Below are 55,878 nucleotides of genomic sequence, written 5' to 3'. Positions count from 1 at the left end.
TCCGGGGACACCTTAAGCAGGCGCCCCCTCGGGCGTGAGGGCGGGCGGCGGGGCGTCGTCCATCTCGAACGCCAACGGGAACGGCGCCTTCCCCGCCAACCGGAAGTACCGCACCAGCCGGTGCTCGCGCACCGCCCGCGCCGCCCGCACCGCGTCGTTGTGGAACCGGCGGGCCATCGGCACCCGCCGCACAGCGGCCGTCAGATCACGAACCGCGTCCTCGCCACCCGGCTCGGCCATCAGCGCCGCCATCTGCTCCGGCTCCTCGAACACCGCCCGCAGCGCCAGGCTCAGCTGGCTCTCCGCGACCTCGCGCTGCTCGTCCTCGGCCTGCCGGGCCGCGTGCGCCGCGTCCAGCAGCAGCAGCGAGGCCGCCGGATCCAGCAGCGAGGACGTCGCCAGCTCCATCGCCACCGAGGCCCGACGGACCAGCTGCGCGTCCAGCGCCGCCCGCGCGGCGTCGATCCGGGCGTGCAACCGGTCCAGCCGACCGGCCGTCCAACTCAGGTACATGCCGAACAGCACCACGGCCACGCCGGCCCAGATCCAGGTAGTCACGGGCCGCTACGTTACCGCGTGTCACCGGGTCAGCCCTGAGCGGTCGCGTTCCGGTAGCCCTCCCGGTCGATGTCCGTGATGTTCACCGCGGTGAACAGCCGGGTGCCCGGCTTCGGCCGGACGTACTCGGCCAGCAGCGCCAGCACGCCCTCGCCCAGCGCCGCCTTCGCCTCCGGGGCACGGCCCGGGAAGACCTGGAACTCCACGAACACCTGGGTGTCGGTGGCGGCCCCGTCGGTGCCGACCACCAGCACCTCGCTCCGCCGGAACACCGTCTTGCAGGAGCCCGGCCGCGCGTCGATCGTCTCCTCCGCCAGCCGGTTGATCGCCAGGCCGAGGCCCCGGCGGTCGAAGGTGCCGGCCAGGTCGGCCGAGTAGTCGACGGAGATCTGCGGCATCGTGTGTGCCCCCGTGGATCGCAGTGGTACGGACCTCCGACCCTAACGCCGCCCCCACCCGGCCCCGACCCCGGGGTTCAGTCCCTGGCCAGCCCGAACCGGCCGCGCCGCCCGCTGCGCTCGTCCTCCTCGACCACCGCCGCCTCGCCCGCCGTCACCGTCTCGTACACCGCCAGGATGTCCGCGCCGACCGTCGACCAGTCGAACCGCCGCACGTGCCGCGAGGCCGCCTCCCGCAGCTCCTCCAGCCGCGCCGGATCACCCAGCAGCCGCAGCGCCGCACGGGCCAGCGCGTCCGCGTCCTCCACCGGGAACAGCTCGCCCGCGTCCCCGCCGTCCAGCACCTGCTTGAACGCGTCCAGATCGCTCGCCAGCACCGGCGCCCCCGCGGACATCGCCTCGACCAGGATGATCCCGAAGCTCTCGCCACCGGTGTTCGGCGCCACGTACAGGTCCACGCTGCGCAGCAGCCGGGCCTTGTCCCGGTCGCTCACCATGCCGAGGAACTCCACCTGCCGGCGCACCTCGGGCGCCAGGCCCGCGACGGCCTCCTCCTCGTCGCCCTTGCCCGCCACCAGCAGCCGCACCCCCGGCCGCTCCGCCAGGATCCGCGGCAGCGCCGCCAGCAGCGTCGGCAGGCCCTTGCGCGGCTCGTTGATCCGCCCGATGAAGCCGATCGTGCCCGGCTCCCCCTTCGCCGCGTGGCCCGTCCAGCGCTCGTCCGGCTCCGCCTCGGCGAAGAAGCCCACGTCCACGCCGTTCGGGATCACCACCGCGTCCCCGCCCAGGTGCTCCACCAGGGTGCGCCGGGCGTACTCCGACACCGCGATCCGCGCCCGCATCTTCTCCAGCCCCGGCTGCAGGATCGGCGAGGCCGCGATCATCACCCGCGACCGCGGGTTGGAGGTGTGGAAGGTCCCCACCATCGGCCCGGTCGCCGACCACGCGGCCAGCATCGACAGGCTCGGCGCGGCCGGCTCGTGCACGTGCAGGATGTCGAAGCGCCCGTCGTGCAGCCAGCGCCGCACCCGCGCCGCGGACAGGAACCCGAAGCTCAGCCGCGCCACCGACCCGTTGTACGGCACCGCCACCGACCGCCCGGCCGGGACCACGTACGGCGGCAGCGCCTCGTCGTCCTCGGCCGGCGCCAGCACCGACACCTCGTGCCCCACGCCGATCAGGTGCTCGGCCAGGTCCCGGATGTGGAACTGCACCCCACCGGGGACGTCCCAGTCGTACGGGCAGACGATGCCGATCTTCACGGGTTCCTCAAGCTCCTTCGGACGGTCGTGCGGGCGGGACGGCGGAACGGCTCGGGACCCGGCGGCCCCGGCCGACGGATCAGGACCCGGAGGCCTCGGCCGCGGGCTCCGGAGCCGCCTCCACGCGCTCCGCGGACGCCGCGCTCACCGTCTCACGGACCGGCAGGTCGGCCAGCCAGAACCTCTGCAGCATGTGCCAGTCCTGCGGGTGCTCCCGGATGCCCTGCTCCCACACGTCCGCCATCGCCTGGGTCATCGCCCGGGTGCGCTCCTTGCGGTCGCCCTCCTCGGGCACCGGCACCTCGGGGTGGATCCGAGCCCGCAGCACCGGGCCGTCGTACCAGAGCGTCACCGGCAGCAGCGCCGCCCCGGTCCGCTGGCACAGCGCCGCCGGACCGGCCGGCATCCGGGTCCCCTCGCCGAAGAACGTCACCCCGATGCCCGCCTCCGACAGGTCCCGGTCCCCCACCAGACAGACCAGCCGGCCCTCGCGCAGCCGCCGCGCCAGCGTGCCGACCACGTTCACCGAACCACCGGTCAGCGCCAGCACCTCCATGCCCTGGGCCTCCCGGAACGCCACGAACCGGTCGAACAGCCGCTCCGGCTTCAACCGCTCCGCGACCGTGGTGAACGGGTAGCCCTGCTGCGCCACCCAGGTCCCCGCGAGGTCCCAGTTGCCCATGTGCGGCAGCGTTATCACCGCGCCCCGCCCGGCCTCCAGCGCCGCCCGCAGGTTCTCGAAACCCTCCACCTGGACGTCCCGGGCCACCCGCTCCCGGCTCCACACCGGCAGCCGGAACGACTCCATCCAGTACCGCAGGTACGAGCGCATCCCGGCCCGGGACAGCTTCCGCAGCGCGGCCTCGTCCAGCCCCGGACGGACCCGGCGCAGGTTCGCCTCCAGCTGGAGCACCCGCTTGCCGCGCCTGCGCCACGCGTAGTCCGCCAGCCGGTCGAACAGCCCCCGGGCCACCCGCTCCGGCAGGTGCTTCAGCAGCCCCCACCCCAGCGCGTACGCCCAGTACACCAGTCGGTCCGTCACCGCAGGACGCCCCCCATCAGCTCCCGGCCGCCGCTCGGTCGGCCTCGAACGCCTCCCGGCGCACGGTCAGCATCCGCTGGAACACCGTCACCAGGCTGCCCGCCGCCACCAGCCACAACGCCACCGGCAGCAGCCACTCCACGTACGGCACACCGAACTTGTGCAGACCCGCGACCCCGGCCGCCACCAGGCTGGCCACCAGCCGCTCGGCCCGCTCCACCAGCCCCGACACGTCGCACGGCAGGCCCTGGCTCTCCGCCCGGGCCTTGGTGTACGACACCACCAGACCGCTCGCCAGGCAGAAGATCGCCACCGCGCAGAGCAGGTCGTCGTCACCCTTGCCCGCGTACCACATCGCCAGACCGCCGAAGATCGCCGCGTCCGCGACCCGGTCCAGGGTGGAGTCGAGGAACGCCCCCCACTTCGTGCTCCGACCCAGCTGGCGGGCCATGTTCCCGTCCACCAGGTCCGAGAAGATGAACAGCGTGATCGTGATGGTGCCCCAGAAGAACTCCCCACGCGGGAAGAACACCAGCGCACCGGCCACCGAACCGGCGGTACCGATCAGCGTCACGGCGTCCGGGCTCACACCCAGACGGATCAGGAACGCGGCGAACGGGGTCAGGACACGTGTGAAGAAGGCACGCGCGTATTTGTTGAGCATGGCCTTCCCAGCCGCTCCGATCTCCCAGATACCCGCCTGGCGCAGCACGCGCGGCAGACGGCCGGGCGGATCAGCCCGTCCGGCGCACCCATCGTAGCCACGCCCAGGACACGCTCCGGCGCACGCACCGCCGGACGCCGCCCCCGCCACCGCACGCACACCCACGGTCACCGACCGGCCGTTACGAGACGCGCCCCACCGAACCCGACCCTAGACTGCGATGGACAGCCTCGGCGCCACGGGAGGAGACCCCGATGCCCGACCGCAGCACGGCACGAGCCGGCCAGGCACCCGCCGTCACCGGCCCGCAGGACCTGCGCAACGTCGTCCTCATCGGCTCCAGCGGTGTGGGCAAGACCACCCTCGCCGAATCCCTCGCCCTGGCCGCCGGCGCCACCGGCCGGGCCGGCCGCGTCACCGACGGCACCACCGTCTCCGACCACGAGGACATCGAGCACCAGCAGCAGCGCTCCGTCCAGCTCGCGCTCCTCCCGCTCGAATGGAAGGGCGTCAAGATCAACCTGATCGACCCGCCCGGCCACCCCGACTTCACCGCCGACCTGCGCGCCGCCCTCCACGCCGCCGACGCCGCCGTCTTCGTCGTCTCCGCCACCGACCCGGTCACCGCCCCCACCCGCGCCCTGTGGCGCGAATGCGCCGCCGAAGGCATCCCCCGCGCCATCGCCGTCGCCAAACTCGACCTCGCCCGCACCGGCTTCGACGACATCCTCACCGCCTGCCACGACGCCTTCGACCTGGGCCCGGACACCCTCCGCCCGCTCTTCCTGCCCGTCCTCCACGACGGACACCCCGACGGCAGCGTCGACCTCCTCACCGGCGACACCTACGGCGACGCCGAGCCCCTCCCCGACACCACCCCCGCCCACGACAGCCTCGTCGAAGCCATCTCCGGCCAGGACGACACCCTCATGGAGCGCTACCTCTCCGGCGACCCCCTCGACACCGACTCCCTCGAAGCCGGCCTGCGCCGCGAAGTCCTCTCCTGCGCCCTCCACCCCGCCGTCCCCACCAGCGAGAACGGCCTCGGCGCCGCCGAACTCCTCGACCTCATCGCGCACAGCTTCCCCGACCCCACCGAACGCACCCGCCCCGCCCCCGCCTGCGACCCCGACGCCCCGCTCGCCGCCCAGGTCGTCCGCGTCACCGGCGACGCCTACGTCGGCCGGATCAGCCTGCTGCGCCTGTACGCCGGCACCCTGCGCCCCGACACCCGGATCCACCTCACCGGCCCCGCCCACGCCGCCGACCAGAACGGCGACGAACGCGTCACCGGCCTCACCAGCCCCTTCGGCAAGCTCCAGCGACCCGTCCCGCACGCCGTCGCCGGCGACCTCGTCTGCGCCGCCAAACTCACCACCGCCCGCGCCGGCGACACCGTCCACGACCCCGGCCACCCCGTCGACCTCGACGGCTGGGCCCTCCCCGAGCCACTGCTCCCGATCGCCGTCGAAGCCCACAGCAAGGCCGACGACGACAAGCTCTCCCAGGCCCTCTCCCGCCTCGTCGCCGAGGACCCGGCGCTCCGCCTGGAACAGAACCCCGACACCCACCAGCTCGTCCTCTGGTGCACCGGCGAGGCGCACGCCGAGGTCGTCCTCGACCGTCTCCGCACCCGCCACGTCGTCCACGTCGACACCGTCGAACCCAAGGTCGCCCTGCGCGAGACCTTCGGCACCGCCGCCGTCGGCCACGGCCGCCTGGTCAAGCAGTCCGGCGGCCACGGCCAGTACGCCATCTGCGAGCTCGAGGTCGAACCGCTCCCGGCCGGCTCCGGCTTCGAGTTCCAGGAGCACGTCGTCGGCGGGGCCGTCCCCAAGCACTTCATCCCCTCCGTCGAGAAGGGCGTCCGCGCCCAGCTCGCCAAGGGCGTCACCACCGGCTACCCGCTCGTCGACGTCCGGGTCACCCTCACCGACGGCAAGGCCCACTCCGTCGACTCCTCCGACGCGTCCTTCCAGAACGCCGCCGCCCTCGCCCTGCGCGACGCCGCCGAGCACGCCGTCATCCGTCTGCTCGAACCCGTCGCCGCCGTCAGCGTCCTGCTCCCCGACGACTACCTCGGCGCCGTCCTCGGCGACCTCTCCGCCCGCCGCGGCCGCGTCCTCGGCAGCGAGACCGGCGGCACCGGCCTCACCCTGCTGCGCGCCGAGGTCCCCGAACTCGAACTGGTCCGCTACCCGATCGACCTGCGCTCGCTCACCCACGGCACCGCCGAGTTCTCCCGCGCCTACCTGCGCCACGAACCCATGCCCGCCGCCCTGGCCGAGCGCTACACCGACTGAACCACCGGCTGCCCTACGGCCGGGCGGGATTCCGGTTCGGCAGCGCGCACGCCGCCGTGCCCCCCGGCATCCGGTGCCGGTTGCGCGACACCCAGCGGTAGACCAGCCCCGCCAACGGCCGAACCGGCGCCGCCGTCAACACGGCGCCCAGGTACGCCCACACCCCGCCGGAGCGCATCAGCAGCCGCGCAACCGCCTGCGCGCCCCCGTACACCCGGCCGGTCGGCGTCACCCAGAGCACCTCCCGCTCCGCCCGCCCGGCCGACACCTCCCCCCGGCCGCCGGCCAGCGCGTCCAGCCCCGCCAGATCCGCGAACTGGAACGGCACCGCCTCCCAGCCCCCCGAGGCCAGCGTCTGCCGCAGGTACCGCTCCGCCCAGCGGACGCACGACGAACAGAACGAACAGTCCCCGTCGAAGACCAGCACCGGATCCCTCACGGCCGCGCCCCTTTCCACGTTCCCACCGTCCATCCTGCCCCACCGCCACCACCGCCACCTCAACGGGCATCGACCCGCCGGTAGCTGGGCATCATGCCCCTCAGGCCTCCGGTGACGGTACTTCAGACGATCATCCGCGCGGGGGTGCCACGGCACGGTAACCTGCCGCTGACAAGGGGAGGAGGGGACGCCACCGTGACCACACTCGACATGACCCCGGGTGCGCAGATACCCCGGACCGACGCCGGCCCGCAGACCGCCATCACCCAGGGACTCTCCTCGACCGCCTACCGCGACGGCGAGATCAAGGGCTTCGTCGACGCCGTCGCCGACGCCACGGAGAAGAAGGGCCGCTTCGCGCTCTTCCGCCCCAACCTCGGCGAGGCCTTCAGCAAGGCGCTGATCTCCCGGGCCCTCGGCGGCGACCGCAAACCCCTCGTCCCGGCCTTCGGAGTCGACACCCGCCAGGTCGTCGAACACTGCCTGGCCGCCGAGGAACTGCGCAACACCCGCGACCGGCAGCTCAGCACCGTCTCCATCGCCACCGGCGTGCTCTTCCTCCCCGGCACCCTGGTCTGGCTCGGCGCCTTCCAGCTCCGCGCCTGGCTCAAGCGGGACAACCCGAAGAACGCGGCCGTCTACGGCGGCATCGTGCTCGCCGCGACGGCCGCCCTCGCCGTCCTGCTCGCGCTGCGCCCGCCGGCCACCGGCTTCATCGGCGTCTACCTGCGCGTCACCATGCTCGCGCCGATCGTCGGCTGGTACCTCGCCCGCCGGATCGTCGAGCGCTCCGCCAAGGACCTGCGCTCGCGCTGGCAGGCGCTGGTCGAGGGCAGCGTGGTGGCCGCCTCCGTCGCCAAGGCCGTCCCCCGCGACGACCTCGACAAGAAGGCCGCCGACCTGCGCGACAAGCTCGGCCGCCTGGACGCCGAGCAGGAGACTAACATCCACCACTACGCCGGTCCCAAGGGCATCCTGGGCGCCGGCCGCCGCTGGGGCGAGTGGCGCCTCGCCGACACCCTCCACCCCGCCGAGGGCCACGTCGACTTCCGCGCCTTCCACCCCTGGGACCTGGTCCGCCGGATCTCCTCCCACCTCAAGGGCCTCGGCGTCAGCCACGTCGCCAACAGCGGCATGCCCAACGTCGCCATCAAGCAGTGGGTGGTCTTCGACATCGGCGAGGGCGCCGACGAGATCAGCCGCCCCGCCAACGCCGACATGGACGGCGACCGGATGCGCGACTTCGCCGTGCAGAGCGTCGCCGACAAGCAGACCTTCTCCGGCGGCCCCCGGCACTACCTCGCCACCCAGTTCATCACCCACGACGGCAAGCTGGTCCTCACCTTCACCGTCACCGTCACCCTGCTCGCCAACGTCCTGAACATCACCGTGTCCGGCTACGCGCTGGGCCCGGTCAAGGGCGTCTTCTTCGACAAGCCCAAGGACAAGGAGAAGTCGGTCGCGAAGACCGTGAAGTTCTGGGAGGAGCGCACCGTCAAGCTCCCCCTGATCGACAACGACGAGGTCGTCCGCCAGGCCGTCCGCGCCCCGTTCCACCGGATGCCCGGCCTGCTGGGCTGGCTCGGCGGCGGGCTCGGACTGCCGGAGCCGTTCGGCCTGCGGCACATCTGGGCCGGCCGGGCCTGGGAGAACCGCTCCATGGTCGACAACGCGCAGAACGCCTCCGTCCCGGTGCTCGCCGCCGTCCATGCGGCCACGCTGGAGTTCCTGGAGGAGCACGACCTGGACGCGGACCGCTTCTTCAAGAACCGCACCTCGGTCATCAAGTCCGAGGCGCAGAGCCCCCGGCCGTACGACGTCGACACCTTCAACGCCGGCTGATCCACCGGTCCGGAGAACACGGGAGGGCCCCACCGAGATCCTCGGTGGGGCCCTCCCACGTGTCCGGTGGACGGATCAGCCCTGCGGCCAGACCTCGGCCAGCATCTTCCGGGTGTCCGCCAGCAGCTGCGGCAGCACCTTGGTGTGGCCGACCACCGGCATGAAGTTGGTGTCCCCGCCCCAGCGCGGCACCACGTGCTGGTGCAGGTGCGCCGCGATCCCCGCCCCGGCCGCCGCGCCCTGGTTCATCCCGATGTTGAACCCGTGGGCCCCGGAGGCCGCCCGCAGCGCCGTCATCGCCTTCTTGGTGAAGACCGCCAGCTCGGCCGTCTCCGCCTCGTCCAGGTCGGTGTAGTCGGCCACGTGCCGGTACGGGACCACCATCAGGTGCCCGCCGTTGTACGGGTACAGGTTCAGCACCGCGAACACGGCGCTCCCCCGGGCGATGACCAGCCCGTCCTCGTCGCTCAGGGACGGGATCGAGCAGAACGGACAACCGTCGTCCGGAGCCGGGCCGGTGGGCTTGTTCTCACCCTGGATGTACGCCATCCGATGAGGCGTCCACAGGCGGCGGAAGCCGTCCGGCTCGCCGACGCCCCGCTGAAGTTCCGGCTCAGTCGTCATGCTGATCAGCATATTCGCCCGACGGTGCTTGCAAAGCCGCGCGGGGCAGACTCTTCGAGAGCCTGCCCCGCGCACGACCGTCCTGCTACCGGATCACACCTGGATCCGGTTCCTCACCGCGTCCACGATCTCCGCGACGGCGTCCGCGACCGGCACGCCGTTCTTCTGCTCGCCGTTGCGGTAGCGGAAGGACACCGCGCCCGCCTCGACGTCGTCGTTGCCGGCGATCAGCATGAACGGGACCTTGGTCTTCTGGGCGTTCCTGATCTTCTTCTGCATGCGGTCGTCCGAGGTGTCCACCTCGACCCGGATCCCGTGCTTCTTGAGCTCGGCCGCGACCTCCAGCAGGTACGGCACGTGCTCGTCGGTGATCGGGATGCCGGTGACGGTGACCGGGGCCAGCCACGGCGGCATGGCGCCGGCGTAGTGCTCCAGCAGCACCGCGAAGAACCGCTCGATCGAGCCGAACAGCGCGCGGTGGATCATGACCGGCCGCTGACGCGAGCCGTCCGCCGCGGTGTACTCGAGGTCGAAGCGCTCCGGCAGGTTGAAGTCCAGCTGGATCGTCGACATCTGCCAGGTACGGCCGATGGCGTCCTTCGCCTGCACCGAGATCTTCGGGCCGTAGAAGGCCGCGCCGCCCGGGTCCGGAACCAGCGGCAGGCCCTGCTTCTCGGCCACGCTCGCCAGGACGGCGGTGGCCTCCTCCCAGGCTTCGTCCGTCCCCACGAACTTCTCCGGGTCCTTGGTCGACAGCTCCAGGTAGAAGTCGGTCAGACCGTAGTCGCGAAGGAGGTTGAGCACGAAGGTCAGCGTGGAGTCGAGCTCGTCCGCCATCTGCTCGCGGGTGCAGTAGATGTGGGCGTCGTCCTGCGTGAAGCCGCGGGCGCGGGTCAGGCCGTGCACGACGCCGGACTTCTCGTAGCGGTACACCGTCCCGAACTCGAAGAGGCGCAGCGGCAGTTCACGGTACGAGCGGCCGCGCGCGTCGAAGATCAGGTTGTGCATCGGGCAGTTCATCGGCTTGAGGTAGTAGTCCACGCCCTCGTCGAGCTGCATGGGCGGGTACATACCGTCCGCGTACCAGTCGAGGTGGCCGCTCTTCTCGAAGAGCTTGCCCTTGGTGGCGTGCGGCGTGTAGACGAACTCGTAGCCCTCCTCCTCGTGCCGCTTGCGCGAGTAGTCCTCCATGGCCCGGCGGATGATGCCGCCCTTGGGGTGGAAGACGGCGAGGCCGGAGCCGATCTCCTCGGGGATGGAGAAGAGGTCGAGCTCGTTGCCGAGCTTGCGGTGGTCGCGCTTCTCGGCCTCGACGAGGAAGTCCAGGTGGGCCTTGAGCTCGTCCTTGGTCGGCCAGGCGGTGCCGTAGATGCGCTGCAGCATCGGGTTCTTCTCGCTGCCGCGCCAGTAGGCGGCCGCGTTGCGCATCAGCTTGAACGCCGGGATGTGCCGGGTGCTGGGCAGGTGCGGGCCGCGGCAGAGGTCGCCCCAGCACTGCTCGCCGCTCTTGGCGTCCAGGTTGTCGTAGATGGTGAGTTCGCCGGCGCCGACCTCGACGTCGGCACCCTCGCCGGCGGTGGCGGCGGAGCCCTTGAGGCCGATCAGCTCCAGCTTGTACGGCTCGGCGGCCAGCTCCTCGCGGGCCGACTCGTCGGTGACCACGCGGCGGGAGAACTTCTGCCCGCGCTTGATGATCTCCTGCATCTTCTTCTCGATGGCCTTGAGGTCATCGGGGTGGAACGGCTTCTCGACGTCGAAGTCGTAGTAGAAGCCGTCCTTGACCGGCGGGCCGATGCCGAGCTTGGCCTCGGGGAAGAGCTGCTGCACGGCCTGGGCCATGACGTGCGCGGTGGAGTGGCGCAGGATGTCCAGGCCGTCCTTGCTGCCGATCTCGACCGGCTCGACCTCGTCGCCGTCCTGGACGGCGTAGGCGAGGTCCTTGAGCTGGCCGCCGACGCGGGCGGCGATGATCGAGCGGTCGTCGGCGAAGAGCTCGGCGGCCGTAGTGCCCGTGGTCACCACGCGCTCTTCCCGATCGGGTTCGCGGCTGATGATTACCCGGACGTCCGTCACCGGTCTCTCCTGACGTGCTGGATTTCAGAGGACGCAACACTGCGCTGCGCGTGACGATGGTACCGAGAGCGCCGCCCCCGCCGTCCACCTACGCCCCTTCCCCCGCTTCCTCCGTCCTCTCCCGGAGCGACTTCAGCAGCCGCTCGCGGTCCCCTTCCTCCCAGCCGCAGAGCTCCAGTCCGTGCGGGCGGGACAGCCGGCGGAAGCCGCCGTGCCGGTCCAGCCGGCCGGAGACGCGGACCGGCAGGCCCGCGAGGTGCGCCTCGACGGCCAGCCGGTAGTCGGGGTCGGGCAGGCGGACCCTGACCTCGCGGACGTCGGCGCCGGCCAGCACCCGCAGCCGTACCGAGCCCGGCCCGGCCGGGTCGGCCCGCTTGAGCCGGGTGACCACGCCGACCACGGTGACGGCGACGGCGGGTTCGATGCGTTCCAGCAGGTCGGCGGCCTCCGCCAGGGCGGGCAGGTCGCCGGGCGAGAAGTCGAGGTCGATCCGGCGGTCCCCGAAGCCGCCCGGTGTCCCGGCGGCGGGCGACCAGGCGACGCCGAACCGGGCGGCCGTCGCGTCGCGCACCAGGTCCTCGACGGACCGGACGAGCTCCCGGCTGACTCCGGCCTGGACGGCGCTCCCGAAGGCCTCGGGCCCGCCGCTGACCCGGCGGTAGTCGACGGCGTCGCGCAGCGCCTCCAGTGCGCGGACCAGGGTGGTGACGGCGGCGCGGCCCTCGGGGGCGGGGGTGTACGCGGTGAGGGCGGCGCCCTGTTCGACCAGCAGGACGCGGTCCAGGAAGTCCCCGGCGGGGCCGTCCAGCCGGGCGCCGAAGTAGCCGGCCCTGACCCGGGCGGCCTTGGCCCCCGCGGCGAGCATCCCGCGCGCCGCCTGCCGGAGCCGCTCGGCCTCGTCCCAGGGGGCGGCCCCGGCGGGGCCGGGCGGGTCGCGGTGCCAGCGCAGTTCGTCGCCGGGCACGGCGAGGGCGAGCAGGATCGAGCGGGCGGAGGGGGTGCGGGAGCGGGAGAGCGCGGTGACGGCGTCGGCGAGGAGTTCGACGGCGTCGTCGAAGCCGTCCCCGGCCGGGACGAGCAGGCTGGTGCCGGGTTCGCCGTCGGGCGGGGTCCAGCGTCCGTACCGGGCGGCCGGGCCGCCGCGGCGGACCCAGCCGTGCCGGGCGAGCAGGGTGGCCAGCACCGCCGGGTCGACGGCGGCCGGGTCGGGCAGGGGCGGGGCCGGTTCGCCCGGTCCGTGCGGCGGTGTCATGGGTCCGGTTCCTCCCTGCCGGGGCCGGGCCGTCACGGGCTGCCGCCCGCGCCGACCCGGGCCATGATGTCGCAGAGCGCGCGGTCGTCGAAGACCTTGCCGGTGGGCACCCGGACGTTGGTGCGCCGCTGCCCGGTGACCGGGTGGCCGGCCAGGTTGACCCAGTAGCAGCAGTGCCGCAGCTCCAGGGCGTCCGGGCGGGCCCGCAGCCAGTGCCCGACCCGGCGCGGCAGCAGCATCACGACGAGGATCCGCGGCACGGCGACCCGGGGCCGGGCGAGCTTGCGCAGGTGGTCGTTGTCGAGGGTGAAGCTGAAGAACGGCCCGGCCGGGTCGGGCGCGACCTGCTGGGTGGCCTTGAGCTGGATCTTGACGGTGACCTCGTCGTCCACCTCGTGCGTCCGGGAGCCGTGGCTGACGTGCCAGTCGATGCCGTTGTCCGGGAACGGCTGGGAGAGCGAGCAGCCGGCCGCGGCGGCGACCGCGTGCAGGTAGCCGACCTGCAGGGTCTCCATGCAGGCGGTGACCGCGAGGTTCCCCCGCAGGACGTCCGCCGCCTCCTCGGGCTGCGGCTGGGTCAGTGCCATCGCCCCGTGCCTCCCCCGGTTCCGGGCCCGCCCCGGTCCGGGCGGACCGGTCGATTCGAACGGGACGGTCAGGGGCAGGATCCCCGGTCGGGCTTGGGCCAAACGGGTTGAGGGGGCGTCAGAAGCGGGTATCAACCGGGCGCAACGCTCGTCTGAGGGGCAGTCATGCAGCAGCACTGGTACACCGGCCCACTCGCCTCGTTCGACACCGAGACGACCGGCGTGGACGTGGAGCACGACCGGATCGTCTCCGCCGCCCTGGTCGTCCAGCTCGCGCCGGGCGCTCCGACACGGACGACCTCCTGGCTCGCGGATCCGGGCGTTCCGATCCCGGACGGCGCCCGCGCGGTGCACGGCATCAGCGACGACCGGGTGCGCGCCCACGGCCGCCCGGCCCGCACGGTGGTGGCGGAGGTCGTCCGCGCGCTGGCGGCGGAGGCCCGGGCCGGGCACCCGGTGGTGGTGATGAACGCGCCCTACGACCTGACGCTGCTGGACCGGGAGCTGCGCCGCCATCACGGACTGACGCTCGCCGACGGGCTGTCGACGGCCGGGCTGGTGGTGCTGGATCCGCGGGTGCTGGACAAGCACGTGGACCGCTACCGCAAGGGCCGCCGGACGCTGACCGACCTGTGCGCCCACTACGGCGTGGACCTGGCGGGGGCGCACGACGCGGCGGCGGACGCGACGGCGGCGCTGGCGCTGACCCGGCGGATAGGCGCCCGCTACCCGGCGGCGCTCGGCGGGCTGTCGGCGGCGGAGCTGCACCTGCGCCAGGCGATCTGGCACGCGGCGCAGGCGCGAGGGCTGCAGAACTGGTTCGACCGTTCGGGGACGCCGGAGCGGGTGGACCTGTCCTGGCCGCTGCGGCCGGCCCGGTGCGGCTGCGGGCGCCGGCTGGAGCCCGAGCACGGCTGCGAGGCGGCGGCGTGACGGGCGGCCCCGGGGATCCGGGGCCCGGACGCGCCGCAGGCCCTGACCGGTTTCCTGGTCAGGGCCTGCGTGCTGTCCGGTGGGCGATACTGGGATCGAACCAGTGACCCCTTCGGTGTGAACGAAGTGCTCTCCCGCTGAGCTAATCGCCCGGGCAACGAGAAGAACTGTAGCACCATTCGGGGCCGGTCGTACAACTCGCCCGTTCCGGGGACCGCCGACGACTCCGCAGAACTCGCGCCCCGCACGGGAGGTGACTCTCCCTCAGCCGATTACCGACGGCCCTCGGGACCGTTTCCGGAAATACATGTGAGGCCCAGTCGATAATCGACTGGGCCTCACATATCACAATGCATTCCGGTGGGCGATACTGGGATCGAACCAGTGACCCCTTCGGTGTGAACGAAGTGCTCTCCCGCTGAGCTAATCGCCCGGGTGCAGGGAAAACATTACCGCATCCCGAGGGGTGCTCCGAACACCCCCGCTGGTCGCGGCCCCTCCGCCCGGGCGGGTCAGCTCCCGTCCAGCCGCCAGGGCAGGGCCAGGCCGTAGCGGGCGAAGTACCAGCCGCCCGCCCCCACGAGGGCGGCCAGCCCGATCGCGGTGAGCGTCAGGTTGCGGCGGCGCACCCGCGGGTCCATGGCCCGATGGGCGGCCTCGGCGACCTTGCGGCGGGTCCACCGCAGGACCAGCTGGGCCCAGACGAACTCGGTGGACCAGATCCCCATGCCCAGGAAGATCACCAGCCAGCCGGGGCCGGGCATCGGCAGCATGACCACTCCGAGCGCCACCACGGCGAGGCCGGCCACGAAGACCGCCACCTGCCAGACCCGGTGCAGCGCCGGCGAGCGGCGGACGAAGGCCGGGGCCCTCGAACCGACCGCCCGTCCACCGTCCACAGCCGTGTCAACCGGCACAGCCGGTTCACCCGTTCTCGCGTTCCCGCCCGCCTTGTCGTTTCGCACAGTCATGCCAGGAAACTAACCAAGAAGTACCCGGGTAATGCCGGGCCCGGCCGCCGCAACGCGATTCGGCAATGCGCCGTAAGGGGTACGACTCGCGCCCGAATCGGGACAGAGGGGTTTACATCGGTCTTGGGGGTGGGATGGTCCGTTCGCCGACGTGCGATTCCCCGAGCGCACACTGAGCGAAAGGCCATGGCGCTTATGAACACCACGGTCAGCTGCGAGCTGCACCTGCGCCTCATCGTGTCCAGCGAGTCCTCACTGCCCGTCCCCGCGGGCCTGCGCTACGACACCGCCGACCCCTACGCCGTGCACGCCACGTTCCACACGGGCGCCGACGAGACCGTGGAGTGGGTGTTCGCCCGAGATCTCCTCGCGGAGGGGCTGCACCGACCCACCGGTACCGGCGACGTCCGGGTGTGGCCGTCGCGCAGCCACGGGCAAGGGGTGGTCTGCATCGCGCTGAGCTCTCCGGAAGGAGAAGCCCTGCTGGAGGCCCCGGCCCGGGCGCTTGAGTCGTTCCTCAAGCGGACGGACGCCGCGGTGCCCCCCGGCACCGAACACCGTCACTTCGACCTCGACCGGGAGCTGTCCCACATCCTCGCCGAAAGCTGACCCCGCCCGGAGGCGGTCACGCCCCGCCGTCGGCGGGGCCGTACCCCCTGCCGCCATCGCAGCCGTCCTACTCGGGGGCACGGCAGCGGACTCAGCCGCGCACCACGCGGTCTCGGGGCCGGTGATCGGCCCCGCTCCCACCGGAGCGGGCCCACAGCACCGCAGGCGCCCGGCATCGAGGCCGGTCACCCCCACGGGTGACCGGCCTCGATGCCGGGCGCCGACGTCTTTCGGGGGACGCCCCGTCGGCGGGCCCCGGACCGGTCCGGAGGCCGGTCCGCCCGGGCGGTGCCCGGTTTCGTACGCCTTGCCGGACTACGTACACGCATTCGATAGAAGGCACCGCCCTACCGGCACGGGGCCCGGTATGGTCTGGGGTAACCGTGGACGCGGGGTATCGGAGTCCCCCTGCGCGAGGAGCCCCCAACGTGCTGATCACCCATGACACCGAGTGCGCGCTGAGCATCCTCGTGGAGCTGCTCAACACCGCACCCGAGGTGTGCGGCGCCGAGCGGCTGCCGGACGTCGCCGCGCTGGACGCCTTCGTGGTCCGCCAGGAGATCAGCGAGATCGACTCGCTGACCGAGGACGACCTGCGGCGGGTGCACGAGCTGCGCACCCGGCTGCGCGAGGTGTTCGCGACGGAGTCCACCGCGCAGGCCGCGGAGCTGGTCAACTCGATCGTCGCGGCCGCCGGGACGACGCCCCGGCTCACCGACCACGACGGCCACGACTGGCACATCCACTACTTCGCGCCGCACGCCGCGCTCGGTGACCACCTGGCGGCCGAGCTGGGCATGGCGCTGGCCTTCATCCTGATGGCGGGCGAGCGGGAGCGGCTGCGCCGCTGCGAGGCGCCGGACTGCGCGCGGGTCTTCGTGGACCTCTCCCGCAACCGCTCGCGGCGCTACTGCGACAGCCGCACCTGCGGCAACCGGCTCCACGTCGCCGCCTACCGGGCGCGGCAGCGGTCGGCGGAGGCCGTCCCCTCCGCCTGACCCGCCGGCCGTCCCGCTCAGATCCCGCGCTTGCGGAGGATCTCCTCGATGTCGGCGAAGTCGCCGAGGCCGTCCTCCCGCTTGCCCGCGGCGGGCTTCTTCGCGGCCCTGGGCGTCGGCGCCACCGCGGGACGCTCGGGCGCCGGCCCGGCCGCGGCCGCGCGCTCCGGGGCGCCCTCCACCGCCGCGCCGCCCCGGCGACCCACCCACCGGGTGGTGACCAGCAGGGCCGCGGAGACGCCGAGCAGCGCGATGCCGGTCCACACCCGCGGGTCGAGGACCAGCTTGGTCGCCCAGTCGGCGAACTCCCGGCCGATCGTGCTCGCCAGCGGGAACAGGCCGGTCAGGTAGAGGCCGGCGGGCAGCAGGGCCACCGCGAACCAGCGGGTCGCCGACAGGAAGCGCCGCCGGTAGGCCCGCAGCCCCGCGAAGGCCACCCCGCCCGCGGTGAGGATGAAGCTGATCGACGCGCTCAGCACGGGGCCGCTCCTTCGGGTCCGGTCGTCCTGGTCATCGGTGCCTTCCTCTCGGTCCGCCCTCGGGCGCACCTCCGGCCGGAGCGGGCGCCCACTAGTGGAACACTGGGGGAATGATCGATGGTTCCCTCCCCCGCCTCGAGTTCTGGTGCGACCTCCAGTGCCCGGACTGCCACACCGCGCTGGACGACGTACGGGCGCTGCGGGCGCAGTACGGCGCCGCGCTGAGCGTGGAGCTGCGGCACTTCCCGCTGGAGAAGCACAAGCACGCCTACGCCGCCGCCGAGGCGGCCGAGGAGGCGTTCGCGCAGGGGCTGGGCTGGCCGTTCGTGGAGTCGCTGCTGGCCCGCACCGCGGAGCTGGAGGCGCGCGGGCAGCAGGTGCTGCTGGAGGTGGCCCGGGAGGTCGGGGCGGACGTCGACGAGGTGGACACCGCGCTGATCGACGGCCGGCACATGCTGACCGTCGACGCCGACCAGGCCGAGGGCAAGGCGATCGGGGTCACCGGCACGCCGACGTACGTGATCGGCGGCAAGCGCCTCGACGGCGGGAAGAGCCAGGAGGGGCTGCGCGCCTCGATCACGGCCGTCATCGAGGCGGCGAACCCGTCCTGACGGCACGTCGGGTCACAGCTGCTTGCCGTAGAGGCGCTCGGTGACCCGGTAGCCCAGCGAGGTGTAGAGCCGGACGGCGACCTCGTTGCCGGAGAAGACGTTGAGGCCGAGGTGCCGCACCCCGGCGGCCAGGCACTCGCGTTCGGCGACCAGCATCAGCGTGCGGCCGTGTCCCCGGCCCTGGTGGGCCGGGGAGACCTCGACCTTCATCACCCAGGCGAGCGGTTCGCCGTCCGGCAGGTCGCGCAGGCGCAGCTGCAGCCAGAGCAGGCCGTACGGCTCCTGCCCGCCCTCGCCGTACAGCCGGCGCACGACCGCGCCCGGGGCCTCCGGGTCGGAGGCGACCGGGTTCTCCCGGCCGGCGGCGGTGCGGGCGCGGGCCTGTTCCTCGGTGAGACCGGAGTCCACCATCGCGCCGACGTAGTCCTCCAGGGACCGGTCGAACCAGGCCCGGAGTTCGGCCGGCCGGTCGAACGGGCGCACGCTCAGCCCGGTCGGCAGGTCGGGGGTGGCGGCCAGGAGCTTGGACATGGCCAGGGCCCGCTCGGAGTACCCGAGGGTCAGGGCGAGCCCGCGGGCCGCCGCGGCCGACTCCGGGACGGAGACGTCGACCCGGGTGCAGCCCCAGGTCCGCAGCACCTCCTCGGCGGCCAGCCCGCCGAAGGTGCCCCGGCCCCGGCCGCGGCCCTCGGTGATCTCCAACTCGGATATCCGGCCCCAGAGTCGGCCGCCCTGCGGGTCTGCGGTGGTACGCAGCACGCCGACCGGGTGGCCGTTCGACAGGATCAGCCAGCGTCTGGTGCGGCCGCCGGCCGCGGTGGGTGTCTCCGGGCCCTCGGGGCGCAGCGTGGTGGTCATGTGGTGCTCCCTTCCCGTTGCCCGGAGGGTTATCCACGCGACCGGTGTGCTGCCCGGGGGATCACGGGTCGAGGTCGTCGCCGCTGCGCTCGGTGAAGACGGCCATGGCCTTGGCGGTGACGGGGCCGATGCCGGGCAGTTCGCGGTCGTCGACGCGGGTGACGGCCTGGACGTCGCGGGTGGAGGAGGTCAGGAAGACCTCCTCGGCGTCCTGGAGGGCGCTGAGCGGGAGGTCGGCCTCCTCGGCGCCGCACCAGTCGACGACGAGCTGCCGGGTGATGCCGGCCAGGCAGCCGGAGGCGAGGGCGGGGGTGAGCAGGCGGCCGCCGAGGACCACGAAGACGTTGGAGCCGGTGCCCTCGCAGAGCCGGCCGGCGGTGTTGGCGAACAGGGCCTCGGAGGCGCCGGCGCGGTGGGCGGCGGCCAGGGCGACGACGTTCTCGGCGTACGAGGTGGTCTTGAGGCCGGCGACGGCGCTGTGCTCGTTGCGGCGCCAGGGGACGACGGCGACGGCGGTCTCGTCGGGGCGGTGGCCGATCGCGTTGAGGGCGACGACCAGGGTGGGGCCGGTGGTGCCGCGCTCGGAGCTGAGCGGGCCGTTGCCGCCGGTGTAGGTGACGCGCAGCCGGCCGAGCGGTGCGGGGTTGGCGGCGAGGACCTGGGCGCAGGCCTCGCGGACCAGGTCGTGGTCGGGGTCGGCCAGGCCGAGGCCGCGGGCGGAGCGGGTGAGCCGGTCGAGGTGGCGGGTGACCGCGAAGGCCCGGCCGTCGACCGTCTTCAGGGTCTCGAAGACGCCGTCACCGGTGGTGAGGCCGTGGTCGAGGACCGAGACGGCCGCGTCGGTGGAGTCGACCAGGGAGCCGTTGACCCAGCTCGTGGTGCGGTTGTGCATCGGGTGCTGCTCCTAGCGGTGGGGGCTCAGGCCCCGGTCGGGTCGGGTCCGCTGCCGGATCCGGCGCCGGGTTCGCTGCCCGACGCTATCGCGACCAGTCGGGCCGCCTTCAGTTCGGTTTCGGCCCATTCGCGTTCGGGGTCGGAGCCCCAGGTGATGCCGGCGCCGGTGCCGAAGCGCAGGACGGGTGCGTCGGGGTCCGTCCGGTCGATCCAGAAGGTGCGGATGCCGACGGCGAGTTCGGCCTCGCCGCGGTCGGCGTCGACCCAGCCGACGGCGCCGCAGTAGGGGCCGCGCGGGGCGGTCTCCAGGGCTTCGATGATCCGCAGGGCGCTGGACTTGGGGGCGCCGGTGACGGAGCCGGGCGGGAAGGTGGCGGCGAGGAGCTCGGGCCAGCCGGCGCCCTCGCCGAGGGTGCCCTCGACGGTGGAGACCAGGTGGACCAGGCCGGGGTGCTTCTCGACCGCGCAGAGGTCGGGGACGGTGACGCTGCCGGTCTCGCAGACCCGGCCGAGGTCGTTGCGGACCAGGTCGACGATCATCACGTTCTCGGCGTGGTCCTTGTCGAGGAGGTCGTCCTCGGTGCGGCCGGTGCCCTTGATCGGGCCGGAGGAGACGGTGCGGCCGGTGCGGCGCAGGTAGAGCTCGGGCGAGGCGGTGGCGATCTCGACGCCGTGTCCGGGCAGGCGGACGGTGCCGGCGTAGGGGGCGGGGTTGCCGCGGGCGAGGAGGCCGGTGAGGGCGTCGACGTCGCTGTGGTCCGGGTCGGGCAGCGGCGCGGAGAGCACCCGGCAGAGGTTGGCCTGGTAGACCTCGCCGGCGGCGATGTGCTCGCGGATGCGGCGGACGCCGGCGGTGTAGGCGGCGCGGTCGAGGGAGCTGTGCCAGCTGTCGGCCTCGGGTCCGCGCCAGCCGGCGCCGGAGGGCGGGGCGGGGGCGGGGCTGAGCCGGTCGAAACGGGCGCAGGTGAGGCGCCCCTCGAAGTCGTAGGCGACGGCCCAGTAGCCGGCGGAGTCGAGGGCGGCCGGGTCCGAGGTGACGTCGCGCAGTCCGGTGGCCAGGCGGCCGCCGAAGCGGGCGAGCGGGGTGCGGGGGGCGGGGTGGCCGGACACGGTTCTCCTGCGCGGTGGTGCTGGGGGCGGTGCCTGAAGTGTAGGTCGGGGGGCGTGGGCCTTGAGCAGCGCGCGCCCCCGCGCGCGAGCAGCCGCGTGCGTCGCGTGGGTGTGCGCCGGGTGACCTGCGGATGATCCTCCGGGAGCGCCGCAGGTGGTGGCCGGTGACCGGCCGGGACGGCTGACGGGACGGCACTCGCCGGTCATCCCCTCGGCATGCTGCGGGAACGGATTTTTAGCTGGCCCGGGAATCCGCTAGAGTTCAACACGTCGCCAGGGAGCGCAGCCGAAGAAAAGCGGTGAAGGTCCCCGGGAGACAGGCGGACGTGGCTCAGTTGGTAGAGCATCACCTTGCCAAGGTGAGGGTCGCGAGTTCGAATCTCGTCGTCCGCTCGATGGAGAACAGTGTAAGATCGTTCTTCATGCGTTGCCTGGTGGAGTGGCCGAGAGGCGAGGCAACGGCCTGCAAAGCCGTGTACACGGGTTCAAATCCCGTCTCCACCTCCAAGAGGTCCCCCGGTTCCACCGGGGGCCTCCCCGCGCGATTAGCTCAGCGGGAGAGCACTACCTTGACACGGTAGGGGTCACTGGTTCAATCCCAGTATCGCGCACGTCGGACCCTTCGGGGTCCGCTGCACGACCGCCACATCAGGCGCGATTAGCTCAGCGGGAGAGCACTACCTTGACACGGTAGGGGTCACTGGTTCAATCCCAGTATCGCGCACAGTAACGGGCCCTCCGGGGTCTGCTGCAACACCGCCTCACCAGGCGCGATTAGCTCAGCGGGAGAGCACTACCTTGACACGGTAGGGGTCACTGGTTCAATCCCAGTATCGCGCACGTCGGACCCTTCGGGATCTGCTGCACGACCGCCTCACCAGGCGCGATTAGCTCAGCGGGAGAGCACTACCTTGACACGGTAGGGGTCACTGGTTCAATCCCAGTATCGCGCACAGTGACGACCGGGGTCGTAGTCCGTGAGGACTGCGGCCCCGGTCTTTTTGCGTCCCCGTACGGACCGGGACGCGGAACTGCGGGGGAACGGGAAGAGCCGCGTACGGACGCCCTCACCGACGTCCGTACGCGGCGTCTCCGCCTGCCGGGGTGCTCTGCGCACCGCTCCCGCCCGTCCGCGAGTCATCGCGGCCGCGGCCTCCCCGGCGGCACCGTTCCCCGTCCCCAGGGGATCGGTGCCCGTCTTCGACCGGCTCGGGGCCGGTGTCCTTCTTCCTCCTGCTCAGCGGGTGACCAAATCGGCGAGGGCCTGCGCCTGGTTCGCCATCTGCTCCCACCCACCGAAGAGCAGCACCAGGAGCACGGCGCACGGCAGGGCCATGGCCAGCGCCACGGCGGGGTGCCGGGTGGGCTGCTCGGCGGACCGGGACTGGACGAAGGCCGGCCGACGGCGGCGGGAGGCTCCCGTGAGCTGCGGTGGCATGTCCTTGCTCCTGATCCGGTCGAGTTTGGCGCGGTGGACGGCTTACCTCGGGGGACGAGCTCCCCGTCCACCGCTGGACACAACGCTATTGGCCGGGGGCCCTGCGGACGTCATGCCGTCGTACTGTTCCTCGGACGTCCCGGAGGATGACGATGGGACGCGGGACCTACTACCGCAGGGGGACGGAACTCTCCTCCGACCCCCGGGGGAACCCTGAGGGGAAACCCCGAGACGCCCCTCGACGGCCCTGTGACCTGCAGGTCAGCGCAAGATCCGACAATCGCACGGCGGCTTCGGGTGTTGCGTATCAGCACACCGCAGCGGGCAGTCCGTAAGCTGTGCCGGACAGGAACTGACGATGCCCCAACCGACGGGGCCTCACCCACCGGCTGACGGGGAACGAAACATGGCGATGATGCGGCTGAGGCGTGAGGACCCCCGCATCGTCGGGCCGTACCGCCTGCACCGGCGACTTGGCGCCGGCGGCATGGGCGTGGTGTACCTCGGGTCCGACCGCCGCGGACAGCGCGTCGCCCTCAAGCTGATCCGCGCCGAACTCGCCGAGGACCAGGAGTTCCGCACCCGCTTCGCCCGCGAGATCGCCGCCGCTTCCCGGATCCGGGGCGGCTGCACCGCGCGCGTGGTCGGCTCCGACATCGAGACCGACCGGCCCTGGCTGGCCACCGCGTACGTGCCGGGGCCCTCGCTCTACAAGCGGGTCGGCGACGAGGGGCCGATGAACTGGCCCGAGGCGGCCCGGATCGGGGCCGCGCTGGCCGACGGACTGGTCAAGGTGCACGAGGCGGGGGTGGTCCACCGGGACCTCAAGCCGTCCAACATCCTGCTCTCGCCCCGGGGCCCGCGGATCATCGACTTCGGCATCGCGTGGTCGCGCGGCGCCAGCACGCTCACCCACGTCGGCACGGCGGTCGGCTCCCCCGGCTTCCTCGCGCCCGAGCAGGTCCGCGGGGCCGCCGTCACGCCCGCCACCGACGTCTTCGCCTTCGGGGCGACCCTCGCGTACGCCCTCACGGGGGACACCCCGTTCGGATCCGGGGCGTCCTCCGAAGTGATGCTGTACCGGGTCGTCCACGAGGAGCCCGACCTCTCGGCGGTGCCGCCGCAGCTGGCGCCGCTGATCCGGGCCTGCCTGGCCAAGGAGCCCGCCGAACGGCCCGGGGCCGCCGCGCTGCACGAGCGGCTCAGCGAGCTGGCGGCGCGCGGTGCGGCGGCGGGGGCCTCCGCCGCCGGCACCCGCGGTGCGCGGCCCGGGCGGAACGCGCCGGCTCCGGCGCAGGCTCCGGCCCAGCAGGAGAACGGCCGTCAGGGCGTGCCCGCCCCCGGGCGCTCGCCCGAGCCGCCCGCCGCGGCGCGGGCCCGGGCGGCGGCCGGTCGGCCCGGGGCGCAGGCGGCCGGGGCCGTCGGACGGCGCCCGCACGGGCCGGCCGCGCCCGCCCCCCGGTCCGAGGCCACGCCGGTGACCCGCCCGCTGCGGAAGCGTCCGGACCACCCGCAGACCCCGCCGCCGGCCCGCCCCGGGCCCCGTGACCGCGTGCGTCCCCGGGACCGCCAGCACACCCCCGCCCCCGGTGGACGGACCGGCACCGCACGGCAGCGGCTGCTCCGGCAGCGGCTGGTGGTCTTCGTCACGGTGACCATCGGGGTGGCGCTGGCCATCGCGGCGGCGCAGGGCTGCGAGAACCGGGACGACCGGAGCGTGCGGCCGCCGACCGGGGTGGTGGCGAACACGGGCTCCGGCAGCCAGCAGGTGGTGCCGGGGACGTCGGCCGACGTCGCGCCGCAGGCCTCGGCCGTACCGCTGCCGGCAGCCGCCCGCAGCGGCGCGGACGCCGGGCTGACGCCCCCGCAGGCGCCGGTGCCGGCCGTGGACTGGCCCAACCACAGCTACCCCGACGGGGCCGGCGGGCCCGCCGTCACCCTGCAGAACGGGCACTCCGTCGGGGCCGGGCCGCAGGTCGCGCTGAGCGCGGTGCTGCCGGCCCGGTACAAGGGCCTGCCGGCCGCGGTGGTCGTCCTGCGGCGCACGGAGGGCTCGGCGCCGGTCGACCTCGTCCAGCTCTACAGCTTCGCCGGGGACACGCCGGTCGCCACCACCTCCCGCACCTCGGTGGCCGACCCGCAGGCGGCGGCCGGCTGGCGGCTGGAGGGCGGCACGGTCGTCCGCGAGGAGCGCTCGGCCGTCACCGGGGCCGTCTCCTCCACCCGCTACACCGTCCGCCCCGACGGCACCCTCGACGAGTCCTGGCCCGGCGCCACCACCCCGCCCCCGGCAGCCGCCCCGGCCCCGCCCACCTCCCCCACCGGCTGACGCCCACCGGGCCTGCCGCGATGGCGCCGCACCGGGCCGGCACGAGAAGTCGGACGGGCCGACTTCTCACGCCGCCCCCGTGCCCGCTGGCCACCGGGTGCGTTGAGTGACGGCGTAGGCCCGCCCGCCCAGCCCCCGACGCCTCGATGGCGCGCCACCGGGGCGACACCAAATGGCGAACGAGTCGACCACTGGCGTAACCGACCCCCACGCACACCCAGCGCCCCAGCGGCATGGGCCCGCGTGAGAAGTCGGACAGGCCGACTTCCGATGCGTTTCGGCACCGGAGGGCGCCACGCGCCGACGCCGCGGCGGACGACCCGGCAGAGCGGCACACGTCAGAAGTCGGGCGGGTCGACTCCCGGTGCGTGCCGGTCTCGCATGACCGGCAGAGCTACCTGCGGCAGAAGTCGACTCGGCCGACTCCCGGTACGGGAGGGCGCAGTGGGTCAGCGGCCTGGTGCGTGGCGGCACCGCGTGAGAAGTCGGGCAGGTCGACTCCTGGTGGGGAGAATGCGGTTCAGCAGCCCAGTTGGCGCCCGGGCGGAAGCTACCGCACCGGAAGTCGGCTCGGCCGACTTCCGGTGCGGGAAGGCACTGTGGGCCAGCAGCCCAGTGCGCGGCACCGCGTGAGAAGTCGGGCAGGCCGACTTCTCACGCCGCCCCGGTGCCCGCTGGCTACCGGGTGGGCGAGGTGACGGCGTAGGCCCACCCGGCAGGCCCCGCGCCTTGGTGGCGCGCCACCAGGACGACACCAGGAGTCGGACCAGCCGACCTCCGGCGTAGCCGAACCCCGCACACAGCACCCCGGCAACGTAGGGGCGCCTGCGCGAGAAGTCGGGTGGGCCGACTTCTCGCGCAGTGCCGGTACCTGCTTGGTGACGGTGTAGGACCACCGGGCCGACGCCGGTCGCGGCATCGGGTTGGCATGAGAAGTCGAGCAGGCCGACCTCCGGCATAGGCGTGCGTGCGCGAGAAGTCGGATGGGCCGACTTCTCGCGTAGTGCCGGTGCCGCCGGTCACGGGGTGGGCGCGGTGACGGCGTTGGCCAAGCGAGCTGGCCCCGGTGGCGCGGCATCGGGGCGGCACGAGAGGTCGGACCAGCAGACCTCCGGCGTAGACCGAACCCCGCACACAGCGCCCCGGCAGCGTGGGCGCGCGTGAGAAGTCGGATGGACCGACTTCTCGCGCCATGCCGGCGCCTGCTCGGTAACGGAGTCGGACCACCAAGCCGACGCCGGTCGCGGCATCGGGTGGGCATGAGAAGTCGAGCAGGCCGACCTCCGGCATAGGCGTGCGCGCGTGAGAAGTCGGATGGGCCGACTTCTCGCGCGGTGCCGGTGCTGGCCGGTTACGGGGTGGGCGTGGTGACGGCGTAGAAGGCCACGGCTGCGGCGGCGCCGACGTTGAGGGAGTCGATGCCGTGGGCCATCGGGATGCGGACCGGGTGGTGGGCGGCGGCGATGGCGCGGGGGGTGAGGCCGTCGCCCTCGGCGCCGAGCATCAGGGCGGCCTTGGGCAGGCCGTGCGGGGTCAGGGTGTGGAGGTCCACGGCGCTGTCCGCGGGAGTCAGGGCGAGCAGGGTGAAGCCGGCCCCGCGGACGGTGTCGAGGGCGGCCGGCCAGGGGTCCAGGCGGGCGTACGGGACGGCGAAGACGGCGCCCATGGAGACCTTGACGGCACGCCGGTAGAGCGGGTCGGCGCAGTCGGGCGAGAGCAGGACGGCGTCCATCCCGAGGGCGGCGGCGCTGCGGAAGATGGCGCCCAGGTTGGTGTGGTCGACCAGGCCCTCCAGTACGGCGACCCGGCGGGCCCCGGCGAGCACCTCGGCGGCGTCCGGCAGGGGCTTGCGCTCCATCGAGGCGAGCGCGCCGCGGTGCACGTGGTAGCCGGTGACCGCTTCGGCGAGCGCGGGCTCGACCACGTGGACCGGGGCGTCGGCCCCGGCGATGACGTCGCCCATCACCTCCAGCCACTTGGGGGTGAGCAGCATCGACCGCATCCGGTAGCCGGCGGCGAGGGCGCGGCGGATGACCTTCTCCCCCTCGGCGATGAAGAGGCCCTCCGCCGGTTCGCGGCGGCGGCGCAGCTCGACGTCGGTGAGGCCGGTGTAGTCGGCGAGGCGGGGGTCGGCCGGGTCGGTGATGGTGCGGGGTTCGGACACCCTGCGATCTTGCCAAGCCGGGGCGGGGAAGGCCAAACGGCCGAGGGGGCGGGGTGGTCCCCGGCTGTCCGTAGTGCAAATATGACCGTATGGCCCGTAATCCGGGTCGATCCTGGGCTCCGTCGGCCTCTGGCGCCACTGGCACCGCCGGCTCCCCCGGTGGGCGCCCACACGGTCGGCCACAGCTGCCGCGTGCGAAGCGGCGGTGGCCGGTGTGGCACCGTTCGGTGGCGGGGCAGGTGTTCGCGCTCCAGGTCCTGGTCGTGCTGCTGCTGGTGGTGGCGGCCGCGGTGGCGTTGGTGGTGCAGTCGCGCAACGACGCCGAGCACGAGGCGCGCAACCGTTCGGTGGCGGTGGCGCAGACCTTCGCCAGTTCGCCGGGCATCGTGGACGCGCTGCGCTCCCCCGACCCGACGGCCGTCCTGCAGCCGAGGGCGCAGTCCGCCCGGATCGCCTCCGGCGTGGACTTCATCGTGGTGCTGAACAACCAGGGCATCCGCTACACCCATCCGAACCCGGCGCGGATCGGCGCGAAGTTCGTCGGCACGTACGAGCCGGCGCTGCACGGGCAGGTGGTGACCGAGCAGGTCACGGGCACGCTCGGCCCGCTGGTGCAGGCGGTGGTCCCGGTGTACGCGCCGGACAACTCGGTGGTCGGGCTGGTCTCGGCCGGCGTGACGCTGAGCAACGTCAGCAGCGCCAGTGAGCGCCAGTTGCCGGTGGTGCTGGGCGCGGCGGCGGTCGCGGTGGGGCTGGCCACGCTCGGGACGGCGCTGATCAGCCGGCGGCTGCGGCGCCAGACGCACGGGCTGGGCCCGGTCGAGATGACCCGGATGTACGAGCACCACGCGGCGGTGCTGCACGCGGTGCGCGAGGGCGTGATGATCGTCGGCGGGGACGGCCGGCTGCTGCTCTGCAACGACGAGGCGCGCCGGCTGCTGGACCTGCCGCCGGACGCCGAGGGCCGCCCGGTGAGCGGGCTGGGCCTGGAGCAGGCGCCGCTGGGGCTGCTGACCGCCGGGCGCCCGGTGACCGACGAGGTGGTGCTGTCCGGGGAACGGCTGCTGGCGGTGAACGTCCGGCTGATCGACCAGCCGGGCGGGCTGCCGGGCTGCGTCGCCACGCTGCGCGACTCCACCGAGCTGGCGGCGCTGTCCGGCCGGGCCGAGCGCGCGCAGCGGCGGCTGCGGCTGCTGTACGACGCCGGGGTGACGGTGGGCAGCACGCTGGACGTGACACGGACGGCGGAGGAGCTGGCGCAGGTCGCGGTGCCGCGGTTCGCGGACTTCGTCACGGTGGACCTGGCGGACCAGGTGCTGACCGGTGAGGAGCCACCGGGCCGCTCGCTGGGGCGGATGCGCCGGGTCGCGTTGACGGGTGTGCGGGACGACGCGCCGTTCTACCCGGTCGGCACGGTGCTGGACGTGGTGCCGGCGACCCCGCTGGCCGGGGCGTTGGACAGCGGCGAGGCCGGCATGGAGCCGCGTCTGGCGGACGCCGACGGGTGGCGGGAGCAGGACCCGGAGCGGTCGGCGCAGGCGCTGGCGTACGGGGTGCACTCGCTGGTGCGGGTGCCGCTGCGGGCGCGCGGGGTGCTGCTGGGGGTGGTCCGGTTCTGGCGGGCGCAGCGGGCCGAGCCGTTCGAGGCGGACGACCTGGCGCTGGCCGAGGAGCTGGTGTCGCACGCGGCGGTGTGCATCGACAACGCCCGCCGCTACACCCGGGAGCACACCATGGCGGTGACGCTCCAGCACAGCCTGCTGCCGCGCAACCTGCCGCAGCAGACCGCGCTGGACGTGGCGCACCGCTACCTGCCGGCCCAGGCCGGGGTGGGCGGGGACTGGTTCGACGTGATCCCGCTGCCGGGCGCGCGGGTGGCGCTGGTGGTCGGGGACGTGGTGGGGCACGGGCTGCACGCGGCCGCGACGATGGGCCGGCTGCGCACCGCGATCCACAACTTCTCGACCCTGGACCTGCCGCCGGACGAGCTGCTGGGGCACCTGGACGAGCTGGTGAACCGGATCGACCAGGACGAGGTGGCGGGCGGCGGGCGCGCGGAGCTGGCCGGGGCGACCTGCCTGTACGCGATCTACGACCCGGTGTCGCGGCGCTGCACGCTGGCCACCGCCGGGCACCCGCCGCCGGCCGTGGTGGACCCGGAGGGCCGGGTGGTGTTCCCGGAGCTGCCGACCGGGCCGCCACTGGGGCTGGGGGTGCTGCCGTTCGAGACCGCCGAGCTGGAGCTGGCCGAGGGCAGCCGTCTGGTGCTGTACACCGACGGGCTGGTGGAGGACCGGCACCGGGACATCGACGAGGGGCTGGAGCGGCTGCGGGCCGCGCTGTCCGGGCCGCCGCGCTCCCCCGAGCAGACCTGTGCGGACGTGCTCGGGGCGATGCTGCCGGAGCGTCCGCAGGACGACATCGCGCTGCTGGTGGCGCGGACCCGGGTGCTGGCGCCGGACCAGGTGGCGCAGTGGGACGTGCCGTCCGACCCGGCGGCGGTGGGCGAGGTCCGGGCCGCGGTGGCGGAGCGGCTGACGGCCTGGGGGCTGGCGGAGGCCGCGTTCGTCACCGAGCTGATCCTGAGCGAGCTGGTGACCAACGCGATCCGGTACGGCTCCGGGCCCATCCGGGTGCGGCTGCTGCGGGACCGCGCGCTGATCTGCGAGGTGTCGGACGGCAGCAGCACCTCGCCGCACCTGCGGTACGCGGCGACCGAGGACGAGGGCGGGCGCGGGCTGTTCCTGGTCGCGCAGTTCGCGGACCGCTGGGGGACGCGCTACACGGCGACCGGGAAGGTCATCTGGACGGAGCAGCCGCTGGAGTAGGCCGGCCGCTGCCCGGGGTGGTGCCGGAGCGGGAAGCCGGGCCGGCCGGCTGCCCGCTCCGGACGGGCCTACCGCCGGAAGGCCGCGGCCAGCACGTCGACGACGTCGCCGACCACGATGACCGCCGGGGGCTTGACGCCCTCGGCCTCGACCACCGCGGCGACGGTGCCCAGGGTGGCGTCCACCCGGCGCTGGGCGGCGGTGGTGCCCTCCTGGACGACGGCGACCGGGGTGTCCGCGGGCCGGCCGTACTCGACCAGCCGGGCGGCGATCGCGCCGATCTTGTCGACGGCCATCAGCAGCACCAGGGTGCCGCTCATCTTCGCGGCGGCCTCCCAGTTGGTGAGCGAGCGACCGTCGTCCGGGCCGACGTGCCCGGAGATCACGGTGAACTCGTGGGTCAGGCCGCGGTGGGTGACCGGGACGCCGGCCGCCGCGGGGACGCTGATCGAGCTGGAGATCCCGGGCACCACGGTGACCGGCAGCCCGGCCTCCGCGCAGGCCAGCAGCTCCTCGCCGCCGCGGCCGAAGACGTACGGGTCGCCGCCCTTGAGCCGGACCACGAACTTGCCGGCCTTGGCGTGCTCGATCAGGGTGCGGTTGATCGCCTCCTGGGCCATGAAGCGGCCGTACGGGATCTTGGAGGCGTCGATCACCTCGACGTGTTCGGGCAGCTCGGCGAGCAGCTCGCGCGGGGCGAGGCGGTCGGTGACGACCACGTCGGCGTCGGCGAGCAGCCGGCGGCCGCGCACGGTGATCAGGTCCGGGTCGCCGGGGCCGCCGCCGACCAGGGCCACGCCGGCGCCGTGCGAGCGGTACTGGCGGGCGGCCAGCGAGCCGTCCCGCAGGCCGTCCACGATGGCGTCGCGCAGGGCTGCGGAGTGCCGCGGGTCGCCGGTGAGGACGGCGACGGTGGCGCCGGCGTCGCGGCCGCTGGCCGGGGTCCAGGCGGTGGCCGCGGCGGCGTCGTCGCTGCGGGAGCAGAACACCCGCTCGCGCTCGGCCTCGGCGCTGACCGCCGTGTTGACGGCCTGGTCGTCGGTGGCGACCAGGGCGTACCAGGTGTCGGCCAGGTCGCCGTCCCGGTACGGGCGGGCGTGCCAGGTGAGCTCACCGGCGTCGGCCATGGCCTGGACGGCCGGGGTGGTGGCCGGGGATATCAGGTGCAGGTCGGCGCCGGTGGCGATCAGGGCGGGCAGCCGCCGCTGGGCGACCTGGCCGCCGCCGACCACGACGACGCGGCGGCCGGCCAGCAGCAGGCCGACCGGGTAGGGGGTACGGCCCTCGGTGCTCGGGTGCGGGGTGGGCGCGGTCATCGGCGGTGCTCCTGATCGGGGGTGAGGGTGTGGGGACGGTACGGCACGTCACCGCTCCGCGGACCGGCGCGCCCTCGGGCCGGTCCACGGAGCGGTGACGGGGTGCGTCAGGCCTTCTCGGTGACCCCGGCGGAGTCGAAGGTGGCTACATCGTGCATTGCGCGGGCCGCGCTCTGCACCAGCGGCAGGGCCAGCAGGGCACCGGTGCCCTCGCCGAGCCGCAGGTCCAGGTCGATCAGCGGGCGCAGGCCGAGCTTCGCCAGCGCGGCCTGGTGGCCGGGCTCGGCGGAGCGGTGGCCGGCGATGCAGGCGGCCAGCACCTCGGGGGCGATGGCCTTGGCGGCCAGCGCGGCCGAGCCGGCGATGACGCCGTCCAGGACCACCGGGGTGCGCAGCGAGGCGGCGCCCAGCAGGAAGCCGGCCAGGGCGGCGTGCTCCAGGCCGCCGACGGCGGCGAGGACGCCGACCGGGTCGCTCGGGTCGGGCTGGTGCAGGGCCAGCGCGGCGCGGACGACCTCGATCTTGCGGGCGTGGGTCTCGTCGTCGATGCCGGTGCCGCGACCGGTGACCTCGGCCGGGTCGAGGCCGGTGAACACCGAGATCAGGGCGGCCGAGGCGGTGGTGTTGGCGATCCCCATGTCGCCGGTGACCAGCGCCTTGTTGCCCGCCGCGACCAGGTCGCGGGCGGTCTCGATGCCGACCTCGATGGCCTTGAGGGCCTCCTCGCGGGTCATCGCCGGGCCCTGGGTCATGTCGGCGGTGCCTGGGCGGACCTTGCGCGGCAGCAGGCCGGTGGCCCGGCCCTGCTGGACCGCGTCCGGCAGTTCGGCGGCGACGCCGACGTCGACCACGCAGACCTCGGTGCCGATCTGCTTGGCGAAGGAGTTGATCACCGCTCCCCCGGCCAGGAAGTTGGCGACCATCTGGGCGGTCACCTCCTGCGGCCAGGGGCTGACGCCCTGGGCGTGCACGCCGTGGTCGCCGGCGAAGATCGCCACGCAGGCGGGCTCCGGGATCGGCGGCGGGCACTTGCGGGACAGGCCGCACAGCTGGGCGGAGATGATCTCCAGCATGCCGAGCGAGCCGGCCGGCTTGGTCATCCGCTTCTGCCGGTCCCAGGCCTCGCCGAGCGCCTTGGCGTCCAGCGGGCGGATGCCGCGCAGCGTCTCGGCGAGCAGGCTCTGCGGCTCCTCGCCGGGCAGCGCGCGGTTGCCGTACTGCTCCTCGTGGACGACCCAGGACAGCGGGCGCTTCTTGGCCCAGCCCTGCTGCTCCAGCTCCGGCTCGCCCGGGAACTCGTCGACGAAGCCGACGCACAGGTAGGCGACGACCTCCAGGTGCTCGGGCAGGCCGAGCTCGCGGACCAGCTCCTCGTCGTCGAAGAAGCTCACCCAGCCGACGCCCAGGCCCTCGGCGCGGGCGGCCAGCCAGAGATTCTCCACGGCCAGGGCGGCCGAGTACGGGGCCATCTGCGGCTGGGTGTGGCGGCCCAGGGTGTGCCGGCCGCCGCGGGTGCGGTCGGAGGTCACCACGATGTTGACCGGGGTGTCGAGGATGGCCTCGATCTTGATTTCCTTGAACTGCTTGGCCCGGCCCTTGGGCAGCGAGTCCGCGTACGCCTCACGCTGGCGCTCGGCCAGGGCGTGCATCCGCCGGCGGGTCTTGGCCGAGCGGATCACCACGAAGTCCCAGGGCTGCGAGTAGCCGACGCTGGGCGCGGTGTGGGCGGCCTCCAGGACGCGGATCAGCACCTCGTGCGGGATCGGGTCCGGGCGGAAGCCGTTGCGCACGTCGCGGCGCTCGCGGATCACCTGGTGGACGGCCTCGCGGCCGGCCTCGTCGAAGCCGGGGGCGGCCGGGCCGCGCGGCTCGGCGGGCTCGGTGGCTTCCTCGGGCTGCTGCTCCGGCTGTTCCGGCTGCTCCTGCGCCTCCGCCGCGACGGGCTGCTCGGCGGCGGCCTGGTCCTCGGGGGCGTCGGTGGCATCGTTGGCCTGGGGGGTTTCGGCGGGCTGCGGGGCTTCGGCGGCGGGCTGCTCGGCCGACTCGGCAGCGGACTCGGCGGCCTGTTCCCGGGCGGGCTCGGCCTCCTGGGCGGCGGTGGGCTCCGCGACGGCGGTGGGCTCCGCGACGGCGGCGGGCTCGGCCCCGCCCTCGGCCGGGGGCTGCGCCTGCTCGGCGGCCTGCTCCACGGGGGCCTCGGCCTCCGTGGCGGCGGGCTGCTCGGCGGCGCCCTCGGCGGGTGCGGCCTGCTCGGCAGGCTCCGCGACCTCGACGGCGAGCTGCTCGACGGCCTCGGGCGCGGTCTCGACCGGCTGGGCCTCGGGGGCGGCCTCGGCCGGAGCCTCGGCGACCGGCTCGACGGCGGCGGTGGCGGTGGCGTCGGCCTCCGCGGGTGCCTCGACGGCCTGCTCCACGACCGGCTCGGCGGGCGCCTCGGGCTGCTGCTGCGGCTGCTCGGCGTCGGCGGCGGGCTCGGTGACGGCCTGCCCGGAGGGCATCTCACCGGTGCCCGCGGCGGTCTCGGCGACCGGCTCCGCGGCGGCCTCCGGCGCGGTCTCGACCGGCTGGGCCTGCTCGACGGCGGCGGGCGCCTCGACGGCCTCGGCAACCGGGGCGGACTCGGCGGGCGCCACGGCCTCGGCGGCCTGAGCGGCCTCCACGACCTCGGCGGCCTGCGGCGCGTCGGCGGCCGCTATGGGGACGGACTGCTGCGGGGCCGCCTCCTCGACGACCGGAGCCTGCTCGGCCGGCGCGACCTTGGGCAGGCCGTGCGGGGTGGGCGCGGCGAGGAAGGCGGAGATCCGGCGCGGCTGACCGGCCGGGGCGGCGGCCTCGGGCTGCTCGGCGGGCACGGGGCCGTCGGTGGCAGCTCCCTCGGCGGCAGCACCCTCGGCGACGACGGCCTCGGCGACGACGGCCTCGGCGACAGCGGGCTCAACGGCGACGGCCCCGGCGACGGGCGCGCCGGCCGCCTCGGCCACCGGCTGGACGGCCTCGCTCTCGGCCTGGACCTGCGCCTGGGCCTGGGCCGGCTCGGCCACCACGGCCTGCGGCGCGACCTCGCCGGCCTCGACCGCCTCGGCGGCGGCCTGGGGCGCCGTCACGTCCTGCGCGGGCTGGGCCGGAACGGCCTGGACGGCCTCCGGCGTCTCCACGACCTCGATCACCTCGATCGCCCCGACCGTCTCGACGGCCAGTACGGCCTCGACCGGCGGCGCGGCCAGCGGCACCTGCTGGGCCTGCTGGAAGTCCTGCGGCAGCTGCTGCCCGTCCACGACCGGAACGACCGGAACGCCCGGGGCGACCGGCGCCACCGGGACGGCGGGAGCCGGGGCGGCGGCCTCGGCCATCGGCGGGCGGCCGACCACCGGGATGCCGTGCGCGGGCGTGCCGCCCTGCGAGGGGCCGCGGTCGGCCAGCGAGCGGACCGGCACCTGGCCGGTCATCAGCGACGGGTCCGGGATCGGCGGGCCGGCGTGCAGCGGTCGGCGCGGCTGCTGAGCCTGCGTCACCGGCTGCTGCGGCTGCGTCTGGACGGGCTGCTGCTGGAGGGCGTGCTCGGCACCGAGCGCCGGCGGGTCCACCGGCGGCCAGGACGGCTCGACCGGCATGCCGTCCTGCGGCGCGAGCGGCATCTGCTCGGCCGGGACGGCCGCCGGCTCGCCCCAGGAGCCCTGCGGGCCGGGCATCAGCAGCACGTCGTCCTCGTCGTCCAGGCCGTCCGGCGCGTCGGGCTGGTCGAGGAAGTGGAAGGCCGGGCGCGGGGCGCCCTGGTCGACGGCCCAGCCGTCGCCGGGGTGGCCGGGCTGGGGCCCGCCGGGAACGCCGTAGCCGTGCTGGGCCTGCGGCGGGATGACGCCCGCGCCCGGGGGCACCGCGCCGGGGACTCCGGCGATCGGGGCCGCCTGGCCGGGGATCAGTCCGCCGTCCGTCGCGACGCCCTGGAGGGGTGCAACGCCCGCGACGCCCTCCGGTCCGCCGAGCGGGTCCGGCCCGGCGTGCAGGTGCTCCGGCAGTCCCTCGCCCGGGACGTGGCCGCCATCGGTCATTGTCAAAGCTCCTTCCAGGCCGCTGCCGCGCCCTCGGCGACACGATCACCGATCGCAGCGCCCATCCGCACGGGCCGAACCAGCACCGACCCGCCCCTAACCACACGCGGCCGCCGCGCCGTGGCGCTGCGGCCCAAGTCCATCCGGTGCGCTGCGGCACCCCGGGGTCCGGCGCACCGCCCGTACGGGGCGGCACATCGTCTGAAACAACGACAACCCGGAGCAACCGGCACGACCGCACCGGACCCTACGGCATTCTCCAGGTCCGGCACGAGGCCCGTCGAATTGCCCACACTCCGAGCGGAACCGGATTGCACCACGTCAAAAAGGTGACAAACCGACCGAATCGGGTGGGTCGCCGACCGACGCGCCGCCCAGGACGTCACACTACCGGCCCGGCGCGGTCACCTCTCGAATCGGTGTCCGGATGCGACCTGGATCACCGTCGACGCCACCGGACGGTCCCGGCGCGCGCCCACGGCCTTCACACGATCTGCTCACCCCAGAGCACCAGCGCGCCGGTTCCGCCCGCCACCGGCGCCAGCCCGTCGCCGCTCCCCACCGGCCGCAGCGGGGTCGACTGGAGCAGCGCGCCGTCCGCCCGGTAGCCGGCCCCGGCGATCGCCCGGTGGACCCCCTCCGCCTCGGCGAAGGTCCGGGGCAGCGCGACGAACCGCTCGGGCCGCCGGGCCAGCACCGCGCGCACCACGTCGAGGCCGCCGGACTCCACCACCGCCGCGTCCGGCTCCGGCAGGCCGCCCAGCACCTCGGGGCCGCTCCCGTACACCGTCTCCACCTCGACGCCGTAGCGGCGGGCGTTGACGGTCAGCCGGGCGCAGGCCGAGCGGGAGCCCTCCACCGCGACCACGGCGGCGCCGAACCGGGCCGCCTCCACCGCGAGGGCGCCGCTGCCGGCGCCGACCGACCAGACCAGGTCCCCGGGACGTGCACCCAGACGGGCCAGCACCAGGGCGCGCACGTGGGCGGGGAGGACCTCCGGCGCGCCCGGTTCGTCCTCCGCGCGCCCGGCGCCCGCGTAGGCGTCACCGGGGAGTGCCCAGCCGCGGTCCGCGCCGGGGTAGCCGACCGGGCGGCCGGCCAGCCAGCCGGCCGCCTCGTCCACCACCGCGGTCCGGGCGCCGCCACCGATCACCAGCACCACGTTGGGGTCGCGCCACACGTGGTCGGCGATCCGGTCGGAGGTGAGGACGGTGACGTCCTCGTCGGGGGTGCCGAGGGCCTCGCAGACCACGAAGGTCCGGTGCACCCCGCGCAGCATCAGGGCGAGTTCGGCGGGCCCGGCGCCCGGCGCGGTGAGCACCGCGACCTTGGGGTGGGCCCGGCAGATGTTGGCCGCGCGGCGCAGCCGTCCGCCGTGCACGCTGACCACCTGGGCGTCCTCCCAGGGCATGCCGGCCCGGGCGAAGGCCGCGGCCACCGAGGAGACGGCGGGCAGCACCTCCAGTTCGAGGCCGTACTCGGGGCGGCGCAGGGTGCGCACCACGCCGAAGAAGCCCGGGTCGCCCTCGGCGACCACGACGGCGGCGCCGCGGTGCTCGGCGATCCTGCGGGCGGCCTCCCGGATGTTGCCGAGGGTGATCCGCTCGGCGGACTCCGGCACCGGGAGCGCGTTCAGTTGGTAGGGGGCGCCGGCCACCAGGGTCGCCGCGGCCAGGGCCGCGCCGGCGGCCTCGGTCAGCGGTGTGCCGTCCCACCCGATGACCGTGATCCGGTCAGCCATCTGCGGCCGTTCTCCCTCGACTCGGTGTGCCACTCGATCCGCCGTCGTGCGGTGCCGGTCCAGAGGCTACCGGGTGTGATCCCCGAGGACCCGACATCTCGCACGGATGTCCGCGCGGGGAGAACGGGCGGCGCGGCTCAGTCGCGCAGCACGTACCGGTGGTCGCCGTGCCAGCCGTCGCGGTGCAGTTCGGGTGATTCCAGGTCCTCCGGGAGCAGGCTCCACAGGATGAGGTCGCTGCGGCTCTCTCCCCCGGCCTGGCGGCTGGGAGGTGCCCCCACGACCACCTCGCCGGACTCCCCCCGGACTATCCAGGCGCTGCGCAGCACGCCCTCGCTGATGCCGCCGATCTTCTGGGCGACCTGCTGGGCGGCGGTGTTCCCGGCGGCGGTGCGCAGCTCGAGGCGCAGGAAGCCGCGGTCCTCGAACAGCCACTGGGCGACGCCGAGGACGGCCTCCGGGGCGTAGCCCTCGCCGCGCGCCCAGACGGCGGTGACGTAGGAGATCTCGGTGCTGCGCAGCCGCCAGTCGGTGTTGCGCAGCTCGACCAGGCCGACCAGGCGCTGGGTCAGGTGCTCGGTGACGGCGAAGACGATGCCGCGTCCGGCGGCCCGGTGGGCGGGGGCGAGGGTGCGGGCGAGGTCGGCCGCGTACTCCTCGGTGAAGGGGTGCGGCAGGTCCGTCCAGGCGAGGACGAGGTCGTCGGCCATCATGGTGGCCAGGCCGGGGGCGTCGTCCTCCGCCAGGGGCCGCAGCAGCAGCCGCTCGGTGCTGATGGCGGTCTCGGGGAAGCTCGCTGCCATGCCGTCTCTCCTCGCCGGGTCGTGAACACAACACCGTACGCCTCCGTCGTGCCCCGGGTGCCACGCGGTGTGCCGCCCGCACGACGGTACGTCAGAACGCGGTCGGCCGGAGTGTCCCTGCTGCATACTGCCCGACCGGGCCCCCGCCGAGGTGCGGCGGGGGCCCGGTCGGGATCGGGGCGTCGAGCGGGTCGACGGCTCAGAAGGCCGGGACGACCGAGCCCTGGAAGGTGTCCTCGATGTACTTCTTGACCTCGTCGGAGTGCAGCAGCTCGGCGAGCTTCTTGACCCGCGGGTCGTTCTCCTTGCCCTTCTTGACGGCCAGGAGGTTGGCGTACGGGTTGCCCTCGGCCTTCTCCAGCACCAGGGAGTCGGTGGTCGGCTTCAGGCCGGCCTCGATCGCGTAGTTGCCGTTGATGACGGCGGCGTCCAGGTCGGAGATGGAGCGGGGCAGCTGGGCGGCCTCCAGCTCCTTCCACTTGAGGTTCTTCGGGTTGCCCGTGACGTCGGCCGGGGTGGCGGCGGTGCCGGCGCCGTCCTTGAGGGTGATGATCTTGTTGTCGGCGAGCAGCTTGAGCGCGCGGCCCTCGTTGGTGGCGTCGTTCGGCAGTCCGACGGTGGCGCCGTCCGGCAGCTCGGCGAGCGACTTGACCTTCTTGGAGTAGGCGCCCAGCGGCTCCAGGTGCACCGTCTCCACGGGGACGATGTTCGTGCCGTTCTTCTTGTTGAAGTCCTCCAGGTACGGCAGGTGCTGGAAGTAGTTGGCGTCGGCCGAACCGTCCTGCACCGCCGTGTTGGGGGTCACGTAGTCGGTGACCTCCTTGATCTCGAGCTTGAGGCCGGCCTTCTCCGCGAGGTTGTCCTTGACGAACTTCAGGATCTGCCCGTGCGGGGTGGGGCTGGCCGCGACCTTGAGCGGCGCGTTCGGGTCCGAGGAGGAGGACCCGGAGCTGCCGCAGGCGGCGAGCGAGAGGGTGATGCCGGCGGTGGCGAGGACGCTGGTGAACTTCAGGGCGTTGCGCACGAAAAGTGCCTTTCTGCGTGGAACGGGGAGCCGCGTCCGGGGTCGGACGGGGGAGGTCTAGTGGGCGACGAGGTCCTCGTCGGCGGCGGTGGCGGGGCGCGGACGCAGCAGTCGGGTGCGTCCGCCGCCGTGGCCCCGGTTGGCGAGCCGGCGCACGGCGTAGTCGCCGGCCAGCTGGATCACGGTGACGATGACCGCGATCTCCGCCACGATGATCCACATGAAGGAGGTCTCGAAGCGCAGGTAGCCGTAGCGGTAGGCGAGGTCGCCGAGACCGCCGCCGCCGACCGTGCCGGCCATCGCGGAGTAGCCGATCAGCGCGATGACCGTGGTGGTGACGGAGGCGACGATGCCCGGGAGCGCCTCGGGGACCAGCACCTTGCGGACCAGCGTCCAGGTGCCGCCGCCCATCGCGTGGACGGCCTCGACCAGGCCGCGGTCGACCTCACGGACGGAGGTCTCCACCAGCCGGGCGAAGAACGGGATCGCGCCGACGGTCAGCGGCACGGTGGCCGCCTGCCAGCCCAGGGAGTTGCCGGTGAGCCAGCGGGTGAAGGAGATCAGCGCGATCATCAGGATGATGAACGGCATCGAGCGCGTGAGGTTCACGACCGCGCCGAGCACCTTGTTCACCGGCTGGTTCTGCAGCACCCCGCCCTTGGAGGTGAGCACCAGCAGGATCCCGAGGGGCAGGCCGAGCAGGACCGTGCAGGCGGTCGACACCCCGACCATCTGGAAGGTCTCCTGGGTGGCGGGCCACATCAGCTCCTGCATCTGGTCCCAGGTCATGCCACCGCTCCGTTCGCCGTGCCGACGCCGTCCGCGTCGAGGAGGTCCACCTGCAGGCCCTGCTCGCGCAGGTAGCCGATCGGCACCACGTTGTCCTGGTGGCTGCCGGGCAGTTCGACCCGCATCCGGCCGACCATCCGGCCGGCGATGGTCTCCACCGCGGCACCGAGGATGTTGATGTCGATCTGGTAGGTGCGGGCGAGCTGGGAGACGAACGGCTGGGCCGAGCTGTCTCCCTGGAAGGTGATCTCCAGGACGGTGGAGCCGGCGTGGCCGGTGCCGAACTCGCTGAGCGGAAACAGCTCGCGGGCCAGCTCGGAGCCGGGCTGGGCCAGCAGGTCGGTGAGCTCGCCGGACTCGACCACCCGGCCGCCGCGCATCAGGGCGGCGGAGTCGCAGACGGACTTGATGACGTCCATCTCGTGGGTGATCAGCAGGACGGTGAGGCCCAGCTGCTGGTTGAGGTCGCGCAGCAGCTTGAGGATCGAGCGCGTGGTCTCCGGGTCGAGCGCCGAGGTGGCCTCGTCGGAGAGCAGCACCTTGGGGTCGCCGGCCAGCGCCCGGGCGATGCCGACGCGCTGCTTCTGGCCGCCGGAGAGCTGGTGGGGGTAGCTGCGGGCCTTGTCGCCGAGGCCGACCAGGTCGAGCAGTTCGGCGGCCTTGCGGCGGCGCTCGGTGCGGTCCAGTCCGATGATCTCCAGCGGGAGCTCGACGTTCTGCTGCACGGTCCGCGAGGAGAGCAGGTTGAAGTGCTGGAAGACCATGCCGATCCGGCGGCGGGCCTCGCGCAGCTCCCGGCCGGCCCGGTTCTCGCCGCCGGCCAGCGCGGTGAGTTCGACCCCGTCCACGGTGACCGTGCCGGAGGTCGGGCGCTCCAGCATGTTCACGCAGCGGATGAGGGTGGACTTGCCGGCGCCGCTGGTGCCGACGACTCCGTAGACCTCGCCCGGGCGGACGTGCAGGTCGACGCCGGCGAGGGCGGTCACCTCGCGGCCTCGGGAACGGTAGACCTTCGTCAGGTCCGTGGTGGTGATCACAGCGACTTTCCGTGGGTCGGGGGCGGGCGGCGTGGGTCGACCGCGCGACCGGCGTGCGGTCGGCGGCGGCGTTACGGCGCTGCGCCGGGAGGGTCCGGACCTACCATCCCCTGATCGTGGCCGCTGGACGGCCGGGCCGCGCGACGGCGTGGCCCTAACGAGTCACCCGGCCCGCGGGTGGGCGGGCACGGCGGAGGGAGGGGTCCGGGAGGAGGGGCGCGCTCGCACGGGCGGGAGCGGCGCGGATTCTCGCTTCGGGGCGCGAGGGGGAGGCACCCTCAGGGGTGCCGGGGGCGGTGGCCCTCAGCAGTGACACATTCGACGACACATGGCACGCTCACCTGCCGGCAGGGTGCCGGTGGGGGTCCAGTTCGTCGTCGCAGTCATGTGAGCCAGTAAAACAGATGGGTGGTTTTCCGCCCAATTATTTGCCGGAGCTGTCCGCAATGCGGACATGCACCCCTGCCACCAGCGCGGATACGGCTCGGCGCCGCCACCGGTGGTCCGGATGGTGGCGGCGCCGGGAGCCGGGCGCGGGGCGGCGGGCTCAGGCCGTCGCGGCGAGCGGCGTGGTGGCGGGCTTCTCCAGGTGGACGACGCTCAGCCGGCTGTTGACCTGCTCGACCCGGGTCTGACGGTACCCCTGGCGGGCGTACAGCCGCAGGTTGCCGAGGCTGCGGTGGCCGGTGGACAGCCGGTAGGCACTCACCGGGCCGTGCTGGGCCATGTCGCGCTCCAGCGCGTCCATCAGCCGGCCGCCGAGGCCGTGGCGCTGCATCCGCGGATGGACGACCAGGCGCCCTATCCGGGCGACGCCGTCGGCGCCGACGTGGCCGCGGACCGTGCCCACCACCTCGTCGCCCAGCCGGGCGACCAGGAAGTGCTGTTCGGACAGTTCGGCGCGCAGGCTCTCCAGGCTCTGCGTCAGGGGCTCGATCGCCCAGTCGCCGTACAGCTCGGCCTCGGGCTGGTAGCCGAGGTACTGGAGCTTGAGGATCTGCTCCGCGTCCTCGGCCGTCGCGGCCGAGATGATCACGCTCATGCCCATGTGGAGGGGCCTCCCCAGTCGTCTTGCCCGGCGCGCAGAGGGTGGCGCGCTCACGCTCAGTATCCGAGTGATCGCGTCACCGTCAAGAGCTGCGTTCGCCAGCGCTCTACCCGGGTGTCAGCTCCCCTCAACCTTCGCGGGCGCGGACGTGAGGAGGGTCACCTCCCTCGCCGCGCGGGTGCCGTGGGGTCGTACGGCCGCGCTCAGGGGTAGCGCTCCGCGTGGAGCAGCGTCCGCAGGCAGGCCAGGCAGCGGGAACGGGTGGGGCCGATCGAGCCGCGCGGCATGCCGAGCCGCTCGGCGAGCTCGCGGTAGGTGGGCGGCGGATCCTCGGCGAGGGCGGCGATCAGCTGCGGACAGCGGCCGGGCAGGGCGGCGACGGTCTCGCGGACCACGCGGCGGCGGTCCTCGGCGAGGTAGACGTCCTCGGCGGAGGGGACGGGCGGGATGGCGGTGCACACACCGTGGATGACGGCCCGGGGCGGGGCCGGTTACGCCCGGGCCGACGCGCGGACGCGGGAGGGGCGCGCCGGTCGGACCGCCGCGCCCCTCCCCCGCCGTGCCGGGGCCGGCTCCGACCGCGTCGGGGCCGGCCCTCCCGCCGGGGTCAGCCCCGGGCCCACTCCTGCTGCCGCGCCAGGTCCGCCTTCACCTCGGCGAGCTGGACCGCGACCGCCGAGGGGGCGGTTCCGCCGCGCCCGTCGCGGGCGGCGATGGCGCCGTGGACGCTGAGCACCGAGCGCACCTCGGGCGTCAGGTGCCCGGAGATCGCGGCGAACTGCTCGTCCGTCAGGTCGGACAGCTCGATGCCCTCGGCCTCGCAGACCTTGACGCAGGCGCCGGCCACCTCGTGCGCGACCCGGAACGGCACGCCCTGCTTGACCAGCCACTCGGCGATGTCGGTGGCGAGCGAGAAGCCGGCCGGGGCGAGCTCCTCCAGCCGCTCCCGGTGCACGGTGAGGGTGGCCATCATCCCGGTGAACGCGGGCAGCAGCACCTCCAGCGTGTCGCACGAGTCGAAGACCGGCTCCTTGTCCTCCTGGAGGTCCCGGTTGTAGGCCAGCGGCAGCGCCTTGAGGGTGGCCAGCAGGCCGGTCAGGTTGCCGATCAGCCGGCCGGACTTGCCCCGGGCGAGCTCGGCGATGTCCGGGTTCTTCTTCTGCGGCATGATCGAGGAGCCGGTGGAGAAGGCGTCGTGCAGCGTGATGAAGCCGAACTCCCTGGTGTTCCAGATGATCACCTCCTCCGCGATCCGGGAGAGGTTGACGCCGATCATCGCCGTCACGAAGGCGAACTCGGCGACGAAGTCGCGCGAGGCGGTGCCGTCGATGGAGTTGCCCGCCGAGCCGCCCTCGAAGCCGAGGTCGGCGGCGACGGCCTCGGGGTCCAGGCCGAGCGAGGAGCCGGCCAGCGCGCCGGAGCCGTACGGCGAGACGGCGGTGCGGGCGTCCCACTGGCGCAGCCGCTCGGCGTCCCGGCCGAGGGCCTGCACGTGCGCGAGGACGTGGTGGGCGAAGAGCACCGGCTGGGCGTGCTGGAGGTGGGTGCGGCCCGGCATGGCGGTGTCCGGGTGCGCCTCGGCGAGGCCGACCAGGGCCTGCTGGAGGTCGAGCAGCAGGCCGCCGATGGTCCGGGCGTGGTCCCGCAGGTACATCCGGAACAGGGTGGCGATCTGGTCGTTGCGCGAGCGGCCGGCCCGCAGCTTGCCGCCGAGGTCGGGGCCGAGGCGCTCCAGCAGGCCGCGCTCCAGGGCGGTGTGCACGTCCTCGTCGGCGACGGTGCCGGTGAAGGTGCCCGCCTCGACGTCGGCGAGCAGCCGGTCCAGGCCGGCCAGCATGCCGGCCAGCTCCTCGTCGGAGAGCAGGCCCGCCTTGTGCAGGACCCGGGCGTGGGCCCTGGAGCCGGCGATGTCGTACGGCGCGAGGCGCCAGTCGAAGTGGACCGAGGCCGAGAGCCGGGCCAGCGCCTCGGACGGGCCGTCGGCGAAGCGCGCGCCCCAGAGGCGGACGTCGGAGGACTGCTCGGCGGTCATCGCGTGGCTCCTTCATGGATGTGCGGTGGTTGGCATAAGTATGCACGAGGGCGTATGAAAAACAAACCCCGGCCGGACGGTCTCCGTCGGCCGGGGTTCGTGGGGTCGGGCGGTGCCGCGCTCCCCGCGGCGGGGCGCTACTGCGCCTTCGCCTGGGCGAGTTGCATGAGGTGGTCGGCGAGCGCCTGGCCGCCGGCCGGGTCGCGGCTGATCAGCAGGACGGTGTCGTCGCCGGCGATGGTGCCGATGATCTCGAACACCTCGGCCTGGTCGATCGCCGAGGCCAGGAACTGGGCGGCGCCCGGCGGGGTGCGCAGCACCACGAGGTTGCCGGAGGCCGTCGCGGAGACCATGAGCTCGCCGGCCAGCCGGGCCATCCGGCCCTCGCTGGCCGACTCCCCCATCGGGGCGCGCGGCGTGCGGTCGCCGCCCTCGGCCGGGACGGCGTAGATCAGCGCGCCGTCCCGGTTGCGGATCTTGACCGCGCCCAGCTCGTCCAGGTCCCGGGAGAGGGTGGCCTGGGTGACCACGAGTCCGTCGTCGGCGAGCAGCTTGGCGAGCTGGCTCTGCGAACGCACGGGCTGGCGGGTGAGCAGGTCCACGATCCGTCGGTGGCGCGCGGTGCGGGTCTGCGGGACCTGCGGCGTCGGGCCGGCGGCGGATGGGCCGGAGTGGGATGCGGTCATGTGATTATTCTCCCGGACGGCGGTCAACTCGCATCGGCCGGGGCGCTCTCGCGCACCGTCCGGAGGATGCCCGGCAGCGCGGCCAGGAACGCGTCCGCCTCCTGTTCGGTGAGCACCAGCGGCGGGGCCAGCCGGACGGCGTCCGGGACGGCCGCGTTGACCAGGAAGCCCGCCCGCTGCGCGGCGGCCTGCACCTCGGCCGCGACCGGCGCGGTCAGCACGATGCCGAGCAGCAGTCCCGCGCCGCGCACGTGCGAGACCAGCGGGTCGCCGAGCGCCTCGACGCCGTGCCGCAGCCGCTCGCCGAGCTTGCGGGCGTGCTCCAGCAGGCCCTCGGACTCGATGGTGTCCAGCACCGCGAGCCCGGCCGCGGCGGCCACCGGGTTGCCGCCGAAGGTGGTGCCGTGCTGGCCCGGGGTGAGCAGCTCGGCGGCCGGCCCGAAGGCGAGCACCGCGCCCATCGGCAGGCCGCCGCCGAGCGCCTTGGCCAGGGTGACCACGTCCGGCTCCACGCCCTCGTACGCCTGGTGGGCGAACCAGTGGCCGGTGCGGCCGACGCCGGTCTGGATCTCGTCCAGGACCAGCAGGGTGCCGGTGGCCCGGGTGATCTCGCGGGCCGCCCTCAGGTAGCCCTCGGGCAGCGGGACGGCGCCGTTCTCGCCCTGGATCGGCTCCAGGAAGACGGCGGCGGTCTCCTCGGTGACGGCCGCGCGCAGCGCCTCGACGTCGCCGAACGGGACGTGGGTGACGTCGCCGGGCAGCGGGCGGAACGGGTCCTGCTTGGCGGGCTGACCGGTGAGCGCGAGGGCGCCCATGGTGCGGCCGTGGAAGCCTCCCTGGAGGGCGACCAGGTGGGTCCGGCCGGTCCGCCGGCCGATCTTGAAGGCGGCCTCGTTGGCCTCGGCGCCGGAGTTGCAGAAGAACACCCGGCCGCCGGGGCGGCCGTCCAGCTCCAGCAGCCGCTCGGCGAGCGCGATGGTGGGCTCGGCCATGAAGAGGTTGGAGACGTGGCCGAGGGTGGCGATCTGCCGGCTCACCGCCTCGACGACGGCCGGGTGGGCGGTGCCCAGGGCGTTGACGGCGATGCCGCCGAGCAGGTCGGTGTACTCCTTGCCGTCGGCGTCCCAGAGCTTGCTGCCCTCGCCGCGCACCAGCGGGATGCGGGGGGTGCCGTAGTTGTCGGTGAAGGAGTGCTGCCAGCGCTCGGCGAGCCGCTCGTTGTGGGTCGTGCCGGTCCCGCCAGTCGTGCCAGTCATGCCAGTCCCCCGGTCACGGTCGGTTCGTCGTCCGGCACGACCATCGTGCCGATGCCCTCGTCGGTGAAGATCTCCAGCAGCAGGCTGTGCTGCACCCGGCCGTCCAGCACGCGGGCGGTGCCCACGCCGGAGCGGACGGCGCGCAGGCAGCCCTCCATCTTGGGGAGCATGCCGCTGGCCAGGTCGGGCAGCAGCTCCTCCAGCTCGCTCGCGGTGAGCTGGCTGATCACGTCGTCGGAGTTCGGCCAGTCCTTGTAGAGGCCCTCGACGTCGGTGAGGACGACGAGCATCTCGGCGCCGAGCGCGACCGCGAGGGCGGAGGCGGCGGTGTCGGCGTTGATGTTGTAGACGTGGCCGTCGGTGCCGCGGGCGATCGAGGAGATGACCGGGATGCGGCCGTCGGCGATCATCGCCTTCACCGCGCCGGCCTCGATGTTGACGATGTCGCCCACCAGGCCGATGTCGACCTGCTCGCCGTCCACCACCGCGTAGCGCTTGACCGCCGTCATGGTGTGGGCGTCCTCGCCGGTCATGCCGACCGCGAACGGGCCGTGCTCGTTGAGCAGGCCGACCAGCTCGCGCTGCACCTGGCCGGCCAGCACCATCCGGACCACGTCCATGGTCTCCGGGGTGGTGACCCGCAGGCCGTTGGTGAAGCTCGACTCCAGCCCCAGCCGGTCGAGTTGGGCGCTGATCTGCGGGCCGCCGCCGTGCACCACGACCGGGTGCAGGCCGGCGTAGCGCAGGAAGACCACGTCCTGGGCGAAGGCGGCCTTGAGGCTGTCGTCCACCATGGCGTTGCCGCCGAACTTGATCACGACGGTCTTGCCGTGGAAGCGCTCCAGCCACGGCAGCGCCTCGATCAGCGTCATGGCCTTGGGCAACGCGGTGTTGTTGCGGGCCTGTTCGCCCTTGGGTGCGATCTGCACGGGTTCCCTCGTCGATGGGGGTCCCCCGGCCGGAGGCTGGGGGAGGATGTCGCGGATCAGGTGGCGCGGGCCGGGTGGCGCGGCTCCGGTTCCGCGGACCGGGTGTCGCCGCTCAGGGTGCCGCGGAGGAAGTGACGCGGATCAGGTCGAGTAGGCGCTGTTCTCGTGAACGTAGTCGGCCGTCAGGTCGTTGGTCCACAGCGTGGCGCCCGCCGTACCGGCGTTGAGGTTCGCGGTGACGACGACCTCGCGGCCCTTCATGTCCACCAGGTCGCGGTCCTCGCCCACGCCGCCGGCCCGGCAGACCCAGACGCCGTTGATGGCGACGTCCAGCTCGTTCGGGTCGAACGCCGCGGAGGTGGTGCCGATCGCGGCCAGCACCCGGCCCCAGTTGGGGTCCTCGCCGTGGATGGCGCACTTGAGCAGGTTGTTGCGGCTGATCGTCCGGGCGACCTCGACCGCCTCGTCCTCGGTGGCGGCGCCGGTGACGTCGATCCGGATCTCCTTGCTCGCGCCCTCGGCGTCACCGATCAGCTGGCGGGCCAGGTCGGCGCTGACCGTCCGGACGGCCTCGGCGAACTCGGCCTGCTCCGGGGTGACGCCGGAGGCGGCGGAGGCGAGCAGCAGCACGGTGTCGTTGGTCGACATGCAGCCGTCGGAGTCGATCCGGTCGAAGGTGGTGCGGGTGGCGCCGCGCAGCGCGGCGTCCAGGCCGGCGCTGTCGACGGCGGCGTCGGTGGTGAGCACGACCAGCATGGTGGCGAGGCTCGGCGCGAGCATGCCCGCGCCCTTGGCCATGCCGCCGACCGTCCAGCCGGCCGGGCTGGTGAACCGGGCGGTCTTGTGCACCGTGTCGGTGGTCTTGATGGCGATCGCGGCGGCCTCGCCGCCGGCCTCGTCGAGCTCGCCCGCGGCCAGGGCGACCCCGGGCAGCAGGACGTCCATCGGCAGCCGCACGCCGATCAGGCCGGTGGAGGCGACGGCGACCTCGCCCGCGTTGAGGCCCAGCTCCGCGGCCGCCTTCTCCGCGGTGGCGTGGGTGTCCTGGAAGCCGAGCGGGCCGGTGCAGGCGTTGGCACCACCGGAGTTGAGCACGACGGCGGACACCCGGCCGCCCTTGAGGACCTGCTCGGACCAGAGCACCGGCGCAGCCTTGACCCGGTTGGCGGTGAAGACGCCGGCCGCGGCGAGCGAGGGGCCGTCGTTGACCACCAGGGCGAGGTCGGGGGTGCCGGAGGCCTTGATGCCGGCGGTCACGCCGGCGGCACGGAAGCCCTTGGCCGCGGTCACCCCGACGTTCGTGCTGTTGCTCACGGTGCGACTCCGTTCACGGGAAGGCCCAGCTCCTCGGGCAGGCCCAGGGCGATGTTCATGCTCTGCACCGCGCCGCCGGCGGTGCCCTTGACCAGGTTGTCGATCGCGCTGATCGCGATGATCCGCCCGGCGGCGGCGTCCAGGGCGACCTGGACCAGGGCGGTGTTGGCGCCGTAGACACTGCTGGTCTGCGGCCACTGCCCCTCGGGCAGCAGGTGGACGAAGGGCTCGTCCGCGAAGGCCTCGGTGTACGCGGCGCGCAGGCTCCGGGCCGTCACCTCCGGCCTGGCCTTGGCCGAGCAGGTGGCGAGGATGCCGCGCGGCATCGGGACGAGGGTGGGGGTGAAGGAGACGGTGACCGGCTCGCCCGCGACCGGGGTGAGGTTCTGCGCCATCTCCGGGGTGTGCCGGTGGACGCCGCCGACGCCGTACGGGCTGACGCTGCCCATCACCTCGCTGCCCAGCAGGTGCGGCTTGGCGGCCTTGCCGGCGCCGGAGGTGCCGGAGGCGGCGACCACCACGGCCTCCGGCTCGGCGAGCCGCGCGGCGTACGCGGGGAACAGCGCCAGGGAGACGGCCGTCGGGTAGCAGCCGGGGACGGCGATCCGGTTGCTGCCCTTCAACGCGGCGCGGTGGCCGGGGAGTTCGGGCAGGCCGTAGGGCCAGGTGCCGGCGTGCGCGGAGCCGTAGAACTGCTCCCAGTCGGCGGCGGCCCTGAGCCGGAAGTCGGCGCCGCAGTCGATCACCAGGACGTTCGGGCCGAGTTCCTCGGCGACGGCGGCGGACTGTCCGTGCGGCAGCGCCAGGAACACCACGTCGTGGTCGGCCAGCACCTCGGGGGTGGTGGCCTCGAGGACGCGGTCGGCCAGCGGGAGGAGGTGCGGCTGCAGCGCGCCCAGTCCGGTGCCCGCGTTCGAGCCGCCGGTCAGCGCCCCGATCTCCACCTCCGGGTGGCCGAGCAGCAGGCGCAGCACCTCACCGCCCGCGTAACCGCTCGCGCCGGCGACGGCGACTCGCAATGCCATGGCGTTCCTCCTTCGACTTGGCATGAATATACGCGCGGTGGAAAATTCATGCAAGGAGTTCATGTCGCATCCCGGCGGGGCAGAGCCGCCCGGGTCAGCGCTTGACGGCCCGCAGCACCACGAACTTGGGGTTGCCGGCGACGAGTTGGCAGTTGCCGAAGAGGCGGCGCAGCTTGACGTGGTAACCGAGGTGGCGGTTGCCGACCACCCAGAGTTCGCCGCCGGGCCGCAGCGCCCGCCTGGCGCCGGTGAACATCCGCCAGGCGGTGGCGTCGGTGGTGGCCTGGTGGGAGTGGAAGGGCGGGTTGTTGAGCACCAGGTCCACCGAGCCGGCCGCGACCACGTCCGGGGCCAGGGCGTCGGCGGCCAGGAACTCGGCCGGAGCGTCCGGGCCCAGGTTGAGGCGGAAGGTCTCCTCGGCGGAGGCCACCGCCTGGTGCGACTCGTCCACGAACACCAGCTCCGCGCCGGGCCCGGCCAGCGCCGCGGCCGTGCCGACCACGCCGTTGCCGCAGCCGAGGTCCACCACCCGGGCGCCGGCCGCCGGGACGGGCAGGTGGGCGAGGAGGAAGCGGGTGCCGATGTCGAGCCGTTCGGCGCAGAAGGTGCCCGCGTGGTTGACGACGGTACGGCCGGAGGCGGGGCCGACGTCCGGGGGCAGCGCGTAGCGGTGCGGCCACGGACTGGGGCCGGGGTCGAGGGTCCGGTCCGGGGTGCAGAAGATCAGCCGGGCCTTGCGGACCGCCAGCGAGGTGCGGGTCGGGCCGAGGATCCGCTCGAACAGCTGGAGCGTGGAGGTGTGGATCTCGGTGACCATGCCGGTGCCGATCACCACGGTGCCCTCGTGGACGGCGGGGGCGAGCCGGTGCAGCTGGTCCTCCAGCAGGGCCAGGCTCTTGGGGACGCGCACCAGCAGCACGTCGATCCGCTCCGGCACCGCGTCCCGGGTGGTCAGCAGCCGCGCCTCGTCCACGGCGGCGCCGGCCCGGGCCAGATTGGCCAGGGTGGCCCGCCGGCCGAGGTGGGAGTCGGTGATCTGCAGCGGCCGGTGCCCGGCGAGCGCGGTGGTCAGCGCGCCCCAGCGGTCACCGAGGACGGCGACCGTGCGGCCGGCCAGTTCCGTCGCGGCGCCGGCCGCGCTGTCGGCCTCGCCCGCGAGGTGGCGCAGCAGGTACTCGTCGGCGGCGTCCCAGGCCCGGAGCCGCTCGCGCGGGTCCACCGGGAAGCGGGTGAGCTCCAAGGTGCCCCACGGGGTGGCCATGGTGGTGTTCGACGGGGTCGCGGCGGGCGTGGTCTGGGAATTCATCGTGCTCCCAGGCTATCCGACAGCCCCCGGGGGCGATTACGGACGGATACTGGAAGAGCCCGACCGAGAGGGGTGAGGGCGATGGAGTGGAAACTCGAAGTCGTGGTGGTCCCGGTGTCCGACGTGGACCGCTCGAAGCTCTTCTACGAGGAGCAGGTCGGGTTCACCGTCGACCACGACACCCTGCTGCGGGACGGGATCCGGGTGGTCCAGCTGACTCCCCCCGGCTCGCCCTGCTCCATCGTGGTGGGCAAGGGGGTGATCGACTCGCCGCCCGGATCGGTGAAGGGCCTCCAGCTGGTGGTGCCGGACATCGACAAGGCGCACGCCGAACTGACGGCGCGGGGCGTGCCGGTCAGCCCCGTCCAGCACTTCGTGACGGGGGGCCGGGTGGACGGCCACGGCGAGGCGTGGAACAACTTCGTGTTCTTCAACGACCCGGACGGGAACGGCTGGGCGGTCCAGGAGGCGCCGCGCGCCGGATAGGTCTCGGTTAGGCTCCGAGGATGGCTGAACACGAGGGAAGCGTGCGGGTGGACAGCTGGATCTGGTCGGTCCGGCTGGTCAGGACGCGGGCGCTGGCGGCCGCCGCGTGCCGGGCCGGGCACGTCCGGGTGAACGGCGAACGGGCCAAGCCCGCCCAGGCACTGAAGCCCGGGGACGAGGTCCGGGTCCGCGAGGAGGGCTACGAACGGGTCGTGGTGGTGCGGAAGCTGATCCGCAAGCGGGTCGGCGCCGCGGTCGCGGCGGAGTGCCTGCTCGACAACAGCCCGCCGCGGCCGCCGCGCGAGTTCGTCGCGGCGGCCGGGACGCGGGACCGCGGCACCGGGCGGCCGACCAAGCGGGAGCGCCGCGAGCTGGACCAGCTGCGCGGACACTGAGCGCTACCGGTCCGTCACGCGGCGGCGGTGGCCAGCACCTTGTCGAGGAAGCCGCCGAGGTTGCCCACCGTACGGTCGATCTGCAGCTCCAGCGGCAGCGACTCGTCGGGCCGGGTGACCAGGGTGGACTTCTTCAGCCCGCGCACGTACAGCGAGCAGGCCAGGTCGGCGCAGATGTAGGTGCCGACCGTGTTGCCCTCGCGCCCGGCCGTCCCGGCCCGGCGGGCGGCGAGCAGCGCCACCCCTGACCCGGCGTGCGCGGTGATGCACAGCGAGCACACGTTGGTCTTGGTCAGGCTGCGCCGGATCACCGGCGAGCGCAGCGTCACGCCGACGAGCTCGCCGCCGTACGGCGCCACCAGGTACGCGCGGTCGGGTGCGCCCTGGTCCCGCCAGCCGAGGAAGTCAAGGTGCTCCCAGGGCAGTTCGGCCAGGCCCCGGGGCAGGTTGAGCCGGCGGGCCTCGCCCTTGGAGCAGTTGACGAAGGACGCGCGGATCTCGTTCTCACTCAGGGGTTCCATGTCGCGGAAGCTAACACCGACCCGTCCGCCCTGTCGCGCCGTTTTCACCCGGTGCGGACCGGATGGGCGGCCTGGACGGCCAGCCGCCGCGGGGCGTCCTCGCCGATCCGGGTGAGCAGGTCGTCCAGCGCGAGGAAGGCCTCCCAGCGCTCCCTGCCGCCGGCGGCGAGGAGGTCCACCACGCGGTCCTCCAGGTCCTGGACGCGCTTGTTCTTCCAGGCCTTGTCGGCGAGGCTGACCAGCAGTTCCTCGACGGTCACACCGGGTCCGCCCCAGCTCGCGTGGCTGCGGGCGAAGCGGGCGAGGTGCTCGGGGACTCCGTGGGAGAGCAGCAGCCGGTGTCCGGCGGCCTCGTGCAGGGAGCCGGGGCCGGAGAGCTCCCCGGGGTGGAGGACCTTGCCGATGTCATGGGTGGCGGCGCCGTAGCGGACCGCCTCGCGGTCGAAGGCCAGACCCTCGCGGGCGCAGAAGTCGGCGATCTCCTCGGCCGCCTCGTGCACCAGCGCGAGGTGGGCGACCAGGCGGGGCGGGGCGTCGACGGCCCGCAGGAGGTCGGCGACGTCCGGGGGCAGCGGCGGCAGGGACTCGGTCACGGCGTCGGGCCGGCTCCGGGGTGAGGGGATGTCAGTGAGGGTCCGTAGGCTTCTGCCGTCCGGTCCCGGGGGCGCAGGAGGGAGGCGCCGGGGCCGGACGCGACGGAGCGGGGAGGGGCTCTACTTCTTGAAGGCGACGCCGGCGTACGCCGAGACGTCCTGCCAGCCCTCGGGGAGTTCGGAGGTGGGCACGTGGCCGGCGGTGGGGCGCCAGAGCGGGAGCTGGACGAGCCCGGGGCCGGCGAACTCGAAGTCGCCGAAGAAGGGTTCGACGCCGGAGCGCGGGCGCAGCACGAGCGGGGCGCTGGCGCTCCGGTAGATCCGGGTGCCCTCGGCGGCGCTCTCGCGGGAGGCGAAGTCGGGGCTGCCGTGGGAGAGGATCAGCGCGCTGCCGGGGGCGAGCGCGTCGCGCAGGGTGCGGACGATCCGCTGCGCACCGTCCTCGTCGCGGATGAAGTGCAGGACGGCGACCAGCATCAGCGCGACCGGCTGGGAGAGGTCGACGGCGCGGGCCAGCTCGGGGTGGCCGAGGATCGCGGCCGGGTCGCGCAGGTCGGCCTCGATCACCGAGGTGTGCCCGGCGGGGTGGCTCGCCAGCAGGGCGCGGGCGTGGGTGGCGACGATCGGGTCGTTGTCCACGTACACCACCCGGGCGTCCGGGGCGACGCGCTGGGCGACCTCGCTGGTGGAGCCGACCGCCGGGATGCCGGTGCCGATGTCGACGAACTGGCGCACGCCCCGGCCCGCCACGAACTCCACGGCGCGGCCGAGGAACTGCCGGTTGGTGCGGGCCAGCAGCGGCAGCGCGGGGTAGGCGGATATCGCGGCCTGGGCGGCCTTGCGGTCGGCCTCGAAGTTGTCCTTGCCGCCGAGGTAGTAGTCGTACATCCGGGCGGTGTGCGGGACACCGGTGTCCAGCTCGCTCGGCGGCTGCCAGTCGTCGGCTCTGGCCCAGTCCCACTCGGTGCCCGCGCTCCGGCCGGTCGCCGCGCTGTCCTCGTACATCCTGTCCGCCCCCAATGCGCAATGCCGGAAGAGTCTGGCCACCGCCCGTCACGCGGTGCGCGGTGATCGTATCCAAGGACACTCCGCGGAAACAGCGGGAGTTCAGGTTCACGCAACACCCGGTGACGGACGGTGTCCACGTCAAGGGCCGGTGCGGCCGGTCGTACCGGATCGCCCGGCCGGACCGCGCTCTCTATGCTGGCTGCCGATGACTGCCGACCGCCGCACCGTGCTGCGCACCACCGCCCGACTCGCCGCCCTCGCCGCCACCGGCGGCCTGCTCACCGCCTGCGGCACCGGAACGCGCCGCCGGGCCGATCCGGGGGCGCTCGCCGCGCACCCCGGCACCGTGGACCCGCAGCACACCACCGACCCGGCCTGGAACGGCGGCGAGGGCCCGGGCTCCCCCGCGCCCTCCGCCCCGGCGGAGCCCGGTCCGGCCGGTGGGCCGACCGCCGCCGCGGCCGCCGCCACCCAGCCCTCCGCCCCGCCGGCCCCGCCCGCGCTGCCGCCGCTGGCGCCCGGCACCCCGGTCGAGGTCGCGTACGGGCCGCGCACCGGCCGGAACGTGGCGCTCACCGTCCACGGCAGCGGCGACCCGAAGCTGGCCACCGCCCTGCTGGAGGCCGCCGAGCAGCGCGGCGCCAGGCTGACCGTGATGGTGGTCGGCAGCTGGCTCGACCAGCAGCCGCAGATGGCCCGGCGGATCCTGGACGGCGGCCACGAGCTGGGCAACCACACCCAGAACCACCTCAACATCTCGGCGATGACGCCGGACCAGGCGCGCGCCGAGATCGCCCAGTGCGCGGAGCGCCTGCAGCGGCTCACCGGCTCGATCGGCCGCTGGTTCCGCCCGTCCGCCGCGCAGTACGCCACGCCGATGGTGCGCGAGCAGGCCAGGGCGGTCGGGTACGAGCACGTGCTGTCCTTCGACGTCGACCCGCGCGACTACGGCGACCCGTCGGCCGCCGAGCTGCAGCGCCGGGTGCTGAACTCGGTGCGCGGCGGGTCGGTGGTGGCGCTGCACATGGGGCACCAGTGCACGGTGGACGCGCTGCCCGGGATCCTGGACGGGCTGGCCAGGGCGGGGCTCAAGCCGGTGACCGCCAGCCAGCTCTGCGCCTGAGGGCGCGCTCAGACCATCGGGTCGTCGTCCTTGTACGGGCGCAGCCGCAGCGTGCGGGCGTCCGCGGCGCGGATCTCGTCGGCCCGGTTGACCAGGTCCTCCAGGTTGTCCCGGCCGGCGTGGATGAACCGCCCGTGCAGTGCGTCGAAGCGGCCGCGGGCGGCGTCCACGGTGACCGCGACCATGTACGGGATGGAGTCCCAGGACCTGGCGTCCTTGAACATCGGCATCCCGGCGGTCATGTCGGTGGCCACCGCGCCCGGGCTGATGTCGAGGACGACGATGCCGTTGCGGGCGAGCGAGTCCGCCATGTTGTCGGAGAGCTGGAGCAGCGCGCCCTTGGAGGTGGCGTACGCGGTGTAGTGGCCGTCCGGGCGCAGCGCGAAGCCGGAGTTCAGGTTGACCACCCGGCCGCGCCGGCGGGCGACCATGCCGGGCAGCACGCAGCGCAGCAGGTTGTAGGGGCCGCGCAGGTTGGTCTCGACCACCTGCCACCACTGGTTGGCGTCGGTCTCCCAGAGCGGAACCTCGGCGCGGTCGACCAGGCCGGCGTTGTTGACCAGCAGGTCGATCGGTCCGAGGTCGCGCTCGACCACCCGGACCGCCTCGCGGACCGACCCGGGGCGGGTGACGTCGGCGGTCACGGCGACGCCCCGCGAGCCCCGTCTGACGCACTCCTTGAGGGTGTCGGTCAGCGTCTCGTGGGTGCGGCCGACCAGGCCGACGGCCATCCCCTCGGCGGCCAGGCCGATGGCGAGCTCCCGGCCGATGCCCCGGCCGGCGCCGGTGACCAGGGCGACCTGTCCCGCGAGCGATCCCGTCGACACCCTGTGCTCCCTTCGGGCCCCCGGCCGTGTCCGCTTCCGCCCCCTCCCCGTCTGCGGCATTCTGTCGGCCGCCGGGCGGAGCAGGCCCCGGGCACACGGGTCCGGGGGCGCCGCGTCACTCGTTCGGGGGATTCCCGGTGGTGGCACCCTGCCGGGGAGGGGGTGACCTACTGGCCGGTACGGAGTAGTAACGTCGTCGGGGCGGTGACCGGTGCACCCATTCCGGTACACCGGCCCGTCGTCCAGCAGCTCGCTGGGCCACCCGTAGCTGGGCGACCCCCAGCACCGTCGAAGGGCAACTGAGTGAGTGACATCGCGCGCGTCGGAGTGATCGGCTGCGGCCTGATGGGGTCGGGTATCGCCGAGGTCTTCGCCCGGGCCGGGCTGGACGTCCTGGTGTCGGAGGCCAGCGGTGAGGCCCTGGAGTTCGGCCGCACCCGGCTGACCAACTCCCTGGACACGGCGGTCAAGCGGGGCAAGCTGACCCCCGAGCAGCGGGACGAGGCGATGGCCCGGCTGTCCTTCACCGTCGACCTGTCCGACTTCGCCGACCGCGACCTGGTGGTCGAGGCCGTCGCCGAGCGCGAGGACGTCAAGGTCCGGATCTTCGAGACCCTGGACCGGGTGGTCGAGCGCCGCGACGCGATCCTGGCCTCCAACACCTCCTCGATCCCGATCGTCAAGCTGGCCGCCGCCACCACCCGCCCGGAGCAGGTGATCGGCCTGCACTTCTTCAACCCGGCGCCGGTGCAGAAGCTGGTCGAGGTCATCCCGACCCTGACCACCTCGGCGACCACCACCGAGCGGGTCGAGGCCTTCGCCTCCCAGGTGCTCGGCAAGGAGCCGATCCGCGCCCGCGACCGGGCCGGCTTCGTGGTCAACGCGCTGCTGGTGCCGTACCTGCTGTCCGCGGTGCGGATGTTCGAGTCGGGCGTGGCCACCGCCTCCGACATCGACAAGGGCATGGAGGCCGGCTGCGCCCACCCGATGGGCCCGCTGCGGCTGTGCGACCTGATCGGCCTGGACACCATCGTCTCGATCGCCGAGTCGATGTACGACGAGTACAAGGAGCCGCTGTACGCCGCTCCCCCGCTGCTCTCCCGGATGGTCGACGCGGGCCTGCTGGGCCGCAAGTCCGGCCGCGGCTTCTACGACTACACCGCGAGCGCCTGACCTGCGCGGCGTACCGGACACCAGGGGCCCGGGGGGCGGGGGGCGGCCCCCCGGCCCCCGGGGGGGGGGGGGGGGGGGCGCGGGTGTTTGGGGAGCTGGCGCCGGAGACCATACACAACAGCGGCGGGGTG

48 protein-coding genes, 8 tRNA genes and 1 pseudogene are annotated in these 55,878 nt (G+C 73.9%); 18 read left to right on the top strand and 39 right to left on the bottom strand.

The features are described from left to right. Positions 1–12 precede the first annotated feature (12 nt). The 5 genes from ACIQI7_RS04150 to pgsA form a co-directional block, all read right to left on the bottom strand. Positions 13–513 (bottom strand): hypothetical protein, encoded by a 501-nt coding sequence (locus ACIQI7_RS04150; RefSeq protein ID WP_387751912.1) that lies wholly within the window; start codon positions 511–513, stop codon positions 13–15. Between the two features lie 74 nt (positions 514–587). Beyond that, positions 588–956, bottom strand: a complete 369-nt coding sequence (locus tag ACIQI7_RS04145) for a 5-carboxymethyl-2-hydroxymuconate Delta-isomerase (RefSeq protein ID WP_401104913.1) — start codon at positions 954–956, stop codon at positions 588–590. A 77-nt stretch (positions 957–1,033) separates the two neighbouring features. Further along, entirely contained in the window at positions 1,034–2,218 is a 1,185-nt protein-coding gene (locus ACIQI7_RS04140; protein WP_401104910.1) for a glycosyltransferase family 4 protein, read from the bottom strand. Between the two features lie 79 nt (positions 2,219–2,297). Further along, positions 2,298–3,260, bottom strand: a complete 963-nt coding sequence (locus ACIQI7_RS04135; RefSeq protein WP_401104907.1) for a phosphatidylinositol mannoside acyltransferase — start codon at positions 3,258–3,260, stop codon at positions 2,298–2,300. Between the two features lie 16 nt (positions 3,261–3,276). Further along, positions 3,277–3,924 carry a phosphatidylinositol phosphate synthase gene (gene pgsA / locus ACIQI7_RS04130; RefSeq protein ID WP_387750816.1) on the bottom strand — a complete coding sequence of 216 codons (648 nt, stop codon included), beginning with the start codon at positions 3,922–3,924 and terminating at the stop codon, positions 3,277–3,279. Between the two features lie 254 nt (positions 3,925–4,178). Between pgsA and ACIQI7_RS04125 the strand changes: the two genes are divergently transcribed. Beyond that, positions 4,179–6,227: an elongation factor G-like protein EF-G2 gene (locus ACIQI7_RS04125; RefSeq protein ID WP_401104905.1), complete on the top strand. Its 2,049-nt coding sequence runs from the start codon at positions 4,179–4,181 to the stop codon at positions 6,225–6,227. A gap of 13 nt (positions 6,228–6,240) precedes the next feature. On the opposite strand, the gene ACIQI7_RS04120 is transcribed toward ACIQI7_RS04125, so the two are convergent. Further along, positions 6,241–6,666 carry a thiol-disulfide oxidoreductase DCC family protein gene (locus tag ACIQI7_RS04120; RefSeq protein WP_401104902.1) on the bottom strand — a complete coding sequence of 142 codons (426 nt, stop codon included), beginning with the start codon at positions 6,664–6,666 and terminating at the stop codon, positions 6,241–6,243. Positions 6,667–6,861: 195 nt separating this feature from the next. On the opposite strand from ACIQI7_RS04120, the gene ACIQI7_RS04115 reads away from it, so the two are divergent. Further along, positions 6,862–8,508 carry a hypothetical protein gene (locus tag ACIQI7_RS04115; RefSeq protein ID WP_401104899.1) on the top strand — a complete coding sequence of 549 codons (1,647 nt, stop codon included), beginning with the start codon at positions 6,862–6,864 and terminating at the stop codon, positions 8,506–8,508. Positions 8,509–8,583: 75 nt separating this feature from the next. Here the strand turns inward: ACIQI7_RS04115 and ACIQI7_RS04110 are convergent, their stop codons facing one another. From ACIQI7_RS04110 to ACIQI7_RS04095, 4 genes are all read right to left on the bottom strand, one after another. Further along, on the bottom strand, positions 8,584–9,144 hold the full coding sequence (locus ACIQI7_RS04110) for an HIT family protein (RefSeq protein WP_401104896.1): 561 nt from the start codon (positions 9,142–9,144) through the stop codon (positions 8,584–8,586). An 81-nt stretch (positions 9,145–9,225) separates the two neighbouring features. Beyond that, positions 9,226–11,205, bottom strand: coding sequence for a threonine--tRNA ligase (gene thrS, locus ACIQI7_RS04105; protein WP_401104894.1), 1,980 nt, complete (start codon positions 11,203–11,205; stop codon positions 9,226–9,228). Between the two features lie 88 nt (positions 11,206–11,293). Next, positions 11,294–12,457 (bottom strand): hypothetical protein, encoded by a 1,164-nt coding sequence (locus ACIQI7_RS04100; protein ID WP_401104891.1) that lies wholly within the window; start codon positions 12,455–12,457, stop codon positions 11,294–11,296. A gap of 32 nt (positions 12,458–12,489) precedes the next feature. Further along, a complete protein-coding gene (locus ACIQI7_RS04095; protein ID WP_387750800.1) occupies positions 12,490–13,044 on the bottom strand; it encodes a DUF4365 domain-containing protein in 555 nt (184 codons plus the stop codon). Positions 13,045–13,209: 165 nt separating this feature from the next. Here ACIQI7_RS04095 and ACIQI7_RS04090 point away from each other — a divergent pair, with 165 nt between their 5' ends. Beyond that, positions 13,210–13,977, top strand: a complete 768-nt coding sequence (locus tag ACIQI7_RS04090) for an exonuclease domain-containing protein (protein ID WP_401104888.1) — start codon at positions 13,210–13,212, stop codon at positions 13,975–13,977. 80 nt (positions 13,978–14,057) lie between these two features. On the opposite strand, the gene ACIQI7_RS04085 is transcribed toward ACIQI7_RS04090, so the two are convergent. The 3 genes from ACIQI7_RS04085 to ACIQI7_RS04075 all read right to left on the bottom strand — a co-directional run bounded on the left by ACIQI7_RS04085 (position 14,058) and on the right by ACIQI7_RS04075 (position 14,948). Further along, positions 14,058–14,129: transfer RNA gene (locus tag ACIQI7_RS04085), tRNA-Val, on the bottom strand. A gap of 209 nt (positions 14,130–14,338) precedes the next feature. After that, a tRNA-Val gene (locus tag ACIQI7_RS04080) sits at positions 14,339–14,410 on the bottom strand. 79 nt (positions 14,411–14,489) lie between these two features. Beyond that, on the bottom strand, positions 14,490–14,948 hold the full coding sequence (locus ACIQI7_RS04075; RefSeq protein WP_401104885.1) for a TIGR02611 family protein: 459 nt from the start codon (positions 14,946–14,948) through the stop codon (positions 14,490–14,492). Between the two features lie 195 nt (positions 14,949–15,143). Here ACIQI7_RS04075 and ACIQI7_RS04070 point away from each other — a divergent pair, with 195 nt between their 5' ends. Together ACIQI7_RS04070 and ACIQI7_RS04065 are read left to right on the top strand one after the other, a co-directional pair. Then, a complete protein-coding gene (locus ACIQI7_RS04070; protein ID WP_030056266.1) occupies positions 15,144–15,557 on the top strand; it encodes an SsgA family sporulation/cell division regulator in 414 nt (137 codons plus the stop codon). A 428-nt stretch (positions 15,558–15,985) separates the two neighbouring features. Continuing rightward, complete coding sequence (locus tag ACIQI7_RS04065) at positions 15,986–16,555, top strand: CGNR zinc finger domain-containing protein (protein WP_387750792.1); 570 nt, start codon at positions 15,986–15,988, stop codon at positions 16,553–16,555. A gap of 17 nt (positions 16,556–16,572) precedes the next feature. On the opposite strand, the gene ACIQI7_RS04060 is transcribed toward ACIQI7_RS04065, so the two are convergent. Continuing rightward, positions 16,573–17,034, bottom strand: coding sequence for a hypothetical protein (locus tag ACIQI7_RS04060; protein ID WP_401104881.1), 462 nt, complete (start codon positions 17,032–17,034; stop codon positions 16,573–16,575). A 110-nt stretch (positions 17,035–17,144) separates the two neighbouring features. Here ACIQI7_RS04060 and ACIQI7_RS04055 point away from each other — a divergent pair, with 110 nt between their 5' ends. Continuing rightward, positions 17,145–17,645 (top strand): DsbA family protein, encoded by a 501-nt coding sequence (locus ACIQI7_RS04055; RefSeq protein WP_401104879.1) that lies wholly within the window; start codon positions 17,145–17,147, stop codon positions 17,643–17,645. Positions 17,646–17,657: 12 nt separating this feature from the next. On the opposite strand, the gene ACIQI7_RS04050 is transcribed toward ACIQI7_RS04055, so the two are convergent. From ACIQI7_RS04050 to ACIQI7_RS04040, 3 genes are all read right to left on the bottom strand, one after another. Then, a complete protein-coding gene (locus ACIQI7_RS04050) occupies positions 17,658–18,503 on the bottom strand; it encodes a GNAT family N-acetyltransferase (protein ID WP_401104877.1) in 846 nt (281 codons plus the stop codon). Between the two features lie 61 nt (positions 18,504–18,564). Then, positions 18,565–19,395 carry an aminotransferase class IV gene (locus ACIQI7_RS04045; RefSeq protein ID WP_401104874.1) on the bottom strand — a complete coding sequence of 277 codons (831 nt, stop codon included), beginning with the start codon at positions 19,393–19,395 and terminating at the stop codon, positions 18,565–18,567. 26 nt (positions 19,396–19,421) lie between these two features. Next, positions 19,422–20,507 (bottom strand): chorismate-binding protein, encoded by a 1,086-nt coding sequence (locus tag ACIQI7_RS04040; RefSeq protein WP_401104871.1) that lies wholly within the window; start codon positions 20,505–20,507, stop codon positions 19,422–19,424. A gap of 320 nt (positions 20,508–20,827) precedes the next feature. On the opposite strand from ACIQI7_RS04040, the gene ACIQI7_RS04035 reads away from it, so the two are divergent. The 6 genes from ACIQI7_RS04035 to ACIQI7_RS04010 all read left to right on the top strand — a co-directional run bounded on the left by ACIQI7_RS04035 (position 20,828) and on the right by ACIQI7_RS04010 (position 21,460). Further along, positions 20,828–20,900 (top strand) — tRNA-Gly (locus ACIQI7_RS04035). A 40-nt stretch (positions 20,901–20,940) separates the two neighbouring features. Further along, positions 20,941–21,014: transfer RNA gene (locus tag ACIQI7_RS04030), tRNA-Cys, on the top strand. A gap of 32 nt (positions 21,015–21,046) precedes the next feature. Continuing rightward, positions 21,047–21,118: transfer RNA gene (locus ACIQI7_RS04025), tRNA-Val, on the top strand. Between the two features lie 41 nt (positions 21,119–21,159). Beyond that, positions 21,160–21,231, top strand: a tRNA-Val gene (locus ACIQI7_RS04020). A 44-nt stretch (positions 21,232–21,275) separates the two neighbouring features. Beyond that, a tRNA-Val gene (locus ACIQI7_RS04015) sits at positions 21,276–21,347 on the top strand. A gap of 41 nt (positions 21,348–21,388) precedes the next feature. Next, positions 21,389–21,460 (top strand) — tRNA-Val (locus tag ACIQI7_RS04010). A gap of 284 nt (positions 21,461–21,744) precedes the next feature. Here the strand turns inward: ACIQI7_RS04010 and ACIQI7_RS04005 are convergent. Beyond that, positions 21,745–21,945: a hypothetical protein gene (locus ACIQI7_RS04005; RefSeq protein WP_401104868.1), complete on the bottom strand. Its 201-nt coding sequence runs from the start codon at positions 21,943–21,945 to the stop codon at positions 21,745–21,747. Between the two features lie 406 nt (positions 21,946–22,351). Between ACIQI7_RS04005 and ACIQI7_RS04000 the strand changes: the two are divergent. Further along, a pseudogene (locus ACIQI7_RS04000) lies at positions 22,352–23,644 on the top strand (serine/threonine-protein kinase); the annotation flags it as partial. 1,981 nt (positions 23,645–25,625) lie between these two features. Here the strand turns inward: ACIQI7_RS04000 and ACIQI7_RS03995 are convergent. Next, positions 25,626–26,438: a TrmH family RNA methyltransferase gene (locus ACIQI7_RS03995; protein ID WP_387750772.1), complete on the bottom strand. Its 813-nt coding sequence runs from the start codon at positions 26,436–26,438 to the stop codon at positions 25,626–25,628. An 89-nt stretch (positions 26,439–26,527) separates the two neighbouring features. Here ACIQI7_RS03995 and ACIQI7_RS03990 point away from each other — a divergent pair, with 89 nt between their 5' ends. Further along, entirely contained in the window at positions 26,528–29,266 is a 2,739-nt protein-coding gene (locus tag ACIQI7_RS03990) for a SpoIIE family protein phosphatase (protein WP_401104865.1), read from the top strand. A gap of 68 nt (positions 29,267–29,334) precedes the next feature. Here ACIQI7_RS03990 and cobA read toward each other — a convergent pair whose 3' ends face one another. The 16 genes from cobA to ACIQI7_RS03910 form a co-directional block, all read right to left on the bottom strand. Further along, entirely contained in the window at positions 29,335–30,582 is a 1,248-nt protein-coding gene (gene cobA / locus ACIQI7_RS03985; RefSeq protein WP_401104862.1) for a uroporphyrinogen-III C-methyltransferase, read from the bottom strand. A 107-nt stretch (positions 30,583–30,689) separates the two neighbouring features. After that, a complete protein-coding gene (gene cobT, locus ACIQI7_RS03980) occupies positions 30,690–34,631 on the bottom strand; it encodes a nicotinate-nucleotide--dimethylbenzimidazole phosphoribosyltransferase (RefSeq protein WP_401104860.1) in 3,942 nt (1,313 codons plus the stop codon). Positions 34,632–35,115: 484 nt separating this feature from the next. Further along, positions 35,116–36,372: a precorrin-6y C5,15-methyltransferase (decarboxylating) subunit CbiE gene (cbiE, locus tag ACIQI7_RS03975; protein ID WP_401104857.1), complete on the bottom strand. Its 1,257-nt coding sequence runs from the start codon at positions 36,370–36,372 to the stop codon at positions 35,116–35,118. 137 nt (positions 36,373–36,509) lie between these two features. Then, positions 36,510–37,175: a GNAT family N-acetyltransferase gene (locus tag ACIQI7_RS03970; protein ID WP_401104854.1), complete on the bottom strand. Its 666-nt coding sequence runs from the start codon at positions 37,173–37,175 to the stop codon at positions 36,510–36,512. A gap of 199 nt (positions 37,176–37,374) precedes the next feature. Further along, entirely contained in the window at positions 37,375–38,199 is an 825-nt protein-coding gene (locus ACIQI7_RS03965; protein WP_401104852.1) for a MetQ/NlpA family ABC transporter substrate-binding protein, read from the bottom strand. A 57-nt stretch (positions 38,200–38,256) separates the two neighbouring features. Further along, entirely contained in the window at positions 38,257–38,988 is a 732-nt protein-coding gene (locus tag ACIQI7_RS03960; RefSeq protein WP_387750745.1) for a methionine ABC transporter permease, read from the bottom strand. Beyond that, positions 38,985–40,025 (bottom strand): methionine ABC transporter ATP-binding protein, encoded by a 1,041-nt coding sequence (locus ACIQI7_RS03955; protein WP_401104848.1) that lies wholly within the window; start codon positions 40,023–40,025, stop codon positions 38,985–38,987. The genes ACIQI7_RS03960 and ACIQI7_RS03955 overlap by 4 nt, the downstream gene beginning before the upstream one ends. Positions 40,026–40,572: 547 nt before the next feature. Next, complete coding sequence (locus ACIQI7_RS03950) at positions 40,573–41,073, bottom strand: GNAT family N-acetyltransferase (RefSeq protein WP_401104845.1); 501 nt, start codon at positions 41,071–41,073, stop codon at positions 40,573–40,575. 203 nt (positions 41,074–41,276) lie between these two features. Further along, positions 41,277–41,534: a hypothetical protein gene (locus tag ACIQI7_RS03945; protein WP_401104842.1), complete on the bottom strand. Its 258-nt coding sequence runs from the start codon at positions 41,532–41,534 to the stop codon at positions 41,277–41,279. Positions 41,535–41,680: 146 nt separating this feature from the next. Beyond that, complete coding sequence (gene argH / locus ACIQI7_RS03940; RefSeq protein WP_401104839.1) at positions 41,681–43,105, bottom strand: argininosuccinate lyase; 1,425 nt, start codon at positions 43,103–43,105, stop codon at positions 41,681–41,683. Between the two features lie 137 nt (positions 43,106–43,242). Then, on the bottom strand, positions 43,243–43,791 hold the full coding sequence (locus ACIQI7_RS03935; protein WP_049652068.1) for an arginine repressor: 549 nt from the start codon (positions 43,789–43,791) through the stop codon (positions 43,243–43,245). Between the two features lie 23 nt (positions 43,792–43,814). Beyond that, complete coding sequence (locus ACIQI7_RS03930; protein ID WP_401104837.1) at positions 43,815–45,047, bottom strand: acetylornithine transaminase; 1,233 nt, start codon at positions 45,045–45,047, stop codon at positions 43,815–43,817. After that, positions 45,044–45,919 carry an acetylglutamate kinase gene (gene argB / locus ACIQI7_RS03925; RefSeq protein ID WP_387751910.1) on the bottom strand — a complete coding sequence of 292 codons (876 nt, stop codon included), beginning with the start codon at positions 45,917–45,919 and terminating at the stop codon, positions 45,044–45,046. The genes ACIQI7_RS03930 and argB overlap by 4 nt, the downstream gene beginning before the upstream one ends. Before the next feature lie 198 nt (positions 45,920–46,117). Next, positions 46,118–47,290 carry a bifunctional glutamate N-acetyltransferase/amino-acid acetyltransferase ArgJ gene (gene argJ / locus ACIQI7_RS03920; protein ID WP_401104834.1) on the bottom strand — a complete coding sequence of 391 codons (1,173 nt, stop codon included), beginning with the start codon at positions 47,288–47,290 and terminating at the stop codon, positions 46,118–46,120. Continuing rightward, on the bottom strand, positions 47,287–48,315 hold the full coding sequence (gene argC / locus ACIQI7_RS03915) for an N-acetyl-gamma-glutamyl-phosphate reductase (protein ID WP_401104832.1): 1,029 nt from the start codon (positions 48,313–48,315) through the stop codon (positions 47,287–47,289). Before argC ends, argJ begins: the two co-directional genes overlap by 4 nt. Before the next feature lie 94 nt (positions 48,316–48,409). Beyond that, the gene (locus tag ACIQI7_RS03910) at positions 48,410–49,576 is read right to left on the bottom strand and encodes a methyltransferase (RefSeq protein ID WP_401105672.1); all 1,167 of its coding nucleotides are present in this window, start codon (positions 49,574–49,576) and stop codon (positions 48,410–48,412) included. A 126-nt stretch (positions 49,577–49,702) separates the two neighbouring features. On the opposite strand from ACIQI7_RS03910, the gene ACIQI7_RS03905 reads away from it, so the two are divergent. Further along, a complete protein-coding gene (locus ACIQI7_RS03905; RefSeq protein ID WP_401104830.1) occupies positions 49,703–50,107 on the top strand; it encodes a VOC family protein in 405 nt (134 codons plus the stop codon). Positions 50,108–50,127: 20 nt separating this feature from the next. Then, the gene (locus ACIQI7_RS03900) at positions 50,128–50,502 is read left to right on the top strand and encodes an RNA-binding S4 domain-containing protein (RefSeq protein ID WP_387750719.1); all 375 of its coding nucleotides are present in this window, start codon (positions 50,128–50,130) and stop codon (positions 50,500–50,502) included. Positions 50,503–50,516: 14 nt separating this feature from the next. On the opposite strand, the gene ACIQI7_RS03895 is transcribed toward ACIQI7_RS03900, so the two are convergent. From ACIQI7_RS03895 to ACIQI7_RS03885, 3 genes are all read right to left on the bottom strand, one after another. Beyond that, positions 50,517–51,023: an FBP domain-containing protein gene (locus ACIQI7_RS03895; protein ID WP_387750716.1), complete on the bottom strand. Its 507-nt coding sequence runs from the start codon at positions 51,021–51,023 to the stop codon at positions 50,517–50,519. Between the two features lie 44 nt (positions 51,024–51,067). Further along, a complete protein-coding gene (locus ACIQI7_RS03890; protein ID WP_401104825.1) occupies positions 51,068–51,616 on the bottom strand; it encodes an HDIG domain-containing metalloprotein in 549 nt (182 codons plus the stop codon). Between the two features lie 120 nt (positions 51,617–51,736). Beyond that, a complete protein-coding gene (locus tag ACIQI7_RS03885; protein WP_401104823.1) occupies positions 51,737–52,621 on the bottom strand; it encodes an SAM-dependent methyltransferase in 885 nt (294 codons plus the stop codon). Between the two features lie 208 nt (positions 52,622–52,829). Between ACIQI7_RS03885 and ACIQI7_RS03880 the strand changes: the two genes are divergently transcribed. Continuing rightward, positions 52,830–53,747 carry a polysaccharide deacetylase family protein gene (locus ACIQI7_RS03880; protein ID WP_401104820.1) on the top strand — a complete coding sequence of 306 codons (918 nt, stop codon included), beginning with the start codon at positions 52,830–52,832 and terminating at the stop codon, positions 53,745–53,747. A gap of 8 nt (positions 53,748–53,755) precedes the next feature. Here ACIQI7_RS03880 and ACIQI7_RS03875 read toward each other — a convergent pair whose 3' ends face one another. Next, positions 53,756–54,574, bottom strand: coding sequence for an SDR family NAD(P)-dependent oxidoreductase (locus ACIQI7_RS03875; RefSeq protein WP_401104817.1), 819 nt, complete (start codon positions 54,572–54,574; stop codon positions 53,756–53,758). A gap of 303 nt (positions 54,575–54,877) precedes the next feature. Here ACIQI7_RS03875 and ACIQI7_RS03870 point away from each other — a divergent pair, with 303 nt between their 5' ends. Then, positions 54,878–55,747 (top strand): 3-hydroxybutyryl-CoA dehydrogenase, encoded by an 870-nt coding sequence (locus ACIQI7_RS03870; RefSeq protein ID WP_387750702.1) that lies wholly within the window; start codon positions 54,878–54,880, stop codon positions 55,745–55,747. The last annotated feature ends 131 nt before the right edge of the window (positions 55,748–55,878 follow it).

Origin of the sequence: Kitasatospora sp. NPDC092039, from assembly GCF_044756065.1 — a bacterium.
In the GTDB taxonomy this organism is placed as follows: domain Bacteria; phylum Actinomycetota; class Actinomycetes; order Streptomycetales; family Streptomycetaceae; genus Kitasatospora.
The sequence above is the reverse complement of the archived record's forward strand: the minus strand, read 5'-3'. Positions and strand labels throughout refer to the sequence as shown.

What these genes read in the sequence shown, in the direction of transcription:
- ACIQI7_RS04150 (WP_387751912.1), bottom strand. Translation starts at nt 513, where the DNA reads ATGTACCTGAGTTGGACGGCCGGTCGGCTGGACCGGTTGCACGCCCGG.
- ACIQI7_RS04145 (WP_401104913.1), bottom strand. Translation starts at nt 956, where the DNA reads ATGCCGCAGATCTCCGTCGACTACTCGGCCGACCTGGCCGGCACCTTC.
- pgsA (WP_387750816.1), bottom strand. Translation starts at nt 3,924, where the DNA reads ATGCTCAACAAATACGCGCGTGCCTTCTTCACACGTGTCCTGACCCCG.
- ACIQI7_RS04125 (WP_401104905.1), top strand. Translation starts at nt 4,179, where the DNA reads ATGCCCGACCGCAGCACGGCACGAGCCGGCCAGGCACCCGCCGTCACC.
- ACIQI7_RS04110 (WP_401104896.1), bottom strand. Translation starts at nt 9,144, where the DNA reads ATGCTGATCAGCATGACGACTGAGCCGGAACTTCAGCGGGGCGTCGGC.
- ACIQI7_RS04100 (WP_401104891.1), bottom strand. Translation starts at nt 12,457, where the DNA reads ATGACACCGCCGCACGGACCGGGCGAACCGGCCCCGCCCCTGCCCGAC.
- ACIQI7_RS04095 (WP_387750800.1), bottom strand. Translation starts at nt 13,044, where the DNA reads ATGGCACTGACCCAGCCGCAGCCCGAGGAGGCGGCGGACGTCCTGCGG.
- ACIQI7_RS04090 (WP_401104888.1), top strand. Translation starts at nt 13,210, where the DNA reads ATGCAGCAGCACTGGTACACCGGCCCACTCGCCTCGTTCGACACCGAG.
- ACIQI7_RS04075 (WP_401104885.1), bottom strand. Translation starts at nt 14,948, where the DNA reads ATGACTGTGCGAAACGACAAGGCGGGCGGGAACGCGAGAACGGGTGAA.
- ACIQI7_RS04070 (WP_030056266.1), top strand. Translation starts at nt 15,144, where the DNA reads ATGAACACCACGGTCAGCTGCGAGCTGCACCTGCGCCTCATCGTGTCC.
- ACIQI7_RS04055 (WP_401104879.1), top strand. Translation starts at nt 17,145, where the DNA reads ATGATCGATGGTTCCCTCCCCCGCCTCGAGTTCTGGTGCGACCTCCAG.
- ACIQI7_RS04050 (WP_401104877.1), bottom strand. Translation starts at nt 18,503, where the DNA reads ATGACCACCACGCTGCGCCCCGAGGGCCCGGAGACACCCACCGCGGCC.
- ACIQI7_RS04045 (WP_401104874.1), bottom strand. Translation starts at nt 19,395, where the DNA reads ATGCACAACCGCACCACGAGCTGGGTCAACGGCTCCCTGGTCGACTCC.
- ACIQI7_RS04005 (WP_401104868.1), bottom strand. Translation starts at nt 21,945, where the DNA reads ATGCCACCGCAGCTCACGGGAGCCTCCCGCCGCCGTCGGCCGGCCTTC.
- ACIQI7_RS03990 (WP_401104865.1), top strand. Translation starts at nt 26,528, where the DNA reads ATGGCCCGTAATCCGGGTCGATCCTGGGCTCCGTCGGCCTCTGGCGCC.
- cobA (WP_401104862.1), bottom strand. Translation starts at nt 30,582, where the DNA reads ATGACCGCGCCCACCCCGCACCCGAGCACCGAGGGCCGTACCCCCTAC.
- cobT (WP_401104860.1), bottom strand. Translation starts at nt 34,631, where the DNA reads ATGACCGATGGCGGCCACGTCCCGGGCGAGGGACTGCCGGAGCACCTG.
- cbiE (WP_401104857.1), bottom strand. Translation starts at nt 36,372, where the DNA reads ATGGCTGACCGGATCACGGTCATCGGGTGGGACGGCACACCGCTGACC.
- ACIQI7_RS03970 (WP_401104854.1), bottom strand. Translation starts at nt 37,175, where the DNA reads ATGGCAGCGAGCTTCCCCGAGACCGCCATCAGCACCGAGCGGCTGCTG.
- ACIQI7_RS03960 (WP_387750745.1), bottom strand. Translation starts at nt 38,988, where the DNA reads ATGACCTGGGACCAGATGCAGGAGCTGATGTGGCCCGCCACCCAGGAG.
- ACIQI7_RS03950 (WP_401104845.1), bottom strand. Translation starts at nt 41,073, where the DNA reads ATGGGCATGAGCGTGATCATCTCGGCCGCGACGGCCGAGGACGCGGAG.
- argH (WP_401104839.1), bottom strand. Translation starts at nt 43,105, where the DNA reads ATGACCGCCGAGCAGTCCTCCGACGTCCGCCTCTGGGGCGCGCGCTTC.
- ACIQI7_RS03935 (WP_049652068.1), bottom strand. Translation starts at nt 43,791, where the DNA reads ATGACCGCATCCCACTCCGGCCCATCCGCCGCCGGCCCGACGCCGCAG.
- ACIQI7_RS03930 (WP_401104837.1), bottom strand. Translation starts at nt 45,047, where the DNA reads ATGACTGGCACGACTGGCGGGACCGGCACGACCCACAACGAGCGGCTC.
- argB (WP_387751910.1), bottom strand. Translation starts at nt 45,919, where the DNA reads ATGACGCTGATCGAGGCGCTGCCGTGGCTGGAGCGCTTCCACGGCAAG.
- argC (WP_401104832.1), bottom strand. Translation starts at nt 48,315, where the DNA reads ATGGCATTGCGAGTCGCCGTCGCCGGCGCGAGCGGTTACGCGGGCGGT.
- ACIQI7_RS03910 (WP_401105672.1), bottom strand. Translation starts at nt 49,576, where the DNA reads ATGGCCACCCCGTGGGGCACCTTGGAGCTCACCCGCTTCCCGGTGGAC.
- ACIQI7_RS03905 (WP_401104830.1), top strand. Translation starts at nt 49,703, where the DNA reads ATGGAGTGGAAACTCGAAGTCGTGGTGGTCCCGGTGTCCGACGTGGAC.
- ACIQI7_RS03900 (WP_387750719.1), top strand. Translation starts at nt 50,128, where the DNA reads ATGGCTGAACACGAGGGAAGCGTGCGGGTGGACAGCTGGATCTGGTCG.
- ACIQI7_RS03895 (WP_387750716.1), bottom strand. Translation starts at nt 51,023, where the DNA reads ATGGAACCCCTGAGTGAGAACGAGATCCGCGCGTCCTTCGTCAACTGC.
- ACIQI7_RS03885 (WP_401104823.1), bottom strand. Translation starts at nt 52,621, where the DNA reads ATGTACGAGGACAGCGCGGCGACCGGCCGGAGCGCGGGCACCGAGTGG.
- ACIQI7_RS03880 (WP_401104820.1), top strand. Translation starts at nt 52,830, where the DNA reads ATGACTGCCGACCGCCGCACCGTGCTGCGCACCACCGCCCGACTCGCC.